This is a genomic window from Brevibacterium pityocampae, assembly GCF_039541555.1.
Lineage (GTDB): Bacteria > Actinomycetota > Actinomycetes > Actinomycetales > Brevibacteriaceae > Brevibacterium > Brevibacterium pityocampae.
In genome coordinates, this window is sequence record NZ_BAABGL010000011.1 from 1 (window position 1) to 57,671 (window position 57,671).

General features: G+C 71.5%; 45 protein-coding genes (1 of these 45 running past the window's edge). 28 read left to right on the forward strand and 17 right to left on the reverse strand.

The features are described 5' to 3' along the window. Positions 1-724: 724 nt before the first annotated feature. Positions 725-1,189 carry a hypothetical protein gene (locus ABD883_RS08655; RefSeq protein ID WP_345031421.1) on the reverse strand — a complete coding sequence of 155 codons (465 nt, stop codon included), beginning with the start codon at positions 1,187-1,189 and terminating at the stop codon, positions 725-727. Between the two features lie 136 nt (positions 1,190-1,325). Here ABD883_RS08655 and ABD883_RS08660 point away from each other — a divergent pair, with 136 nt between their 5' ends. Further along, positions 1,326-1,835: an SRPBCC family protein gene (locus ABD883_RS08660; protein WP_345031423.1), complete on the forward strand. Its 510-nt coding sequence runs from the start codon at positions 1,326-1,328 to the stop codon at positions 1,833-1,835. A 37-nt stretch (positions 1,836-1,872) separates the two neighbouring features. Here ABD883_RS08660 and ABD883_RS08665 read toward each other — a convergent pair whose 3' ends face one another. The 4 genes from ABD883_RS08665 to ABD883_RS08680 are packed head-to-tail and all read right to left on the reverse strand — an operon-like array spanning position 1,873 to position 6,030. Next, a complete protein-coding gene (locus ABD883_RS08665) occupies positions 1,873-2,700 on the reverse strand; it encodes a glycosyltransferase family 2 protein (protein ID WP_345031425.1) in 828 nt (275 codons plus the stop codon). Further along, a complete protein-coding gene (locus ABD883_RS08670; protein WP_345031427.1) occupies positions 2,697-3,656 on the reverse strand; it encodes a glycosyltransferase in 960 nt (319 codons plus the stop codon). The genes ABD883_RS08665 and ABD883_RS08670 overlap by 4 nt, the downstream gene beginning before the upstream one ends. Beyond that, complete coding sequence (locus tag ABD883_RS08675; protein WP_345031429.1) at positions 3,653-4,813, reverse strand: glycosyltransferase; 1,161 nt, start codon at positions 4,811-4,813, stop codon at positions 3,653-3,655. The genes ABD883_RS08670 and ABD883_RS08675 overlap by 4 nt, the downstream gene beginning before the upstream one ends. Then, on the reverse strand, positions 4,810-6,030 hold the full coding sequence (locus tag ABD883_RS08680) for a hypothetical protein (protein ID WP_345031431.1): 1,221 nt from the start codon (positions 6,028-6,030) through the stop codon (positions 4,810-4,812). The genes ABD883_RS08675 and ABD883_RS08680 overlap by 4 nt, the downstream gene beginning before the upstream one ends. A gap of 135 nt (positions 6,031-6,165) precedes the next feature. On the opposite strand from ABD883_RS08680, the gene ABD883_RS08685 reads away from it, so the two are divergent. The 5 genes from ABD883_RS08685 to ABD883_RS08705 all read left to right on the forward strand — a co-directional run bounded on the left by ABD883_RS08685 (position 6,166) and on the right by ABD883_RS08705 (position 10,238). Then, a complete protein-coding gene (locus ABD883_RS08685; protein ID WP_345031433.1) occupies positions 6,166-7,104 on the forward strand; it encodes a WcbI family polysaccharide biosynthesis putative acetyltransferase in 939 nt (312 codons plus the stop codon). 86 nt (positions 7,105-7,190) lie between these two features. Beyond that, on the forward strand, positions 7,191-8,420 hold the full coding sequence (locus tag ABD883_RS08690) for a glycosyltransferase family protein (protein ID WP_345031435.1): 1,230 nt from the start codon (positions 7,191-7,193) through the stop codon (positions 8,418-8,420). 30 nt (positions 8,421-8,450) lie between these two features. Continuing rightward, positions 8,451-9,662 carry a glycosyltransferase gene (locus tag ABD883_RS08695; protein ID WP_345031437.1) on the forward strand — a complete coding sequence of 404 codons (1,212 nt, stop codon included), beginning with the start codon at positions 8,451-8,453 and terminating at the stop codon, positions 9,660-9,662. A 57-nt stretch (positions 9,663-9,719) separates the two neighbouring features. Continuing rightward, complete coding sequence (locus tag ABD883_RS08700; protein WP_137318439.1) at positions 9,720-9,977, forward strand: type II toxin-antitoxin system Phd/YefM family antitoxin; 258 nt, start codon at positions 9,720-9,722, stop codon at positions 9,975-9,977. Positions 9,978-9,980: 3 nt separating this feature from the next. Further along, the gene (locus ABD883_RS08705) at positions 9,981-10,238 is read left to right on the forward strand and encodes a Txe/YoeB family addiction module toxin (protein ID WP_101652830.1); all 258 of its coding nucleotides are present in this window, start codon (positions 9,981-9,983) and stop codon (positions 10,236-10,238) included. A gap of 62 nt (positions 10,239-10,300) precedes the next feature. On the opposite strand, the gene ABD883_RS08710 is transcribed toward ABD883_RS08705, so the two are convergent. Both ABD883_RS08710 and ABD883_RS08715 read right to left on the reverse strand, forming a co-directional pair. Continuing rightward, a complete protein-coding gene (locus ABD883_RS08710; RefSeq protein WP_345031440.1) occupies positions 10,301-11,371 on the reverse strand; it encodes a DoxX family protein in 1,071 nt (356 codons plus the stop codon). Between the two features lies 1 nt (position 11,372). After that, the gene (locus ABD883_RS08715) at positions 11,373-12,155 is read right to left on the reverse strand and encodes an SDR family oxidoreductase (protein WP_345031442.1); all 783 of its coding nucleotides are present in this window, start codon (positions 12,153-12,155) and stop codon (positions 11,373-11,375) included. A gap of 355 nt (positions 12,156-12,510) precedes the next feature. Between ABD883_RS08715 and ABD883_RS08720 the strand changes: the two genes are divergently transcribed. Next, on the forward strand, positions 12,511-13,761 hold the full coding sequence (locus tag ABD883_RS08720; RefSeq protein ID WP_137318436.1) for a glutaminase: 1,251 nt from the start codon (positions 12,511-12,513) through the stop codon (positions 13,759-13,761). Between the two features lie 218 nt (positions 13,762-13,979). After that, on the forward strand, positions 13,980-16,058 hold the full coding sequence (locus ABD883_RS08725) for a 3-hydroxyacyl-CoA dehydrogenase NAD-binding domain-containing protein (RefSeq protein WP_345031444.1): 2,079 nt from the start codon (positions 13,980-13,982) through the stop codon (positions 16,056-16,058). Between the two features lie 255 nt (positions 16,059-16,313). On the opposite strand, the gene ABD883_RS08730 is transcribed toward ABD883_RS08725, so the two are convergent. Continuing rightward, positions 16,314-17,288, reverse strand: coding sequence for a hypothetical protein (locus tag ABD883_RS08730; protein ID WP_345031446.1), 975 nt, complete (start codon positions 17,286-17,288; stop codon positions 16,314-16,316). Further along, positions 17,285-17,734, reverse strand: coding sequence for a hypothetical protein (locus ABD883_RS08735; protein WP_345031448.1), 450 nt, complete (start codon positions 17,732-17,734; stop codon positions 17,285-17,287). The genes ABD883_RS08730 and ABD883_RS08735 overlap by 4 nt, the downstream gene beginning before the upstream one ends. A 197-nt stretch (positions 17,735-17,931) precedes the next feature. Here ABD883_RS08735 and ABD883_RS08740 point away from each other — a divergent pair, with 197 nt between their 5' ends. The 3 genes from ABD883_RS08740 (at position 17,932) to ABD883_RS08750 (ending at position 22,876) form a co-directional block, all read left to right on the forward strand. Next, positions 17,932-19,215 carry an acyl-CoA dehydrogenase family protein gene (locus ABD883_RS08740; RefSeq protein ID WP_345031450.1) on the forward strand — a complete coding sequence of 428 codons (1,284 nt, stop codon included), beginning with the start codon at positions 17,932-17,934 and terminating at the stop codon, positions 19,213-19,215. Between the two features lie 267 nt (positions 19,216-19,482). Next, on the forward strand, positions 19,483-21,036 hold the full coding sequence (locus tag ABD883_RS08745) for an outer membrane protein assembly factor BamB family protein (protein WP_345031452.1): 1,554 nt from the start codon (positions 19,483-19,485) through the stop codon (positions 21,034-21,036). Position 21,037: 1 nt separating this feature from the next. After that, positions 21,038-22,876, forward strand: coding sequence for a gamma-glutamyltransferase family protein (locus ABD883_RS08750; RefSeq protein WP_345031454.1), 1,839 nt, complete (start codon positions 21,038-21,040; stop codon positions 22,874-22,876). A gap of 108 nt (positions 22,877-22,984) precedes the next feature. Here the strand turns inward: ABD883_RS08750 and hutG are convergent, their stop codons facing one another. Further along, entirely contained in the window at positions 22,985-24,004 is a 1,020-nt protein-coding gene (hutG, locus tag ABD883_RS08755; protein ID WP_345031457.1) for a formimidoylglutamase, read from the reverse strand. A 254-nt stretch (positions 24,005-24,258) separates the two neighbouring features. Here hutG and hutU point away from each other — a divergent pair, with 254 nt between their 5' ends. The 3 genes from hutU (at position 24,259) to ABD883_RS08770 (ending at position 29,768) form a co-directional block, all read left to right on the forward strand. Then, complete coding sequence (gene hutU / locus ABD883_RS08760) at positions 24,259-26,001, forward strand: urocanate hydratase (protein ID WP_345031460.1); 1,743 nt, start codon at positions 24,259-24,261, stop codon at positions 25,999-26,001. A 298-nt stretch (positions 26,002-26,299) separates the two neighbouring features. Beyond that, entirely contained in the window at positions 26,300-27,829 is a 1,530-nt protein-coding gene (locus tag ABD883_RS08765) for an MFS transporter (RefSeq protein ID WP_345031462.1), read from the forward strand. An 88-nt stretch (positions 27,830-27,917) separates the two neighbouring features. Beyond that, positions 27,918-29,768, forward strand: a complete 1,851-nt coding sequence (locus ABD883_RS08770; protein WP_345031465.1) for a long-chain-fatty-acid--CoA ligase — start codon at positions 27,918-27,920, stop codon at positions 29,766-29,768. 252 nt (positions 29,769-30,020) lie between these two features. Here ABD883_RS08770 and ABD883_RS08775 read toward each other — a convergent pair whose 3' ends face one another. Continuing rightward, positions 30,021-31,868, reverse strand: coding sequence for a carboxylesterase/lipase family protein (locus ABD883_RS08775; RefSeq protein WP_345031467.1), 1,848 nt, complete (start codon positions 31,866-31,868; stop codon positions 30,021-30,023). A 229-nt stretch (positions 31,869-32,097) separates the two neighbouring features. On the opposite strand from ABD883_RS08775, the gene ABD883_RS08780 reads away from it, so the two are divergent. The 11 genes from ABD883_RS08780 (at position 32,098) to ABD883_RS08830 (ending at position 46,592) form a co-directional block, all read left to right on the forward strand. After that, positions 32,098-35,517: a Rib/alpha-like domain-containing protein gene (locus ABD883_RS08780; RefSeq protein WP_345031469.1), complete on the forward strand. Its 3,420-nt coding sequence runs from the start codon at positions 32,098-32,100 to the stop codon at positions 35,515-35,517. A gap of 275 nt (positions 35,518-35,792) precedes the next feature. Continuing rightward, entirely contained in the window at positions 35,793-37,007 is a 1,215-nt protein-coding gene (gene hutI / locus ABD883_RS08785) for an imidazolonepropionase (RefSeq protein ID WP_345031471.1), read from the forward strand. After that, positions 37,004-38,611 carry a histidine ammonia-lyase gene (gene hutH, locus ABD883_RS08790; protein ID WP_345031473.1) on the forward strand — a complete coding sequence of 536 codons (1,608 nt, stop codon included), beginning with the start codon at positions 37,004-37,006 and terminating at the stop codon, positions 38,609-38,611. The genes hutI and hutH overlap by 4 nt, the downstream gene beginning before the upstream one ends. 92 nt (positions 38,612-38,703) lie before the next feature. Further along, entirely contained in the window at positions 38,704-39,570 is an 867-nt protein-coding gene (locus tag ABD883_RS08795) for an IclR family transcriptional regulator (protein ID WP_295690621.1), read from the forward strand. Between the two features lie 187 nt (positions 39,571-39,757). Next, complete coding sequence (locus tag ABD883_RS08800) at positions 39,758-41,038, forward strand: pyridoxal-phosphate dependent enzyme (protein WP_345031477.1); 1,281 nt, start codon at positions 39,758-39,760, stop codon at positions 41,036-41,038. Next, entirely contained in the window at positions 41,026-41,763 is a 738-nt protein-coding gene (locus ABD883_RS08805) for an MOSC domain-containing protein (protein ID WP_345031478.1), read from the forward strand. Before ABD883_RS08800 ends, ABD883_RS08805 begins: the two co-directional genes overlap by 13 nt. 259 nt (positions 41,764-42,022) lie before the next feature. Beyond that, the gene (locus tag ABD883_RS08810) at positions 42,023-43,174 is read left to right on the forward strand and encodes a zinc-dependent alcohol dehydrogenase (protein WP_345031481.1); all 1,152 of its coding nucleotides are present in this window, start codon (positions 42,023-42,025) and stop codon (positions 43,172-43,174) included. Positions 43,175-43,211: 37 nt separating this feature from the next. Then, positions 43,212-43,595 (forward strand): 6-pyruvoyl trahydropterin synthase family protein, encoded by a 384-nt coding sequence (locus tag ABD883_RS08815; protein ID WP_247618539.1) that lies wholly within the window; start codon positions 43,212-43,214, stop codon positions 43,593-43,595. Further along, entirely contained in the window at positions 43,592-44,686 is a 1,095-nt protein-coding gene (locus ABD883_RS08820) for a glycosyltransferase family 4 protein (protein ID WP_345031484.1), read from the forward strand. The genes ABD883_RS08815 and ABD883_RS08820 overlap by 4 nt, the downstream gene beginning before the upstream one ends. A 46-nt stretch (positions 44,687-44,732) precedes the next feature. Beyond that, entirely contained in the window at positions 44,733-45,614 is an 882-nt protein-coding gene (locus ABD883_RS08825; RefSeq protein ID WP_247618537.1) for a hypothetical protein, read from the forward strand. Positions 45,615-45,713: 99 nt separating this feature from the next. Next, positions 45,714-46,592: a lysylphosphatidylglycerol synthase domain-containing protein gene (locus tag ABD883_RS08830; protein WP_345031488.1), complete on the forward strand. Its 879-nt coding sequence runs from the start codon at positions 45,714-45,716 to the stop codon at positions 46,590-46,592. Here the strand turns inward: ABD883_RS08830 and ribA are convergent. The 3 genes from ribA to ABD883_RS08845 form a co-directional block, all read right to left on the reverse strand. Continuing rightward, positions 46,531-47,931 (reverse strand): GTP cyclohydrolase II RibA, encoded by a 1,401-nt coding sequence (gene ribA / locus ABD883_RS08835; protein WP_345031491.1) that lies wholly within the window; start codon positions 47,929-47,931, stop codon positions 46,531-46,533. The genes ABD883_RS08830 and ribA overlap by 62 nt on opposite strands. A gap of 2 nt (positions 47,932-47,933) precedes the next feature. Next, on the reverse strand, positions 47,934-48,641 hold the full coding sequence (locus ABD883_RS08840) for a CDP-alcohol phosphatidyltransferase family protein (RefSeq protein ID WP_345031494.1): 708 nt from the start codon (positions 48,639-48,641) through the stop codon (positions 47,934-47,936). Between the two features lie 83 nt (positions 48,642-48,724). Beyond that, entirely contained in the window at positions 48,725-49,321 is a 597-nt protein-coding gene (locus ABD883_RS08845) for a MarR family winged helix-turn-helix transcriptional regulator (RefSeq protein WP_345031497.1), read from the reverse strand. A 113-nt stretch (positions 49,322-49,434) separates the two neighbouring features. Between ABD883_RS08845 and ABD883_RS08850 the strand changes: the two genes are divergently transcribed. Continuing rightward, positions 49,435-52,005: an MMPL family transporter gene (locus tag ABD883_RS08850; protein ID WP_345031500.1), complete on the forward strand. Its 2,571-nt coding sequence runs from the start codon at positions 49,435-49,437 to the stop codon at positions 52,003-52,005. Between the two features lie 129 nt (positions 52,006-52,134). Here the strand turns inward: ABD883_RS08850 and ABD883_RS08855 are convergent, their stop codons facing one another. Together ABD883_RS08855 and ABD883_RS08860 are read right to left on the reverse strand one after the other, a co-directional pair. Further along, positions 52,135-53,571, reverse strand: coding sequence for an MFS transporter (locus ABD883_RS08855; RefSeq protein WP_247618531.1), 1,437 nt, complete (start codon positions 53,569-53,571; stop codon positions 52,135-52,137). Positions 53,572-53,617: 46 nt separating this feature from the next. After that, a complete protein-coding gene (locus ABD883_RS08860; protein ID WP_345031502.1) occupies positions 53,618-54,895 on the reverse strand; it encodes a type 2 periplasmic-binding domain-containing protein in 1,278 nt (425 codons plus the stop codon). Positions 54,896-55,085: 190 nt separating this feature from the next. Here ABD883_RS08860 and ABD883_RS08865 point away from each other — a divergent pair, with 190 nt between their 5' ends. Next, positions 55,086-55,736, forward strand: a complete 651-nt coding sequence (locus ABD883_RS08865) for a pyroglutamyl-peptidase I (protein WP_247618529.1) — start codon at positions 55,086-55,088, stop codon at positions 55,734-55,736. A gap of 352 nt (positions 55,737-56,088) precedes the next feature. Here ABD883_RS08865 and ABD883_RS08870 read toward each other — a convergent pair whose 3' ends face one another. Further along, positions 56,089-57,159, reverse strand: a complete 1,071-nt coding sequence (locus tag ABD883_RS08870; protein WP_247618528.1) for an ABC transporter ATP-binding protein — start codon at positions 57,157-57,159, stop codon at positions 56,089-56,091. A 301-nt stretch (positions 57,160-57,460) separates the two neighbouring features. On the opposite strand from ABD883_RS08870, the gene ABD883_RS08875 reads away from it, so the two are divergent. Next, positions 57,461-57,671 carry the 5' end (the start) of an acyl-CoA dehydrogenase family protein gene (locus ABD883_RS08875; RefSeq protein ID WP_247618527.1) on the forward strand. Its footprint extends 992 nt past the window's final position, so 211 of the gene's 1,203 nt are visible here — the first part of the coding sequence; it begins with the start codon at positions 57,461-57,463; its stop codon lies beyond the right edge, outside the window.

Genomic DNA, 57,671 nt, shown 5'->3' on the forward strand with positions numbered 1-57,671 from the left:
GTCATCGGTCCTTTTCAGAGGCGGGACACCAGGTCACACCTCGGTTCGAGACCGGACCCTTACACAACTAATGAAACACCCTCGCAGGGAGTCGACGGCACAGCGGCGACGCGCGTCCCTCTGGCGCCGCCGCCGCAAAACGCCCGTGTCAAACCTCTGGGAGGGCTGCTCCCGAAGTTCATTTTCTGTCGAAGCAACCTATCTGCCAGGTCGCACGTTAGCGACTGCTGCGCGATCAAGTGTCACCCTGGCTTGACCCTAATGGAGAACTACTTACTCGGCTCCGCGTTCCACTCCAGATAGACCGAAGCGCCTGACTGATCACAGGAAGAGGTGGAATCTGGGAGATTCCACGTCTTCGTAACACCATCTTCTCAATCTCAGTATCATTTCTGCTGGGTGAATTCTCTCCGTTGACACGCAGGAGCCACAACGGTGCTGCCCTGGTGAGTTCCCGGATTCGCCGCTGCAGTTGGCGACGGCGGCAGGATTTTCCCACCCCACGACGGACAACCACTTCGCTTCGGAGCATTCCGCTAAAGATCCACGCGCATCTGAACTGTCACTTGCGACACGGAGTCCATGAGGCGAAGAGGCATGAGGGCGTCCGTCGTGGTTGGTCCGATTTGGGCCCAGGTGGGGCAGGCTCGTCATGCTGTGCTGCCGCCGTTATCCAACTCCTCTTTTCGTCCAATCGAGGCGGATCGGAAAACCTTGCTGCGTGTCAGTTGGAGCAGCTTCTAATGGAAGAGATTCCGTTGGAGGGAAAGCGTTTCATCGCCTCATTCCAAGTGGTGTTCGTCGCGAATGCCATGAGTTCCATTGCTAGGCCCTTGCTCGGTCGGCTCTGCAGGATGCAATCTCGAATTCGAGCTGCGACATTCTCCATGGTGAATGGATCGTCCACGAAGCTCTGTACAACTGGGAGCTCGGCGCGAGATGCCCGCAACCCGATTCCCGATTTCGACGGGTGCGACGATCGGAGATTGTTTATTTTCATGGCCACGCTGTTCGGGCTTCGGAAACTTGCGTCACAGGCTCCAGGAGGAAAATAGTCGGCGGATCGCAGTAGCTCGGATAGTTCCGGGATGCCTGGCGTATTCGCCCGAACCCCTGTCCACTTCAGATCGTTAGCGACGTCTGCCGCCAGAATCATCTCCTCAAGCGTCCAATGCATCGGTGTGGCCATGTTTTCAGAGTACCGCCTCGGCGGGTGTTCAATGCAGGAAGAATCTACTGGACTCTAGGAGGCGGGTGAACTCCGCCGCCTTCTCGAAACGGCGAGTTTCCCCGGGCAGCGCCGCCCTCCATGGAAGGACTCCGTCATGACACCCGATATCGCCGGTCACCACGGCAGCTCGAGCATCTACGCTGAGCGCACCATCCACGCCACCCCGCAGGAGGTCTTCGCTCTCCTCGCCGACCCCGCCCGCCACCACCTGACCGAGCCCCGCGATTGGGTGCGCGGCAGCTTGGAGGAGCAGCCCGCACCGATCACCGAGGTGGGCCAGGTGTTCGGGATGGAGATGTTCAACACCCACCGGGGCGGCCGCTACGAGATGCACAACCGCGTCACCGTCCTCGAACCCGACCGCGCCATCGCATGGGCGCCCGGCCAGCGCACGGCCGACGGCGAGATCGCCGCCGGCGGCTGGTTCTGGCGCTACGACCTCGAGCCGGCGACGGACGGGACCCGCGTGCGCCTCACCTACGACTGGGCCGAGACCCCGCAGGAGACGATCGAGAAGATCGGCGGCATGCCCGCCGTCAGCGAGCGGTACCTCGGCAAGTCCCTCGCAGCCCTTGCCGCTGCCGTGGAGCCCGGCGAGAGCTGATCGCGGTCCCGGACGGGCCGCCAACCGAAGTCGGCACTCACTCCTTCGGGCGGGGCCCCTTCACCCATTCGACCCCGTCGAAGTGCGCCAGCCCCATGTCCTCGAAGGTGCGCAGCCAGCCGTGCATGGGCCAGAACGCCCAGCGGCGGTAGAAGGTGTGGGCGTTGACGAGGATCGCGTCGAGGTGCTCGATCGGCGGGGTGGAGACCGGGTGCCACTGGTGGTAGGCGTGCGCCCCGCCGACCCACACGAGCGGCACGTCGCAGGCCCGTAGATTCATCCCGAAGTCGGTGTCCTCGCCGCCGTAGTCGACGTAGTCCTCGCAGAACCCGCCGAACCGCTGCCGCAGCGCCCGCCACGTCCTCGCGGTGACGGCGAAGGATAGCGACCAGAACAGCTCGTACTCCTCGTCCGTCGCCCGCTGCAGCTCATCCTCCGGCGGGTTGGGCCGCGCGCCGTGCGGGCGCGTCCACTTCGCCAGCCGGTCGAGGTCGTAGGGCCGGTCGTCCGCCGCGAGGTAGGTCACCGGCCCGGCGAGCACGGCCTCCGGCAGCTGCTCCGCCGCCCGCGCGTATCCCGAGCATAATTCCGCCCCGGGCATGCAGTCCGCGTCGAGGAACACGACGAGCTCCGCCCCGTCGGCAACAGCGGCGTCGCCGGCGACGTTCCGGGCGCGCGCCAGGTTCACCGGGCCCGGCCCGGTGCGATCGATGACTTGGGAGCCGGGCACGGTGAACGGCTCTTCGCCGATGAGCACCGTATGGTGCGCGGCGCCGGGCATCCAGCGTCCCACCGCCTCGAGCTGGCGCAGCACGTGCCCCCGCCGCCCGGCCGAGGCCAGGGTCACCACATGGATCGCGTTCATCGTCCGACCTCCTCGATGATCCGGGCCGCACGCTGCGCCGCACCCGTACTGCCCCACTGCTCCCAGCGCGGCTCCAGCTCCCGCGCGCGCTCGATGAGTCCGGCCCACTCCTCGACGGCGGGCACCGACTCCGGCACCACCGCCAGGCCGGCTTCGCACAGCACCCGGGCGGTGGCCTCCTGCTCCCCGAACGGCCGGTCCTGGGGCACGACCACGGCGCGCGCGCCGAGCACGGCGAGGTCCGCGATCGAGTTCTGACCGGCGGCGGTGACGACCACCTCGGCGGCGGACAGCAGAGCGAAGGGGTCGTCGACCCACGCACCCGGCCCGATCACCGTGACCGGCACCGGGAGCGATTCCGCCACGGCATCCCAATACGCGGCCGGCTGATCCATCCCGCCGCCGCCGTGGACGATGACGACGCCGGTGCGCTCTCTATCCCCGGCGGGAGCGGGCACCCGGCCGGCGAACCGACTGATGCCGCCCACGGCGTGCACGCGCTCGGTCACCGGCTCCAGGTGCTCGGGCAGCTCCACCCAGTCGGGCCAGGCGGCGATGATCGCATCGGCTGCCCGGTACCCCACAGCGTGCGGGGCGTCGTCACGGATGCCGGGCATCGCCTGCACCGTCACCGGCACACCCATGGCGCGCACGAGCACCGCGACCTCGACGGAGACGTCGACGTGGAACCCCCGGGGCCGGTTATCCGCCACCCATCCGGCGATCATCGCCATCCGCTCGGCGAGCCCCGCGTGATGCGCCGGCGCCCAGTGGAAGGTCCCATGGGCGTTCAGCGCGGCGCCGCTCACCCCGGGGGCCGGGGCGTCCATCGGCAGCACGAGATCCGCACCCGGCGCCGAGGACAGGATCGTCGTGTCGTCGTCGAGCGCCGCGGCGATCTCCCGGCACCGTGTCAGGTGCCCGGTGCCGTGGTGGTGGGCGTAGAAGCCGATCATCGGACGGACTTCCGCGCGGAGCGCTGCTGAGCGGTGATGCGATCGATGCGGGAGCGGTGCGCGAGCCGCGGGTACTCGACGGCCGGGCGCGGTCCGGAAAGCGCCGGCCCGCCGTCGGCCAGGCGCGCAAACACCTCGAGGTAGCGCTCGATCATGATCCGCAGGTCGAACCGCTCGACGGCGATCTGCCGAGCCTCCGCACGCGACTGCCGGAGCGCTGCCCGCACCGCGCGGGCGAGGTCGTCCGGGTCGGACGGGCGGGAGATGTGGTCGGGGGTGTCGGCGAGCACCTCGGGCACTCCGCCGCGGCCGAATGCCGCCACCGGGGTGCCGCACGCCAGCGCCTCGATCGTCACCAGGCCGAACGGCTCGTCCCACTCCGGGGTGACGAGCGCGACGTCCGCCTGGCCCACCTCGCGGGCGAGCTCGTCCGGCGACAGGGTGCCGAGCCAGCGGATGTCGTCGCCGAGGCGCGGCCGGATCTCCTCCTCGACATAGGACGGCTGGGCGGCGCGGCCGATGAGGGTGAGCGGCAGGCCCAGGCGCCGGCACGTGTCGATCGCGTGGTGCGGGCCCTTCTCCCGGGTCAGCCGCCCGAACCAGACCGCGCCGCGCCCACCGGGGCCGAGCGGCCACCGGCCGGTGTCGACGCCGTTGTGGATCACCGGGGCCGGGGCGGGAAGCCGCCACTGGCCGGCGGTGAACGCGCTCACCGCGCTGAACGCCCCGGCATCCGGGCCCACCCGGTCGATCGCGGACTGGATGGACCGCTGCGGGGGCACGTGGAGGGTGGTGAGCATCGGCGCGCGCCGGCCGGGGTCGGCGAAGAGCAGCGCCGGGTGCGTGCTGTTGTTGTGGATGACGTCGTAGTCCGCGGTCTCCAGGTGAGCTCTCAGCTGGGCGAACGCATGCGCCTCGGACTCCCGGGCGCCCGGCGGGTACTCGTCGTCGCGCGCGTGCTGCTCGAACCCGGTCCAATCGACGCCGGGGAACTCGAGGGCAGTGCTGTGCCCGTTCGAGCCGCGTGCGGCGAACAGATCGACCTCGACCCCGGCGGCCGCCAGGCCTACGACGAGCCGGTCGACGAACACCTCGAGACCACCCCCGAACGGCGGGGCGATCGGCAGGCGCGACGGCCCCACGACCGCGACCCTCACGGCGTCGCCGTCCGGGGAGCGGGCACGCGCGCTGCCGCGGTCGCTGCAGTGCCGGGCGCCGGGGATCCCGGGCCGGCGGTCGGCACGGGCGCGGGCGTCGCTGCGCTGTCGGCAGGTTCCGAGGGTGCTGCGCCGGCGGGCACCTCGGCGGCGGGACGGCCGGTGTAGATCCGGTGGTGCGCGCGGACGATCTCCACGTACTCGCGCTCGCGGTCCCCGCCGTAGGGCAGCAGGCCGCCGGCGAGCGTGGTGAGAGCCGCCGCCGCCGCCGAGGCGCCCGCCCCGGTGGCATAGGACACGACCCCGCCCGGCCGGTCGGCCTGGTCCGCGTAGTAGCCGCAGTCGGGGGCGACGACGGTGACGGCGAGGTCGCGGCACATCTCGAGCCAGCCGGAGTGGGAGCCGCGGATGTAGGGCAGGACGACGGCGTCGTACTCCGCGACCGCGGCGAAGAGCGCGGCGTCGTCCATGCGTGGGTGGACGTGCAGGCCTTCGCCCCACGTCGTCGCGAGCGCGGTGACGAGCGGGTGCTGCGCGGCGTCCTCGTGGACGTGGACGTGGAGCTCGGCCCCGCCCGCCGCGAGGCCGCCGGCCAGCGCGCGGTGGTACTCCGGATCCGTGGCGGTGTTGTGGCGCATGCTCTTGAGGAACAGGCCCACCCGGTTCCCGGTCCGGCGCGCTGCGGCGGCCGCGACGACCCGGCGGGCGGTGCCCGGGTCGACGATGAACGGGTGGGGGATCACCTCGGCGGCGACACCCAGCCGGGCGGCGATGCGGGCGGCGGCAGCAGGAGTGAGCGTGATGACCGATTCCGCGGCGCGGATGAGGTCGGTGAGCCGCGCGTGGTGGTCGGCCTGCTCGGTGAGGTGCGGATTGTCGAGGTCGTGGACGGTGACGACGAGCCGGGTCGCGGTGGCCGCGCACTCGTCGACGAACTCGCGGATCCGCTCCGGCGAGCAGTGCTCGAAGCCGAAGTGGATGTGGACGAGGTCGACCGCCTCCGCATGCGCCCGCAACCACCCGGGTTCGAGCGCGGGGTGCGGGAACCAGGCCCCGGCGCGGGTGCCGGGAGGAGGTTCCGGGGCGAAGGCCGCGACGTCGGACCAGCGGGAGGCGGGGAGGACCGCGGCGACGTACGGGTGATCGGCGGGGATCGCCGCGACGGTGACGCGAGCCGCGCCGGCCTGCAGGGCGGGTGCAGCGGGTGACGTGCGCATGGTCCTCTCCTTCCGGTGAATCGGTGGTTCAAGGTCGCTCGATGATGCGCCCACTCCCTCGTTTCAAGGTCGATTGTCGCACCTCGGCCGCCCGGCGAACTCGGGACGACGAAGCGGCGCGGATAGGATGCAGGCGTGAGCATTTCCGGACGCACCCGCCACTACGCCGACTTCTACAGCCTCAACGCCGCTCTGACCAGGAGCGATGATCGACCGTTCGGCATCGTGGTGGGCAACTGCCAGGCGGAGTCGATCCGCGTGCTCCTGACAAGCACCCTTGCTATTGACACCATACGCGTTCCCCCGGCCTTCGAGTGGACCGCGGACGATATCCGACACGTCACGGAACTCCTGCCGCGCCTCGACGTGCTCGTCGTCCAGCCCATCCGCGACGACTACCGCGGTCTGCCCGCCGGCACCCGACAGCTCGAGGCGCAGCTCGCTCGCTCCGCGGTGAGCGTGCGGGTGCCCGCCCTGCGCTATGCCGGCCTGCACCCGTACCAGGTCATCGCCCGCGACCCGGTCGACCCCTCGCTCGACCCGCCCCTCGTGCCCTACCACGACCTCCGCACCATCGTCGCCGCCGCACAGGGGCTCGAGGTGCCCGTCGACCATGCCCTCACCGAGCAGGCGCTGCGCGACTCCGAGGAGGAGTCGCTCGACCAGCTGCGCCACCGCGAGGACCACCACGACACCATCCGGATGTCGGACGTGCTCGCCGCCCACCCGCACTGGCACACGATCAACCACCCCGACAACGCCACCCTCACCGCGCTCGCCGCCCGGGTGTGCGAGCGGCTGGGGATCGATTCCCCGGTGGGGGATCCGGGCCGTGAGCTGCTCGGCGCGGTCGAGGCGCCGGTCGACCCGGAGCACGCGCGGGTGCTCGACGCGGTCCTGCGCCCGGATGCCTCCGCCGGTGAGTGGCGGCTGTCCGGCACCCCGCCGACCACGCTCACCGAGGCCGAGGTGGCCCGCGCCCACCTCGAGTTCTACGCCTCCCGGCCCGGCCTCGTGGACAACGCGCTCGTCCGCCACCGCGACCGGCTCGAGCTCCTCGGGTTCCGGCTGTGAGCACGGGTTCGGGCGAGGGCCCGGGTAGAGGCGCGAGCGGATCCACCGGGGGCGCGGCAGTCTCCGCGCGGCCCATCGTGTGCCATGTGATCGTCGGCCCGCCCCACCACGGGGTCACGCGGTACGGGCTCGCGCTCGTCGACGCCTGCACATCCTCGCCCGGCGGTTTCACCCACCGGCTCGTGCACCTCGGCGACCGGGAGGACCTGACGCCGCCTTCGTCGGTCGAGGCGGACATCATCCACGTGACCTTCACCGACCACCTGTTCGGGTCCGACCCCGAGGCCGCGGCGCGAGCCGTCGCCAGACTCGTCGCCGAGGCGCGGCGTCCGGGCCCTGTCGCAGGGCTGCTCTACGATCCGGCCGACGGCGGCGCCCCGGCAGGTGAGGCCGCGCAGGCTGTGAGCGGGACGGGTGAGGAGAGCCGCCGGGCCGGCGAGACCGAGGGGCGGATCGGTGAGGCGGGGGACCGGCCGCGGCTCACGGTCTCAGTCCACGACGTGCCCCAGCCCGCCGAGGGCGAGGAGCGGTACGCCCGCCGGGCACGCGGGTACGCCGCGCTCGCCGAGCAGGCCGATGCGGTCGTGGTGAACTCCGCGCACGAGGCCGCGTTCTTCGACAGCGACGCCTCCGTCATCCCCCTGCCGATCGAGGATCCGCGCCCGCAGCCGCCGGCCACGGCAGGCCGCGAGGACGGCACCAGGCAGGTCGATGGGGCGGGAGATTCGGCGGGAGACGCGGCGGTTCCGATGGTCGGGCTCCTCGGCTTCGTCTACCCGGGTAAGGGGTACGAGCGCGTCATCGAGGCGGCGCCCGCGGGCGTCCTCGTGCGGGCACTCGGCGCGGTCGCCACCGGGCACGACGACTACGCCGCGCAGCTGAGCGCGCTCGCTGCTGAGCGCGGGGTCGACTTCGAGGTCACCGGATATGTCCCGGACAGCGCCCTCGCGGCAGAGCTCGATGCGGTCACGGTGCCCGTGTGCCCACACCGGCACGTGTCCGCCTCGGGTTCGCTCAACACGTGGATCGCCCACAACCGGCGGGTCGTCGTCGCCGACGGCCCCTACATGCGCGAGGTCGCCGAGCGCTGGTCGGAGCGCGTGGTGCTCGCGGGAGAGCGTGGCCCCGGGCAGGGTGCTGCGGTTGTCCATGACGCCCCGGGGGGCGCCTCGGGTGGGGATGTTCCGGACCTTGCCACGGCGATCGAGTCCATGCTCGCCGATCCCGCAAGCGCTTGGTGCGCCGAGCCACCGCCGGCCTGGGGGTGGCCCGAACTCGCCGCCGCGTACACGCGGCTATGGAGCGAGCTGACATGAACGAGGATCTGCTGTGAGCGAGGCTCCGCTGTGAGCAAGGACCAGCCCCTGGTCTCGGTGGTCATCCCCTACTACGAGAACCCGAGTGGGCTCGCCCAGGTGCTCGACGGCATCGCCGCCCAGACCTATTCCGGGGAGATCGAGGTCATCGTCGCCGACGACGGATCTCAGACCCCGCCCGAGGTGCCCGCCCACGTCCGCGTGGTCCGTCAGGAAGACCGCGGATTCCGAGCGGCGGCGGCGCGGAACCTCGGGGCGGCCGAGGCCTCGGGAGTGGTGCTCGCCTTCCTCGACGGCGACACCATCCCCGAACCCGGCTACCTCGACGCCGTCGTCGCACGGCTCCGGGCCGAACCCAGGGTGCTCGTCGTCGGCAGCCGCCGGCACCTCGTCACCGGGGAGGACGGTGCGGTGCGCGACCTCGGGGAGCCCGCGTGGCTGCGGGACGCGTGGGGGTACACCGATGACCTGCGGGCGGTCGACGACACCGGGTTCCGGTTCGTCATCTCCGCCGTGCTGTCGTGCACCCGCGCGGTGTTCGAGCAGGTGGGCGGCTTCGACGGCTCGCTCGTGGGCTACGGCGGCGAGGACTGGGAATTCGGCTGGCAGGCGTGGCTGGCCGGGATCGACCTGAGGCACGAACCGGCGGCGCAGGCGGTGCACCTCGGCGCGGACTGGGGTGGCCGCGGCGAGGACCGAGCGGCGGCCATCGCGGAGAAGAACCGGGAGAGCATGGCACTCGCCTCCCGGATCACTCACCCGATCATGCGCCCGCCCGGGGTCGTCAACGCGGTGCCCGACATCCGGGTGCGCTGGGCGGGGGAGACCGACCCCGGTGTCGTCGTGCCCGTGGTGGCAGGGCTGCTGGCCGCGGGTGATGTCCACGTCGAGCTCGACGCGGTGCCCGCGGTGTTCGCCGCGGACCCGCGGGTGCGTCAGGCGGATGACCTGAACTCGGCCGGGAGCGGCAGGGTCCGGCCCCGGTTCGATGTCGAGCTGCTCCGCGCATGCCGGATCCCCGCCGACGGACTCCAGACGGTGTGCGAGGAGGTGTCGGACCTCGGCGGGTGCGCCGAGGTGCTCGGTACCGAGGGAGAAGCGCTGCTCCGCATCACTCCTCGGCGAGCACTCGCCCGAGGCGAGCATCAGGTGACGAGGCTCGACCGGGAATGGCCGGTGCTCACTACTCCGCTCCGCCTCGAGGACGAGTTCCGGGAGGCGGGTACTCGGTTCGCGGAGTGACGTGACTGTTGTCGGTGAACTCGATCAGACGTACAATTATCTGTACAGGGGGTTGCGATGAAGACGATGAGCTACACAGATTCACGGGCCAATTATGCGAAAGTGCTCGACGATGTCACCAATGATCGGGAGGCGGTCGTCATCACGCGCGCCGGCCATGAGCCGGTCGTCATTGTTTCCTTGGCGGATTACGAATCGCTTCGCGAAACCGCCTATCTCATGCGATCGCCGGCCAACGCCCGTCGACTGCTGGATGCAATGGAACGACTTGAAGCCGATCGCGGGCAGGCGCACGAACTCATCGAGACCGACTGAAGCATGCTTCTGGTGTGGGATGAAGGTGCATGGGAGGACTACCTGTGGTGGCAGGCACAGGACCGAAAGGTACTCAAACGCATCAATCGCCTGATCAAGGAGATCGAGCGCAACGGCAACGAGGGGATCGGTAAACCGGAACCCCTCAAACACGATTTCGCAGGATACTGGTCCCGGCGCATCACCGATGAGCATCGACTCGTCTACAAACTCGCTCGCGATGAGATCCGCATCGCAGCCTGTCGATATCACTACGGATAAGCGCGACGAACGCAATCGACCTGGCTGCCGCCGCTATCAACCGCAACGCGCCCGGCCGAACCCTACCGATTGATCGGCGGGCGCGGTGCCCAGCTGAAGTCGCGGTCGAACAGGTAGCGCGCCTCGGTGTCGGATTCGATGACGATGTCCACCCGGTCGCCGGTGAGCGCGATCCGGCCGTCGGGCCGCTCCTCCCACGTGAGGTCGAAACCCGCGACGTAGTCGTTGCGGCCCAGTGGCTGGCTGCCCTCGCGGATCCGGTCGAGCGAGAGCGTCACTGTGTCGCCGTCGAGGCGATACGTCCCGCCCTGGAAGTCGCCGTTCGCATAGCGGATGCCCACCCGGCCGCGGCCGTCGTGGTAGTCCCACTGGCCGAACGCCACCTGCTGCCAGCGGTCGTCCTCGGCGAGCTGCGCGGCCGGTTCCCGTGCGTCCTCGACCACCCGATACACCCCGGGCAGCGGGCCGTCGACCCGGGAGATCCCCTGCGCCGACCACACGAGCACCGCACCGGACCCAGCGACCGCGACGACGGCGACGATCGCGCCGAGCCAGCGGGTGAAACGGGCGAGGCGCGGCCACGGGATGGGCGTGGGGAGCAGCGCCGGCCCGGTCGCGCGCCCAGCGACGAAGCGCAGCAGCCGGGGCAGGAACGGCAGCAGGATGATGATCCCGACCACGCCCAAGACCCCGGCGAGCTGCTTGACCGGGACGTCGTAGGCCATGTTGAGGAGGAACACGACGGCCATGTCCGCGACCGCGAGCAGCGCCCCCAGCCACACGGTCCGCCGGAACAGGAGGAGGGCGGCGGCGAGCACCTCGGCGACCCCGGCCAGGCACTGGACCACCGGCGAGTACGCCATGAACCGCCACAGCAGGCCCATCGGGCTCATCTCGCCGAACTGGGTCAGCGCGTCCCCGTGGTCGGGGAGCCCCATCTGCATGAGCACGACCTTCGACCAGCCGTAGACCAGGAGCATCGCGGCGAGCCCCATGCGCAGCACCCAGTGGAGCATCCACGCGAGGGTGACGAGGATGTTCTGCCGGCGGGTCCGGCGCTGCGCGTCGAGCTTCTCGATCGGGTCGCGCAGCTCGGCGGTCGGTGGTTCGGACGCGGGGCCGTCCGTGCTCATCTCAGCTCCAGATGTCGTCGCCGCGGCTCACCGCGTCGAAGCCGCTGTCGACGAACACGACCTGGCCGGTCATGCGGGCGTTGCCGGGGGAGACGAGGAACGCGTGCACCTCGGCGATGTCCACGGCCTCGGCCGGACCGCCGTAGGGGCTGGGCATCGCGGCCTCGACCATCTTCCGACCCTCCTCGGTGGAGAGCAGCTCCGCGGTCATCGCGGTGCGGACCTGGCCGGGGCCCACGGCGTTGATCCCGATCCCGGCGCCGGCGTAGTCCGCCGTCGGGGCGACGCGGCGCACCCAGCGGGAGATCGCGCGCTTCGAGCTCGAGTAGTTCGCATAGCCCGCCTGGCTCTGCGCGGCGAGCGCCTTCCCGCGCTCCACCGCCGCATCACGGTCGCCGGCGAGCAGGAGGTCGACGAGCTCGGGGTCGTTGCCCTGCAGGGTCGCCGCCGAGCTCGTCACGGAGATCCGCGGGGCCTCGGACTTCGCGAGCAGCGGGCGCAGGCCCTCGATGAGCGCAACGGTGCCGAAGTAGTTGACGAGCAGCGAGAGCTCGTTGTTCGCCGACACCCCGGCGTTGGCGACGAGCCCGTCGAGGGTGCCGCCGGTGCGCTCGGTGATCTGCTCGACGACCTGCGCGATCGCGGCGTCGTCGGTGAGATCGGCGGTGATGTCCGCATCCCGGAGGTCGACGGTGATGACGGTGTCACCGCGGGAGGCGAGGAGTTCGGCGGTGGCCTTGCCGATGCCCGAGGCGGCTCCGGTGACGACGATGTTGCGGGACATGGGTCCTCCTGGTGAGCGTGGGAAGCGGCGGATCCGGGCGGGCCGACCGAGGGCCGGCCCGGGGTCGCCGGGCTGTCGGATCCACCGTAACCCTCCGGCCCGCTACGACCCGATAGGTGAATATCGTGATGTCGCTAGATGCGCGGATACTCCGGTGAGAAGGTGCCCGGGCCGCGCCCACCTCGCGGCCGGCCCCGGGTCAACCCGCCATCGGCCCGCGCCCACCTCGCCATCGGCCCGGGGTCAACCCGCCGCGGAGCCGGGCCGAGCCGCCCCGTCCCCTATAATGAGAACCGCACGTGCCGGTCCTCGCCGCTCACCGGCGAGGACGGCGACCGCGACGGAAGGCGAGACGATGAAGAGCCCGATCTCCGACTACCTCACCGAGATCATCACCGATGCCCGCTCCGCGACCGGCGGGGAGGTCGCCGACTACATCCCCGTGCTCTCCGAGGTCGACCGGGAGCTGCTCGGCGCAGCACTCTGCACGGCGTCCGGCGACCTCTACAGCGTGGGCGATGACGAGCACGCGTTCTCGATCCAGTCGATCTCCAAGCCCTTCGCCTACGCCGTCGCCCTCGAGGAGCGCGGGCCCGAGGTCGTCGACGCCCGGGTGGGGATGGAGCCCTCGGGCGAGGCGTTCAACGACATCTCGCTCGACGAGGAGACCGGCCGGCCGGACAACCCGATGATCAACGTCGGCGCGATCGCCGTCACCCAGCTCATCGGTGGACGGTCCGCGAGCGTCGACTCGCGGGTGGGCCTGCTCCTCGACCGGTTCTCCGCGCTCGCCGGGCGGCAGCTGAGCATCGACGAGCGGGTCGCGGAGTCCGAGCTCGCCCACTCCGATTACAGCATGGCGATGGCCTACATGCTCCGCGACACCGGCGTGGTGACCGACACCGCCGAGCACGCGGTGACGAGCTACATCCGCCAGTGCGCGGTGCTCGTCACCGTCCGTGATCTGGCCGTCATGGCCGCGACCCTGGCCAACGGCGGCATCCAGCCGATCACCGGACAGCGGGTGTTCTCACAGGCGGTGTGCCGGCAGGTGCAGGCGGTGATGGCCTCGGCGGGGATGTACAACGCCGCGGGCCGCTGGATGACGACCGTCGGGATCCCTGCCAAATCCGGTGTCGCCGGCGGCCTGCTCGGCACCCTGCCCGGCCGGCTGGGCCTGGCGACCTTCTCCCCGCCGCTCGACCCGCAGGGCAACAGCGTGCGCGGGGTGAAGATCTTCCAGCGCCTGTCCGAGGACATGGGGATGCACCTCATGGGCGCGGAGCCGACGGGCGACACCGCCGTGCGCGAGGTCGAGGTCACCGATGCCGCGACGACCATCGCCCTCCAGGGACCCCTCGATTTCAACGGCGGGGAGGCCTTCCTCCGCGCGGCGGTCGACTGCGCCGTGCCCTCCGGCACCGTCGTCGTCGACCTGGCACGGGTGGGGCGGGTGCACGATGTGGGCCGACGCATGATCCTCGAGGGGATGCGCCGGCTGCGCGGCGACGGGCACCGGGTGATGCTCCGCGATCCGGAGGGCCGGTTGCCGGGCCCCGACCTCGGCGACGGGACCCGGCCGGAGACCCCCGACCCGGTGGCCTGACCCGGCCGCGTGACCCGGCTGGGTGACCCGGTGGGCGCCTCGGGATCGGCCGGCTCGCGCGGTGCCCGGCCGGCTCGGTCACCGGCCCCTTCCGGGCAAGCCCCGTCGACCCGGCGGGCACCTCGGGAGCGCCCGCGTCCCACGATGTGCCCGGCTTTCCGCGTGACCCGCATCACTGCATACGATGGGGACGAATGCACTCGACGAGGAGGAACCCCGTGAAACAGATCAATGAAGTCGTCACGCTGAGCATCGAGGACGGGATCGCCGTCCTCACCCTGGATTCGCCCCCGGTCAACGCCCTGTCCGCCGCCGTGCGCGCCGGACTGCAGCAGGGATTCACCGCGGCCATCGACGACGACGCCGTGCAGGCGATCGTCCTCATCTGCGCCGGCCGGACATTCATCGCCGGCGCCGACATCTCCGAGTTCGGCGGCGACAAGACCGAGCAGACCGGTCCCGACGAGCGCGAGATCATGGACAACTCGCCCAAGCCGATCGTCGCCGCGATCCACGGCACCGCACTCGGCGGCGGCCTCGAGACCGCGCTCTGCGCCCACTACCGGGTCGCCGCGCAGTCCGCGAAGGTCGGCCTGCCCGAGGTGCACCTCGGCCTGCTGCCCGGAGCCGGCGGCACCCAGCGCCTGCCGCGCCTCACCGGCGCCGAGGTGGCTCTCGACTGGATGATCACCGGGCGTCACGTGCCCGTGGCCGAGGCCGCGGAGTACGGGGTCGTCGACGAGGTCGTCCCGGACGAGTCCCTGCGCGAGGACGCGATCGCGTTCGCCCGCCGGGTGGTGGCCGAGGGCGGCGAGCTGCGCCGCGTGCGCGACCGCGACGACAAGGTCGCCGCCGACCGCGACAAGCCGGAGCTGTTCGCCGACTTCCGGAAGAAGCACGCCCGGAAGTTCCGCGGCTTCAAGGCGCCCGAGGCGATCGTGCAGTGCGTCGAGGCGGCGGTGAACCTCCCCTACGACGAAGGCCGCGAGGTCGAGAAGAGGCTGTTCGCCGAACTCGTCAGCAGCCCGGAGTCCGCCGCCCAGCGCTACTACTTCTTCGCCGAGCGCGCCGCGGCCAAGGTGCCCGACGTCCCGCGCGACACCCCGCGCATCCCCGTCGAGTCCGTCGGCATCATCGGTGCGGGCACGATGGGCGGCGGCATCGCGATGAACTTCGCCAACGCCGGCATCCCGGTGACCATCGTCGAGCAGCAGCCCGAGGCGCTCGAGCGCGGGCTCGGTGTGATCCGCAAGAACTACGAGCGCACCGCCTCGAAGGGCCGCATCACCTCAGCCCAGGTCGAGGAGCGGATGGGACTCATCACCGGGTCGCTCACCAAGGACGACCTCGCCTCCGTCGACCTCGTCATCGAGGCGGTGTTCGAGCTCATGGACGTGAAGAAGAGCATCTTCACCGAGCTCGACGAGATCTGCAAGCCCGGCGCGATCCTGGCGACGAACACCTCCGGCCTCGACATCGACGAGATCGCCGCGGTGACCGAGCGCCCCGAGGCCGTCATCGGCATGCACTTCTTCTCCCCGGCCAACGTCATGAAGCTCCTCGAGGTCGTCCGCGCCGACCACACCTCGAAGGAGGTCATCGCCACGGTGATGGCGCTGGCGAAGAAGATCGGCAAGATCCCGGCACTCGTCGGCGTGTGCCCCGGGTTCGTCGGCAACCGGATCCTCTACGCGCGCCGCCGCGAGTCCGAGCGCCTGCTCATGGAGGGCGCGATGCCCTGGGACATCGACACCGCGGTCACGAACTTCGGACTGCCGATGGGGCCCTACCAGATGAGCGACCTCGCCGGCCTGGATATCGGCTGGCGCAAGGAAGAATCCGCCGGGCGCACCGTCCGCGAGGTGCTCTGCGAGATGGACCGGCGCGGGCAGAAGACCGGTGCCGGGTACTACGACTACGACGAGAACCGGAAGGCCACACCGTCCCCGGTGGCGGCGAAGATCATCGAGGACTTCCGGGCCAAGGAGGGTGTGGCGCCGCGCGAGATCTCCGAGGAGGAGATCTTCGAGCGCTGCACCCTGCCGATGATCAACGAGGGCCTGCACATCCTCGAGGAGGGCAAGGCGGTGCGCGCCTCCGACATCGACGTCATCTACGTCAACGGCTACGGCTGGCCGGTCTACCGGGGCGGCCCGATGTTCTACGCCGACCAGCTCGGTGCCGAGCACGTGCTCGAGCGGCTGCGCTTCTACGAGGAGAAGTACGGTTCCGACTTCACCCCCTCGCCGCTGCTCGAGAAGGTCGTCGCCGAGGGCGGACGCATCTCCGAGCTGTGAGGACCTCCGCGCGGTGAGCCGCATGCCGAGGAGCCGGCCGGCTCCGTCGTGAGCACCGGCCGGTTCCGCGGTGAGGTGCCGGTGATGTGCGAGGGCCCGGGGAAGGATCTCCTTCCCCGGGCCCTCGGCTATCCCTCGCTACCGGACTATCGGGTGGAGGCTAGATTCGTCGATATTGTCCTGAGCTCGGTTCCGGGCAGTGCAGTCGAGCCGGAGCCGGGACGTCGCGCGCTCTGTCATGGACCGAAGCGGTCGTCAGTGGTCGTGCCCCTCGTGGTCACCGTGGTCATGGTCGTCCTCGCTGTGCTCGTGGCCGTGGTCATGACCTTCGTGTCCGTGCCCCTCCTCGCCATGATCGTGCCCCTCGTGATCGCCGTGGTCATGAGCGTGGTCGGCAGCGGGGGCCTTCCCGGAGGCGCTGCCCACCTCATTGGGCACCTCGGGCAGCTCACTGCTCCGCGTCACCTCGCCGGCGCCGATGTCGACGACATGGAGCGTCTGCGTGCCGGGTTCGGTGACGAGCACCTCGTCACCGGCGACGTGGACGGTGGGGCGCGGCTCCTGCCACTCGACCGGCTCCTCCCACGGCTCGGTCACCTCGATCTCCCGGGTCACCTCGGCGGATGCGGGGTCGATGACCCGGAGCGTGCCGTCGGTGCCGAGGACGAGCGCCTCGCCCTCCGGTCCGCGGGCCAGCGAGCGGAAGGAGTACGAGGCGGGGAGATCGACGAGGCGCAGCTCGCCGGATCCGGTGTCGGTGAGGGTGACGCGGGTGGGTCGCTCGAGCTCGGCGTCCTCGTCGACCTTGTAGTCGCCGAGCACCACGGGGGAGCGCTCGCTGCCGAACTGGTTGCCGATCCGGCCGTAGTCGTCGGGGGAATCGACTTTGCGGATCTTCTCGCCGTCGATGATGAGGAGGCCGTCCTCGCACCCGACGGTGATGACCCCGCCCTCTGCGACCGCCTCCCCGTGGACGCCCGGGCAGCCGGTGCTCTCCGCGACCGTCTCGCCCGCCTCGTCGACGATCTTCACACCCGAACGGGACTCCTCGTTCCCGATCGTGACGACGGTGGAGTCGTCGGCGCGGGGCACGGCGACACCGTGGTGCGCCTCGTCCGTGGTGGTGACCGTGGTGTCGATCAGGGAGTCGGCGGAGAGGTTCGCGGGGTCGAACAGGTGCATCTCCCCCGTGCCGTCGAAGAACGCGAGGCTCCGCCCGTCGTGGTTCACGAGGTGGCCCGGGTGGCTGCCGGTGATGCGCTGCTCGGTGAGGAGCGGGTCGGTGGTGTAGGCGTGGGCGTGGTCGCCGTGCGGCTCGGACCATGTGCCGAGGTCGAGGAGCCGGAAGGAGTCGCCTCGGTGAGGAACAGGTGCCGGTTGTCGCCGGCCGGGTTGAGGCGGGTGAAGCCCTCGGCGGGGAAGGTGTCGAGGACCTCGAGGGACTCGCCGTCGAGCACCATGACCCCGCCGTCATAGGTCACGGCGAGGCGAGGCGCGGCGCCTGCGGCCTCGGTCGTCTCCCGGGAGGAGGGCTCCGCCGAGGCGCCCGCGGAGCTCTCATCACCGGCCGGACCGCCGGCCTGGCCGGGAGCGCCGCAGCCGGCGACGACGGTGAGTGCGAGGAGCGAGGCGGGCGCGGCGGCCCACCGGGACATGTGGTTGAACTTGATCTTCATGCCCGGAAGATTCGCACCGATACGAACCTATTGTCATAGCACTATATAAACGCATAGAAGCCGCGATCGATGCTCGTCGTATGAGAAGCTGACAGGAGCGACCATCCAGAGTCGGATGGGTCGACGTGGCGCCGGGCTGTGCGCTCGCCGCCTCTCCACCCGCCGCCTGGAACCCATGACGCCAAGGAGGGCGAGAGATGCAGTTCGCAGAAGAAGGCACGAAGGACCACGTCGAGGTCGGCACCACCGATCCCCAGGACGCGCTGAATGACCTGCGCATGTCCGAGGAGGCGCTGCCCCTGCTCAACCACGTCAAGCGGTTCATCAAGGACACCGTCGACCCGATGTACGAGGAGTTCGTCACGCTCGGCGAGGGCCACGCCGACCGCTGGAGCTTCGCTCCCGGACAGCTCGAGGTGCTGCAGAAGGCCAAGGACAAGGCGAAGGAGGAGGGCTTGTGGAACTTCTTCCTGCCCGACGCGGAGACCGGTGACGGCCTGTCGAACCTCGACTACGCCTACATCGCGATCGAGCTCGGCAAGAGCCCGCTGGCCTCGGAGACGATGAATTGCTCCGCACCGGACACCGGCAACATGGAGGTCCTCGAGCGGGTCGGCACGCCGGAGCAGAAGGAGCAGTGGTTGCAGCCACTGCTCGACGGCGAGATCCGGTCGGCCTACGCCATGACGGAGCCGGACGTCGCCACCTCGGACGCCAAGAACGTCGCGACCCGGGCGGTGCTGGAGAACGGCGAGTGGGTGATCAACGGCGAGAAGCACTACATCTCCGGTGCCGGAGACCCACGGTGCAAGATCATGATCGTCATGGTCAGGACCAACGACGACGGCCCGCGCGGTCAGAACCACTCGCAGATCCTCGTGCCGATGGACACCCCGGGGGTCGAGATCGTCGGCCCGATGCACGTCTTCGGAGAGGACCACGCCCCCCGCGGACACATGCACATCCGGTTCACCGACGTGCGCGTCCCGGAGTCCAACATGCTCCTCGGCGAGGGCCGCGGCTTCGAGATCTCCCAGCTCCGCCTGGGCCCCGGCCGCATCCACCACTGCATGCGCACCATCGGCAAGGCCGAGGTCGCGCTGGACTACATGGTCAAGCGCGGCAACTCGCGGACCGCATTCGGCCAGCCGCTGTCCAAGCTCGGCGGGAACATCGAGAAGATCTCCCGTGCGCGCATCGACATCGAATCGATGCGCCTGCTGGTGCTCAAGGCGGCGAAGGCCATGGACGTGCTGGGCAACAAGGAAGCCCGCGTCTGGGTCTCGATGGCCAAGGCGCACGTCCCGGAGAAGGCCTGCCAGATCATCGACCAGGCGATCCAGATCCACGGCGCCTACGGCATGTCGCAGTTCACGCCGCTGCCCGAGCTGTACGCGGACGTGCGGCACCTGCGCTTCGCCGACGGCCCGGACGAGGTGCACCACATGGTGGTCGGCCGCCACGAGCTGACGCAGCACTGATCTCCAGCACCTCTGCAGTCGACTTCGAGAGCGTGCGGGCAGCCACGGCGAACGCCCGTTGCCCGCGCGCTCGTCGTGTGCGCGGCCGGATGCACAGTCGATGGGGCGGGGGGTTCGGCTCTCTGGGCATCTATTGTGATGACGCTATAGATGTGTAGATCGACCGATCGATGGCGGGCCGAGCGAGTCTGCGCGCAGGTCACCCGGCCGTCGGTTCGGGCATAATCGAGGGAGCAGACCGAGAATCGGACCACCGGAAGGCCCGCCATGACCGTGCAGATCCCCCGTGTCGGACCGAGGCTCGCCGCCGCCGCCGGGGCGTTTCTCGTGCTCGTGCTGGTCGCCGGATGCTCCGGAGGAGCGGAGAGCGGGACGGCCCCGGCCCCCGAGGAATCGGCCTCCCCATCGCCGGAGCCGCCCGCGCTGTCCGAGCCGATCGATCCCGACTACAGCGGTCACGTCCTCACCGACGATGGGCGCGATCGTGCGCTGCTCGTCGACTGGTCGAACGGGCAGCTCCGCGCGATCGACAATCAGGGCACCGAGCTGTGGGCCGAGCGGGTGCAGCTCGACGACGAGATGATGTCCGCGCCCGTCGCCTACTCCTCCGGCGACATCGTCATCATCGACGACCTGTCCGGTGAGCTCGTCGCCCGCCAGTGGACCGACGGTGCGGAGGCGTGGCGATTCGCGCCCGCCGAGGCCGGAGCAGGGTGCCATGAGGACTGGGGCTTCGGCCCGTCGACCACCGCGACCGGCACGGTGCTGGAGGAAGGCGACGTCATCCTCCTCGAGTACTTCATGGCGATGAAGAAAGACAGCTGCACGACCGGCGCCGACGGCGATCCGCTCGTCATCGCACTCGACCCCGCGACCGGCGAGGAGGCGTGGCCGGCCCTCACCGTCGGTGCGGGCGGCCTGCCGTTCGGCGGGTCCACCTTGAGCATCTCCCCGGACCGCTCGTACGGGCTGCTTCCATGGGCTGACGACGGCAGCTCGATGCTCACCCGCGTCGACCTCGCGACCGGGGAGCACACGACGCTCGACCTCACCGAGCTCCGCACGGCCGACGACACCGGCGTCGAATGGTTCTCGGTGGTGCCCACGGGAGACCCGAGCACCGCGGTCTACGTGTACGGCGCGCAGGATCCGGATGATCCGTACAGCGGGCTCGTGCAGAGACAGGCGTTCCTGACAGTGCCGGAGGGTCTCCCGATGAGCGACGCCGGTGCGCTCACTCCACTCGATCCGGAGGAGCACGCCGAGGCGTACGCGGCCCTCGATCTCGAGGACACCTTCGATCCGGTGTGCACGGCACAGCCGGTCTTCACCCCGACCGGTGAGGGGGCATGCATCATGGTGCAGCTGTTCTCCTCGACCGTGGCGTACTGGGGCTCCGACCTCGCGGCGATCGCCTGGCAATCGGAGGAGCAGGCACCGGAGAGCGTCCTCGAGTACGCGACGCCCGAATCCGACATCGGGGGATCCCAGTACGCCGCGGTCGACGGGCCCGAGGGTCCGCTCGTCGTCGTCCCGACCGTCGACAGCTCCGTCACCGCGTTCGATGCCGCGAGCGGCGAGGTCGTGTGGGCCTCCGAGGCGCAGGGCGGATCCGACCCGTGGGGCGGGCAGGGCTACCTGCCGGACCTCGACTTCGTGCCGGTCGTCGACGACGGAGAGCTGACCTTCTACGATGCGGCCACGGGCGAGGCGCACGACTCCTTCGACGTCGCCGACTTCGCCTCCCTGAGCTCGACCACCCGCTTCCTTCTCGTCACCGAGGACCGGACCTCGCGGCTCTGGACCGTCACCGGAGGCTGACATGACCTTCCGCAGCGAGACCACCACGACCCGCCCGACTCTCGAAGGCACCTTCGGGATGACCGCGTCGACGCACTGGCTGGCGACCGGCTCCGCCCAGGCGGTGCTCGAGCTCGGCGGCGATGCCTTCGACGCGGCCGTCGTCGGGGCCTTCGTCCTCCACGTCGTCGAGCCGCACCTCAACGGGCCCGGCGGCGACATGACCGGGGTGTTCGTCACTGCTCAGGAGCCGGACCGTCCAGTCGTCCTCATGGGCCAGGGGCCCGCTCCGGCCGGGGCGACGATCGAGCACTTCCGGGCCGAAGGGCTCGACGCGGTGCCCGGTGCCGGGGCGCTGGCCGCCGCCGTGCCCGGTGCGGTCGACGCCTGGCTCCTGCTCCTCCAGGAGCACGGCACGTGGGAGCTCGCCGAGGTCCTCGCCTTCGCGATCGACTACGCCGAGCGGGGACATCCCGTGCTCGCCCGCGTCGCTGAGACGATCGACAGCGCGAGCGCGCTGTTCCGGACCGACTGGCCGAGCTCCGCGGACCTGTGGCTGGAGAACGGGCAGGCCCCCGAGCCCGGATCGCTCATCCGCAACCCGGAGTACGCGCAGGTGCTCCGAGAGCTCGTCGCGACCGGGGACGGAGAACCCACCCGAGAGGAGCGGATCGCCGCCGCCCGGCGGGAATGGCGCACCGGTCGGGTCGCGCGCAGCATCGCCGATTTCATCCGCACCCCGCATCGCCATTCCGACGGCGGCCTGCACGCCGGGGTCCTCACCGCGGCCGATATGGCCGACTGGACCGCCGGCTTCGAGGACGCGCTCACCCTGGATTTCCGCGGATACACGATCGCCAAGACCGGGCCGTGGGGCCAGGGTCCGGTGCTCCTCCAGGCGCTCGCGATCCTCGACGGCTTCGACGAAGCGCACCTCGATCCTGGCACCGAGCTCGGTGCGCACACCGTGCTCGAGGCGCTCAAGCTCGCCCTCGCCGACCGCGACACCTACTACGGGGACAGCGGGTCCGCGACCGCACTGACCCCGGAGGCGCTCGCCGTGCTGCTGCGCCCGGAGTACGCCGCCGAGCGCCGCGCGCTCATCGGCGAGAACGCCTCCCACGAGTTCCGGCCCGGCACCATCCCCGGTGTCGACCCCGTGTCGCCGCCCCTGCGAACCGAGGCGGAGTTCGGTGCCGCAGGAGGCCTCGGGATCGGGGAGCCGACGGTGCCGAAGCCCGCGGACCCCACGCCCGAGGAGCGCGCAGCTGTCCGCGGCGACACGTGCCACATCGACGTCGTCGACCGGTGGGGGAACATGGTGAGCGCGACGCCCTCGGGCGGGTGGCTCCAGTCCTCGCCCGCCGTGCCCGGCCTGGGGTTCTGCCTCGGCACGCGGCTGCAGATGATGTGGCTCGACCAGAACTCGCCGTCCCGCCTGGAACCGGGAACGCGGCCGCGCACCACGCTCTCGCCGACCCTCGTGCTCCGCGACGGGGAACCGGTGATGGCGCTCGGCACCCCGGGTGGTGACCAGCAGGACCAGTGGCAGCTGCTCCTGCTCCTCCGGCTGCTCGTCGGCGAGCTCGACCCGCAGGCCGCGATCGACGCCCCGGCGCTCCACACCACCGCGATGCCCGGCTCGTTCTACCCGCGCACCTGGGAGCCGGCGGGCGCGGTGGTCGAGGACCGGCTGGGCGAGGACGTCATCGCCGGGCTCGAGCGGCGCGGCCACCGCGTGACCCGGGCCGGCGACTGGGCGCTCGGCCGCCTGTCGTGCGTGATCCGCGATCCGGTCACCGGTGTGCTCCGGGCGGCTGCGAACCCGCGCGGCATGCAGGGGTACGCCGCCGGGAGGTGAGTCGGCGCGACCGAAGCCGGATGATCAGACTGTTGTCGGCGTGACCGGTGTCGTGTTCCTGCAGTCAGTGGTTCGCTGTCTGACGTCTGCTGCCGGCCGGCCGTCCGCTCAGACCCTCGAGCCGCCCGTCCGCTCAGCCGCGGCGCGGGTGAGGATCGCGTGGACGAGCCGGGCTGCGGTGCGGGCGGTGCGGCCGTCGACGTCGTAGCGCGGGTTGAGCTCGACGACGTCGAAGTGCCGCAGCTTCCCGCTCGCCGCCGCGGCACCGCACGCCGCGAGGATCACCGCAGTCGGCACCCCGAACCCGGCCGGCGCGCTCACGCCCGGCGCCACCGCCGCCGGCAGGACGTCGAGATCGATCGTGAGATAGAGGTCATCGACCCCGGCTGTGAACTCCTCGACCCAGCGGACCGCCCGCGCGACGTCCTGGGATTCGACGTCGCTCAGCCAGGTGACGCCGAGCTCCCGCGCGGTGTCGAACAGCGTGGTGGTGTTGTTCGCCTCGCTGATCCCGATCACCGTGTAGTCGAAGTCCGCCCCGCGCGCGGCGCGGTCCGCCGCGATCTGCCGGAACGGCGTGCCCGAGGTGGGCCTCTCCGCCTGCCGCAGGTCGAAGTGGGCATCGAGGTTGAGGATGCCCAGGCGCCGGTCCGCGCACTCCTCGGCGAGCCCCAGATAGCTTCCCCACGCGGTCTCGTGCCCGCCGCCGAGCACCCCGGTCAGCGCTCCGGACAGCTCGGGGGAGCGCCGCAGCTCGGCGATCTGCCGCGCGAGGTCCGCCTGCCCGGACTCGAGGTCCTCACCCGCGACGACGGCGTCCCCGGCATCGAGCACGCGCAGCGGGGAGTGGACGGCGAGGGAGCCGAGCGCCGCGCGGATCGCCTCGGGCCCGGCGGCGGCACCCTGGCGGCCATGGTTGCGGCGCACCCCCTCATCGCTCGCGAACCCGAGAATCACGGCATCGGCGGCGGGCGCATCGGCGGCGGGCCCACCGGGCCGGGTGGGATCGGTGCCGGCCCGGTTCCCCGGGGCGGCGGGCGCCTCGGCGGGTTCGACGATCTGCCAGAAGCGGCGATGCTCGTCTCCCGGACCGTCCGCGCGGCCGGTCCACGTGTGCGTGCGATTCATGCTCTGCTCCTCGGGGTTCTGCGGGGTCCCAACCAGGCTAGGAGAGCGAGCGCGTGCGCGGCACACCTCGGCGACGGCGTGCGTCCGAGATCTCGGACGGATTGGGAGGTTCGGGCCTGGTCGCGGGCCTCGCGCGCGCCAAGAATGGGGAGCATCAGCCGGTCCCGAGGACGCGCCGGCCCGGCCCCGCCCGTGGTGCCACTCCGGCGTCCACCTGACCACCCGCCCGATCCGGCCCGCCCCGAGGAGACGCCATGACGATCACCCCCAGCAGCCCCGACCAGAAGCCGGGCTTCACCCGCCACGACCCCAGCCGCACCATCCGCGCCCCCCGCGGCACCGACTTCACCGCGAAGTCGTGGCAGACCGAGGCCGCCAAGCGGATGCTCATGAACAACCTCGACCCCGAGGTCGCCGAGCGCCCCGAGGACCTCGTGGTCTACGGCGGCACCGGCCGCGCCGCCCGCTCCTGGGAGGCCTACGACGCGATCGTCCGCACCCTCGACGACCTCGAGGCCGACGAGACCCTCCTCGTCCAGTCCGGCAAGCCCGTCGGCGTGCTCCGCACCCACGAATGGGCCCCGCGCGTGCTCATCGCCAACTCCAACCTCGTGGGCGACTGGGCGAACTGGGAGCACTTCCGCGAGCTCGAGGCCGAGGGCCTCATGATGTACGGCCAGATGACCGCCGGCTCGTGGATCTACATCGCCACCCAGGGCATCCTCCAGGGCACCTACGAGACCTTCGCCGCGATCGCCCGGAAGAGCTTCGACGGCACCCTGGCCGGCACCCTCACCGTGACCGCCGGCTGCGGCGGCATGGGCGGCGCGCAGCCGCTGTCCGTCACCCTCAACGGCGGTGCCTGCCTCATCATCGACGTCGACCGCACCCGGCTCGAGCGCCGCAAGTCCAAGCGCTACCTCGACGAGGTCGTCACCGACCTCGACACCGCCCTCGCGCAGGTCATCGAGGCGAAGAGGAACCGGCAGGCGCTGTCCGTCGGGCTCGTCGGCAACGCCGCGGAGATCCTCCCGGCGCTCCTCGACCGTCCCGAGGCCGCCGAGGTCGACATCGTCACCGACCAGACCTCGGCCCACGACCCGCTGTCCTACCTGCCTCTGGGCGTGGCCCTCGAGGACTGGCAGACGGAGGCGGACGAGGACGCGGAGAAGTTCACCCTGCGCGCCGAGGAGTCGATGGCCAAGCACGTCGCTGCGATGGTCGGCTTCCAGGACCGCGGGGTCGAGGTGTTCGACTACGGCAACTCGATCCGCGACGAGGCCCGCAAGGCCGGCTACGAGCGCGCCTTCGAGTTCCCCGGCTTCGTCCCGGCCTACATCCGACCGCTGTTCTGCGAGGGCATGGGTCCGTTCCGCTGGGTCGCGCTGTCCGGCGACCCCAAGGACATCGAGGTCACCGACGCCGCGCTCAAGGAGCTGTTCCCGGAGAACGAGTCGCTCCGCACCTGGCTCGACGCGGCTGCCGAATTCGTCGAGTTCGAGGGCCTGCCGGCACGCATCTGCTGGCTCGGCTACAAGGAGCGCCACCAGGCCGGCCTCCTCTTCAACCGGCTCGTCGCCGAGGGCAAGGTGTCGGCACCCATCGTCATCGGCCGCGACCACCTGGACTCCGGCTCCGTCGCCAGCCCCTACCGGGAGACCGAGGGGATGCGCGACGGCACCGACGCGGTCGCCGACTGGCCGCTGCTCAACGCCCTCGTCAACACCTCCTCGGGTGCGACCTGGGTGTCGATCCACCATGGCGGAGGCGTGGGCATGGGCCGTTCGATCCACGCCGGCCAGGTGTCCGTGGCCGACGGCACCGAGCTCGCCGCGCAGAAGCTCGCGCGCCTGCTCACCAACGACCCCGGCATGGGCGTGCTGCGCCACGTCGACGCCGGCTACGAGCGCGCCGCCGAGGTCGCCGGTGAGCGCGGCATCCGCGTCCCCATGGTCGAGGAGCTCGACCGCCGCGACGAGGAGTCCGCCCAGGATTGAGGTCCTGAGGCCCTGAGGGGCTGAGGTCATGAGGGCCTGAGGCACTGAGGCACTGAGGTCATGAGGGCCTGAGACCGTGAGGTCATGAGGCCCGGTGCCCGCGAACTGCGCGGTATCCCGAACCGAGCGCATCATTGCGCGTCGATTTCGGGATACCGCGCAGTTCGATTCCCGGCTCCGCTCCGTGTGACTCCGCTCCGTGACGCCCTGCGACCGAATGTGACGCCGGATGACCGGTTTATGACGCTGGACGTCCCGGAGCCACGGCATCGCCGTCAGCCCGTGTGATGGTCTGCCCATGACAGCAGATTCCCGAGTCACCGCCACCGGTGCGTCGAGCGGCCCCGGCCGCGCCCCTGCCACGCCTGCCATCGACATCAAGAAGCAGCGGCGCTCGATGCTCGCGTCCGTCACCGGCCAGCTCCTCGAGTGGTACGAGTGGAGTGCGTACGCGGTGTTCGCCCCGTTCATCGCCGGCGCCCTGTTCAACCCGCAGAACCAGGTCTCCGCACTGCTCTCGACCTTCGGCGTGTTCGCGATCGGCTTCCTGTTCCGGCCGCTCGGCGGCGTCGTGTTCGGGAGGATCGCCGACAAGCGCGGCCGCCGCTTCGTCCTCGTCACCACCATGCTCATGATGGCCGGCGGCTCGGTGATGATCGGCCTGCTCCCGACCTTCGAATCGATCGGCATCCTCGCCTCCGCGCTCCTGCTGCTCGCCCGCGTGGTCCAGGGCTTCGCCCACGGAGGCGAGTCCGCGACCGCGAACTCCTACATCGCGGAGATCGCCCCGGCCCACCGCCGCGGGCTCTGGGGCTCGACGGTGTTCATGACGATCTTCGGCGGCGCGATCATCGCGTTCGTCATCGGCGGCATCATCACCGGCACCCTCTCCGAGCCCGACGTCCAGTCCTGGGGCTGGCGCATCCCGTTCCTGCTCGGCGCAGTGCTCGCGGTCGTCGCCCTGTGGCTGCGCGTCGGCATGGTCGAGTCGCAGGTGTTCCAGGCCGACGAGGCCACTCCCGTCATCGAGGACCCGGCCGCCGCCCGCACCGCCGCCGAGGCGCCCGCCGCCACCCCGCGCGAGGGCGCCTCGCCCCAGGGCACCCCGCGCGAGGGCGCCTCGCCCCAGGGCACCTCGGCGACGGCCGCTCCCGCGACCGACTCCGGCACCGGCTCCGGGACCGGCTCGCTCCACCGCGGCCTCGGCGTCGAGTCCTTCACGGAGAAGACCCTCGCCCCGCTCAGCCGGCCGCTGTCGATCGTGCTGATCTTCTTCCTCGTCTCCGGCGTCGCGGCGAGCAACTACACGTGGACCTCCTACGTCTCGACCTACGCGATCAGCCAGGAGGGCATGGACCCGTCCGGCGCCTACTGGTCGCTCGTCGCCGCACTCGTCGTCGGCCTGGCCGCCCTCCCGTTCTGGGGTGCGGTGTCCGACCGGGTGGGCCGCCGCCCGGTGCTGCTGATCTTCGCGATCGGCGTCATCGTCACGCAGTTCCCGCTCATGGCCTTCATCGACGACCGCCCGTGGACCCTGTTCGTCGCGACCTCGATCGGCCTGTTCGTGCTGTCCGCCGGTGCCAGCCTGCTCGCCTGCGTCATGGCCGAGACCTTCCCCACCCACGCGCGCACCGCGAGCATCGGCCTGGCCTACTCGCTCGCCACCGCGGTGTTCGGCGGCACCACGCCCTACGTCAACCAGCTCGCCGTGTCCCAGGGCGTGCCGTGGGCGGCCAACGCGTTCATCCTGTTCGCCGCCGCGCTCGCCCTGTGGGCGGTCACCCGCCTGCCCGAGCGCCGGGCCATCGACCTGACGATCGTCCGCTGAGCCGAGGGTCCACGGGATGGGAAAGACGATGGGAGAGACCGCGCCGAAGACTGGGGACAGCGCAGAACGTGTGGAAGGAGCAGAACGCGTGGCAGCAGCCGAGCAGTTGGATGTGAACCCGGTGGAAACCGCGGACGTGTCCGTGGCCGAACCGGGGGACGCGACCGGGAGGAGCGCCCGGGTCGAATCCGCGGGCCAGGTGTGGAACACCGAGCTCACCCCGCTGTCCTTCCTGCGCCGCTCCGCCGACGTCTTCCCGCACAAGCGCGCACTCGTCTACGGGTCGGAATCGCTGACCTACGCGGAGTTCGCCGCGGCCGTCGAGCAGCGGGCGCACGCCCTGCGCGCCGCCGGGGTCGAACCCAGTGACCGCGTCGCCTACCTCGTGCCGAATCTGCCGGAGATGCTCATCGCGCAGTTCGCGGTGCCGCTGGCCGGTGCCGTGCTCGTGTCGATCAACACCCGGCTCGCCGCCGAGGAGGTCCGCTACATCTGCGACCACAGCCAGGCGCGACTCCTCGTCGTCGACGCCGAGCTCTGGCCGACGGTCGCCCCGGTGGCCGACGCCCTCGACACCGTCGAGCGGATCGTCGTCGCCGAGGACCCGCTGCTCGCCGCCGGAACCGCCGCAGATGCGAGCGAGGAGGACACGGCAGGCGAGGCGGCGGATGACGCGGCCCGCACCTCGGGCACGGATGCCGGGCCGGCGGGCACCTCGGGCACGGATGACGCGGCCGAGGCGCTCGCCCACCCGGCGACCACCTCCCTGGCCGAGTTCCTCGCCGGGGCGGACGCACACACCGCGGACCTGCCGTGGACGGTAGCCGACGAGAACGCGACGCTGTCGATCAACTACACCTCCGGCACCACGGGCCAGCCCAAGGGTGTGATGTACACCCACCGCGGTGCCTACCTCAACGCGATGAGCGAGATCATCCACTCCCGCCACGACCACGCGAGCGTCTACCTGTGGACGCTGCCGATGTTCCACTGCAACGGCTGGTGCACGGGCTGGGCGGTGGCGGCCGCCGGCGGCACCCAGGTGTGCCTGCGCGAGGTCCGCGCCGAGGTGATCTGGGGGCTCATCGACCGCGAGGGCGTCACCCACCTCAACGGGGCGCCGACGGTGATGACGACGCTCGTCAACGCCCCCGAGGCGCACCCGCTCGACCGCACGATCGTCGCCACGGTGGCCGGCGCGCCCCCGAGCCCGACGATCATCTGGCAGCTCGAGGAGCTCGGCTTCCGGATCGTCCACGTGTACGGCCTGACCGAGACCTACGGCCCGCACACCGTGTGCGAATGGCAGGACGAGTGGGACGGCTACGATCGGCGGTCCCGGGCGCGCGTGCAGTCGCGGCAGGGCGTGGGGATGCTCCACACCGACCCGATCCGCGTGGTCGCCGTGGGCGGCGGGGACGAGCTCACCGACGTGCCGGCCGACGGGCGGACGATCGGTGAGATCGTCATGCGCGGCAACAACGTCATGAAGGGCTACTTCCGCAACCCGGAGGCGACCGCGAAGGCGTTCGCCGGCGGCTGGTTCCACTCCGGGGACCTCGGGGTCATGCACCCGGACGGGTACATCGAGCTGCGCGACCGGGCGAAGGACATCATCGTGTCCGGCGGGGAGAACATCTCCACCGTCGAGGTCGAGCAGGCGATCGTCGCGCACGAGTCCGTGCTCGAGGCCGCGGTCATCGGGGTGCCCGACGAGAAGTGGGGCGAGCGGCCCAAGGCATACGTCGTGCTGCGTGCGGGTGAGGAGCTCGGGGCCGAGGAGCTGCTCGACCACGTGCGCTCTCTGCTCGCACGGTACAAGACGCCGCGGGAGGTCGAGTTCGTCGACGCGCTCGCGAAGTCCTCGACCGGCAAGATCCAGAAGTTCGAGCTCCGCGAGGCCGCCTGGGCCGGCCACGCCAGCCGCATCCAGGGCTGAGGCCAGTCGTCCCCGTCCGAAGTGCAATTTCTGAAGGTTCCTGAGAGCGGATCCGCGAATATTCGCAAGGTGTGACCGGTGTGTGGTGCACTGCGGCTGCCGGGTGCGGTCGCATACTGCGCGGTATCCGAAGAGCGACGCACAATTGCGCGCTCGGTTCGGGATACCGCGCAGTCGGGCGCCGGGGGTGCCGGGCGCCGGGTGCCGGGTGCCGGGTGCCGAGTCGTCAACCGGCACCCGGTGCGCCGCTGTTCAGGCCTCGCGGAGCCCGAGGGGGCGTGCCGGGTCGTCGGCGAACAGGCGCCAGCGGTCGATGAAGGGATGCGTGTCCGTGCGCGAGGTGTAGTCGAAGACCCGCACCGGGTGGGAGTCGTCCCAGGCCGGCCAGCCCGGGTCGCCGCTCGCGGCGAAGCGCACCCACGCCTGCCGCATCTCCGCGCCGAGGTGCCGGTCGCCGTCGTGCGGACGCGGATGGGTGACGGCGGCGAAGCTGCCGTCGAAGTTCCCGAACAGCGGCGCGATGTCCGCGGCGTGCGCCGCTCCGATCCCGCCGTCGGGCCGTGCGGCGAACACGTAGACGAAGGTCCGACCGCCGGAGTCCGTATGGGCCTGGGCGGTATCGAGGGTCGGCACGGTGAACATGCGGTCGGTCTGCACCGCCTCGAACAGGGTGTCCGGGGACGGGCCCTCCGCCGCAGGCACGCCCGGTTCGGCGCTCGCGTCCGCAGGCGGTTCGGCAGCCGCACCCTCACCCGCACCCGCACCTGAACCCGCCCCCGGACCCGCACCGACACCCGCACCTGCGCCGGATTCCGCTCCTGCCCCGCCCAGCAGCGCGGTGTATTCCTCGCCCCGACCCGCCGGTCCGACGAGCGCGACCCGCTGGGCGGCGCGCGCCTCGGACGCGGGGGCGGAGCCCGCGGTGAAGAATCGGAACTCCTCGGCGGTCTGCCCGATGAGAACCTCGATCCCGGCGGCCGCGCCGGCGCGCAGCGCCTCCCACGGATCCGTGGGCACCACCTCACCGTCGACGACCGGGCACAGCGGCGGTGCGAAGGTCACCGCGAGCCCCCAGCGTGCGGCGTGGCGGGTCTGCCTCCGCACGAACCGAGCCATGAGGTCGGTGCACTCCGCCGGTGATAGCGCGGCGAATCCGGCAGCCGTCGGCTCCACCCCGGCGAACCCGGCGAACTCCGCGGTCACCTCGGTGGCGAGGCCGGTGTCGAGGACCATGGCCGGCGGGCTCTGGAGCACCGCGCGGGCGAACAGGCCGCGCGCGGCGGGCATGGTGAGGAGCATGTGGATCGACCCGGCGCCCGCGGACTCGCCGAACACCGTGACGCGCGCCGGATCCCCGCCGAACGCCGCGATGTTCTCCCGCACCCATTCGAGTGCCGCGACCTGGTCGAGCAGGCCGCGGTTCGCCGGGGCGTCGGGGAAGTGCGCGAACCCCTCGATCCCCAGCCGGTAGTTGAGGGTGACGACGACCGCGCCGGCCCGGGCGAGACGCGAGCCCTCGTAGGCGGGGTGGGCGGAGGAGCCGTCGACATAGGCGCCGCCGTGGATCCACACGAGCACCGGCAGGCCGGGACCCGCATTGGCGCCCGCGGCTCCCGTCGCCGAGGCACCCGCCGCTCTCGACACCGAGGCGCCCGCCGCTCTCGACACCGAGGCACCCGCGGCTTCCGTCGCCGAAGCACCCGCTCTGCCTGACGCGGTGCCCTCCGCCCTGGCCTCCGAGGCGACCGCGCCCGCCACCTCTGCATCCGGGGTCGCCTCTGCCGCCGACTCCGCTCCCGGCAGCTCCGGCGTCCAGATGTTCAGGGTCAGCCAGTCCTCACCGTCCCGGTGCGGTGCGACCGCGGCGGGCCCCAGTGTGCTGAAGCGCGGCGGCGGCGGGCCGAACTCCGAGGTGTCGAGCACCCCGTCCCACCGGGGCACGGACTGCGGCGCGGCGAACCGCAGGTCCCCGACCGGCGGAAGCGCGTAGGGGATGCCGAGGAACTGCGAGCACCCTGATGCGGCGCGGCCGCGGACGGGGCCCGCAGGCGGTGTGACGAGCGGTGCAGAGGTGCGGGACGCATCGGCGGGTTCGATCATGCTCGCACGCTACCAGGAGAAACATTCGCGGCTGAGACCGGGATCACATCGATCCATAACAGTTCAGACCATAATGATCAGAACTGGCAATCGGTAGGAGCCGATGAGTAGTGTGCATGTACACTCCTTGTGTATATCCGGGGAATCAGCAGTCTTCCCCCAACCGTCCTCCGCGTCCACGCGCGGTGAGCGCCCCGGGTCGTTTCGCGCACCAGAGGAAGGGACTCCGATGTCCTCCATGTCCAACCGTCGTCCTCGCCGCTCGCTCCGTCGCGGAGCCGCCGGCATCTCACTCGCACTGGCGGTCGCGCTGGCCCCCGGCGCCGTGCCCACCATCCTCATGGCCCCCGCGTCCGCCGCCGTCAGCGCCGACGGGCAGACCCAGATCGGTGTGCCGGAGTACCGTGCGGCCGGCAACGATATGGTCGACAAGCTCTATGCCGGCGCCGACGCCGGAGTCCCGCGCCCCGGGAACATGGACATCTGGCCCACCGACGACATCAACCAGAGCCTCAACATCCAGACCCAGTCGAACCAGCAGTCCTGCGCCGTGACGATGATGGGCCAGTCCCAGGGCTTCCCCATGCGGGCCGACGGCGTCTACGCCGATGTTTACCGCAATTTCGCGCAGACGACTCCGCTGGTCACGCGCAACTTCTACGATCAGCGTCCGCACTTCGACAACGGCTACATGCTCACCCGCCCCGCCACGGATGCCGATTCGGAGGACAGCCTCACCACCTCCGGTCGCGTGCAGGTCACCAGCGCCGATGCCGGTTACCTCACCCTCGCCATGGACGGCTGGGGCAACAAGATCGGCGTCTCCTCGCCGAACAACATCATGCAGCACTCCCGCCTGCGCCTGGCGACCAAGGAGCCGATCGAGAACTTCCGACTCGTCCTCCGGATGGACAAGCACGCGAAGGTCGACACGCGCATCACCACCATGGGCAACTGGAACGGCTGGTGGGCGCCGGGCTACACGCAGGCTCCCTCCAGCAACTTCACCATCACCTACGAGACCGATGCGGACGGCCTCACCTACGCCGTCATCGAAGCCGACGAGGTGCCGGCCGAGTCGTGGGCCACCGTCACCTTCCGCGGCGAGGTCCTCGCAGATGACTTCGCCGAGGGCGGCCAGCTCTACTCGTGGTCGGCCGCGACTGCGGACTTCTCCACCCTCCAGTGCGAGGCGCCGCTGCCCCAGTGGGACAAGCAGACCGTGCGCCCGGGCGACTCGGTGACCGTCGAGAACACCGGGGACGCCATCCCGCAGGGCACTCAGCCGGATGCGACCACCGCCGTCGCGACCCCGCCCGAAGGCTGGGGCGAGATCGCGATCGACGCCGAGACCGGAGTGCTCACCGCCGAGGTCCCCGGCGACGCGGCCCCCGGCGACTACACCTTCCCCGTCGAGATGACCTACGGCGACGGCACCACGAAGACCGTCGAGGTCACCATCACCGTGCTCCCGATGCCGACCTACGAGGACACCACCGTCCAGCAGGGCGAGGAGAAGACCGTCCCCGTACCCGTCGACCAGAGCGGTGAGCCGCTGCCCGAGGGCACGGAGTTCGCCCCCGGTGAGGGCGGCCCGGACTGGGCGACCGTGAACGAGGACGGCACCATCACTGTCAATCCCGGATACGACGTCCCCGAGGGCGAGTACACCGTGCCCGTCGTCGTCACCCGCCCCGACGGCTCGACCGAGAACGTCGAGGCGAAGGTCACCGTGGAGAACCCGAACGATCCGGCCTACGAGACCGAGACGGTCGATCAGGGTGAGACGGTCACCGTCCCCGCGCCGACGAACCCGGACGGCTCGTCACTGCCGGAGGGCTCGGAGTTCGCTCCGGGTGACGACGTGCCGGACTGGGTGACGGTGAATGAGGACGGCACGCTGACCGTGTCCCCGGGCACGGAGGTGACCCCGGGCGGGCACACCTTCCCGGTGGTTGTGACCTACCCGGACGGCTCGGAGGAGACGATCCAGGTCACGGTGGTCGTCAACAACCCGAACGATCCGGCCTACGAGACCGGCATCGTCGATCAGGGTGAGACGATCACCATCCCGACCCCGGAGAACCCGGACGGCTCCGCGCTGCCCGAGGGCACCGAGTTCGCCCCCGGCGAGGACGTGCCGGACTGGGTGACGGTGAACGAGGACGGCACGCTGACCGTGTCCCCGGGCGCGAATGTGACCCCGGGCGGGCACACCTTCCCGGTGGTTGTGACCTACCCGGACGGAACCTCCGAGACGATCGACGTCACGGTGGTCGTCAACAACCCGAACGATCCGGCTTTCGAGACCGGCATCGTCGATCAGGGCGAGACGATCACGATCCCGGCCCCGACCAACCCGGACGGATCCGCGCTGCCCGAGGGCTCCGAGTTCGCCCCGGGTGACGACACGCCGGACTGGGTGACGGTGAATGAGGACGGCACGTTGACCGTGTCCCCGGGTGCCGATGTGACCCCGGGCGGGCACACCTTCCCGATCGTCGTGACCTACCCGGACGGCTCGGAGGAGACGATCCAGGTCACCGTGGTCGTCAACAACCCGAACGATCCGGCCTACGAGACCGGCATCGTCGATCAGGGCGAGACGATCACCATCCCGACCCCGACCAACCCGGACGGATCCGCGCTGCCCGGAGGCTCTGAGTACGCCCCGGGTGACGACACGCCGGACTGGGTGACGGTGAATGAGGACGGCACGCTGACTGTGTCCCCGGGCGCCGATGTGACCCCGGGCGGGCACACCTTCCCCGTCGTGGTGACCTACCCGGACGGAACCTCCGAGACGATCCAGGTCACCGTGGTCGTCAACAACCCGAACACTCCGATCTACGAGGACGGCGAGGTCGACCAGGGTGAGACGATCACCATCCCGACCCCGGAGAACCCGGACGGCTCACCGCTGCCCGAGGGCACCGAGTTCGCCCCCGGCGACGACACGCCGGACTGGGTCACGGTGAACGAGGACGGCACGATCACGGTGTCCCCGGATGAGTCGGTGACCCCGGGTGACCACACCTTCCCGGTCGTGGTGACCTACCCGGACGGCTCCGAGGAGACGGTCGACGTCACTGTCACCGTGAACAACCCGAACGATCCGGTCTACGAGAACGGTGAGGTCGAGCAGGGTGAGACGATCACCATCCCGACCCCGACCAACCCGGACGGCTCACCGCTGCCCGAGGGCACCGAGTTCGCCCCCGGCGACGACACGCCGGACTGGGTCACGGTGAACGAGGACGGCACGCTGACCGTGTCCCCGGGCACCGACGTGGAGCCCGGCGAACACACCTTCCCGGTCGTCGTGACCTACCCGGACGGCTCCTCCGAGACCATCGAGGTCACCGTCACGGTCACCGAACCCGGCGACAACGGCACCGGACCCGGTGACGACGACAACGGCTCCGACGACTCGAACCCGGGCGACGGCCCCTCGGACGAGCCCGGCCCCAAGCCCGGTGACGACGGCGACGACGCGCCGAACCAGGACCCGGGTGACCGGGACCAGGGTGACCGGGACGACAGTCCGCTGCCGCGCACCGGAGTCGACGTCGCTGCGACGATCGCCGCCGCGGTGCTCCTGCTCGGACTCGGCGCGGGCCTGATCCTGCGCGCCCGCCGCCGCAGCTGACACCCGGCTCGCCGGAAACCCGGCGGACCCGACACCGCGCCCGCGCCGACACCACGTCGGCGCGGGCGCGGTCCGTTGCGGCCGCCGGGCCCGGTGGACCCTGTGAACCGCGCGCCGGGCACCCAGCGCCCGGATCCCTCCCGCCTCCGCCGGACGAAGTCCGAGATCTCGGACATTCCGTTCTGCGGGGGCGCTGTCGTCCGCACGCGGGTGCGCGACACTGAGGTGTGCGGGTCGAGGAGGATCCGCACCCGTCGACCCGACAGGAGGCGCCCGTGACCCTGCTCATCACCGCGATCCCGGAACTCGTGACGAACGATCCCGAGGCGCCCGACCTCCTCGGCGTCATCGAAGACGCGGCCCTGCTCGTCGAGGACGGCACCGTCGCCTGGGTCGGCCCCGAATCCGAGCTCCCCGCCGAGGTGCGCGCCCGGGCGCAGGAGACCGTGGAGGCCCGCGGCGCCGTGATCCCCGGCTTCGTCGACAGCCACAACCACCTCGTGTTCGCCGGCGACCGCTCCGCGGAGTTCGCCGCCCGGATGGCCGGCGAGTCCTACTCCGCCGGCGGCATCCGCACCACCGTCGCCGCCACCCGCGCCGCCTCCGAGGCCGAGCTCGAGGCCAACCTCGTCCACCTCGTGGAGCAGGCCGAGCGCTCCGGCACCACGACCTTCGAGATCAAGACCGGCTACGGCCTCACCACCGCCGACGAGATCCGCGGCCTCGAGATCATCCGCCGCCACACCGACGAGGCGACCCTGCTCGCCGCCCACGTCGTCCCGCCCGAGTTCGCCGACGACCCCGACGGCTACGTCGACCTCGTGATCGAGGAGATCATCCCCGCCGCGGCCGGCCTCGCGAAGTGGATCGACGTGTTCTGCGAGGAGGGCGCCTTCACCGAGGAGCAGACCGCACGCATCCTCGACGCCGGCGTCGCCCACGGGATGCACCCGCGGCTCCACGCCAACCAGCTCACCGCCGGCGGGGCGCTGCAGCTCGCCGCCGCCCATCGGTGCGCCTCGGCCGACCACGCGACCTTCGCCTCGGACGAGGACCTCGCGGCGCTGGCCGCCGCGGGCACCGTCGTCACCCTGCTGCCCGGCGTCGAGTTCTCCACCCGCCAGCCCTACCCGGACGCCCGCCGGTACCTCGCCGCCGGGGTCACGCTCGCGATCGCGAGCGACTGCAACCCCGGCTCGTGCTTCACGAGCAGCATCCCGTTCTGCATCGCACTCGCCGTGCGCGACATGCACTTCACCGTCGAGCAGGCCGTCTGGGCCGCCACCGCCGGAGGTGCGGCCGCCCTCGAACGCACCGACGTCGGCCGCCTCACCCCCGGGTCCCGGGCCGACCTGAGCATCCTCGACGCCCCGTCCTACCGCCACCTCGCCTACCGGCCCGGCGTGCAGCTCATCGCCGAGGTGCACCGCGCCGGTGAGCGGATCGCCGGCTCCCCGGTGAAGAACTCAGTTGAAAGGGCCACCCGATGACGCAGAATCCCGTCGACCTCGACCCGGACGGCCTGACCTTCGCGCAGGTCGTCGCCGTCGCCCGCCATGACGCGCCGGTCCGCGTGCCCGAGCAGGTGCGCGCGGCCGTCGCGGAGTCCCGCCGCGCGATCGAGGCGCTCGCCGACGCCCCGCGCCCCGTCTACGGGGTGTCCACCGGATTCGGCGCGCTCGCCCAGCGCCACATCCCCGCCGCCCTGCGCACCCAGCTCCAGAAATCCCTCATCCGCTCCCACGCGGCAGGCGTGGGCGACCCGGTGGAGCGCGAGGTCGTCCGAGCGCTCATGCTCCTGCGCGCCCGCACGCTCGCCACCGGGCGCACCGGGGTGCGCACCGAGGTGCTCGACACCTACGTCGCGATCCTCAACGCCGGCATCACCCCCGTCGTCCACGAGTACGGCTCGCTCGGCTGCTCGGGCGACCTCGCGCCGCTGTCGGCGTGTGCACTCGCCGCGATGGGCGAGGGCCCGGTGACGGTGCGGGACGCCGACGGCACGGAGCGCCGGACCACCGCCGCCGAGGCGCTCGCCGCCGCCGGCATCACCCCCGTCGTGCTCGCGGAGAAGGAGGGCCTCGCCCTCGTCAACGGCACCGACGGCATGCTCGGGATGCTCATCCTCGCGCTGTTCGACCTCGAGAACCTCCTCACCGCCGCCGACCTCACCGCCGCGATGAGCGTCGAGGCCCAGTACGGCACCGACCGGGTGTTCATGCCCGACCTCCACACCCCGCTGCGCCCGCACGAGGGGCAGGCGGCGAGCGCGGCGAACATGCTCACCGCGCTCGCGGACTCCGGGATCGTCGCCGGCCACAAGGACTCCACCCACCTCGTGCAGGACGCGTACTCGCTGCGCTGCTCCCCGCAGGTCACCGGGGCCGCCCGCGACACCGCAGCCTTCGCCGCGCAGACCGCCGCCCGCGAGCTCCGCGCCGCGATCGACAACCCCGTGGTGCTGCCCGACGGCGCCGTGTCCTCCAACGGCAACTTCCACGGCGCTCCGCTCGCCCACGCGCTCGACTTCCTCGCGATCGTCGCCGCCGACGTCGCATCGATCGCCGAGCGCCGCACCGACCGGTTCATGGACGTCGCCCGCAACCAGGGCCTGCCGCCGTTCCTCGCCGGGGACGCCGGGGTGGACTCCGGGCTGATGATCGCCCACTACACGCAGGCGGCGATCGTCAGCGAGATGAAGCGGCAGGCGACCCCGGCCTCCGTCGACTCGATCCCGTCCTCGGCGATGCAGGAGGACCACGTGTCGATGGGGTGGACGGCCGCCCGCAAGCTCCGCACCTCGGTGGTCAACCTCGCCCGAGTGCTCGGCATCGAGTACTACACCGCCGCCCGCGCGATCGACCTCCGCGCCGAGGCGCCCGGCCCGGTCACCGGCGCCCTCCTCGCCGAGCTGCGCCACGAGGTGCCCGGCCCCGGACCGGACCGCTTCCTGTCCCCGGAGCTCGCCGAGGCGATCGAGCGGGTGGCCGACGGGCGCGCCGTCGCGGCCGCGGAGACCGCGACCTCGCTCACGCATACGCTGGTGGACATCGACGGGACGGTGCTCGACGGCCGGACCGTCCCGACGGACTGAACCGAGCCGCCCGGCCGACGGGGGCCGGTGACCGGTCCGGCCTGCCGGTGGGATGATCGGCGGGCCGCACCGACGACGAGACGAGGAGCCCCATGCCCGAGGTGCCGGCCCTGCGACGATCCGTCGCGATCCTCCGCCACCTGGCCGGGTCCAACCGGCCGGTGAGCGCCGGGGCGCTCGTGCGCGCCCTCGAACTGCCGCGCTCGAGCGTCTACGAGCTGCTCGCCGTGCTCGAGGAGCTCGGCCTCGTCACGAAGTCCTCCACCGGCTACCTGCTCGGCGCCGGAGTGTCCGAGCTCGGCAGCGCCTACATGCGGACCAACCCGCTGCAGCGGATGGCGCAGCCGATCGTCCGCGAGCTCGCGGAGCAGACCGGCGCGACAGCCCAGCTCGCGGTGCTCCGGGGCTGGGAGACGGTGTACCTCGTCAAGGAGCAGGCGGTGCGCTCCGCGGCGGTCATCACCGCGACCGGGGTGCGCATGCCCGCCTACCTCACCGCCACCGGCCGGGCGATCATGTCCGCGCTGTCCGGACGCGAGGTCCTCGCCCTCCTCAGCGGCGAGGACGCGTTCGTCAACCGCACCGGGCGCGGGCCCACCTCGCTGCGGCAGCTCAACGAGCTCCTGCGCCGCACCCGGGAGCTCGGATACGCGGTGGAGCGCGGCGAGATCAGCACGGAGATCACCACCGTCGCCGCCCCGGTGTTCGACGTCCTCGACCGGCCGATCGCCGCCGTCGGTCTGTCGGTGCGCGCGGAGGAACCCGGAAGGCCGGGGGATACCGGAGGAGCGGGAGACACCGGAGAACCGCGGCGCACCGGGGGAGCGGACGGCCCGGCCGGGTCCGGTGGCGCGCGCACCGACGGCCGGGGCGCCTCGGTCGCGGAGATCGACATCGCCGGCGACATCGCCCCGCACGTCGTCCACGCAGCCGGCCGGCTCACTGCCAAGTTGCGCTGAGGCCGCCAAGCTGCGCTGAAGCCGACGGGCTGCGCTCAGTTCGCCAAGCTGCGCTGAGGCCGGCGGGCGGCGCTGAAAAGCCGGCGGGCCGTGCGGTGAGAACTCGGCCGCCGCGGCCCTGAGACCGACCTGAGCCCGCGCCTCGTCTTCGATAGGGTGGCGGGACCCTGACGAGGAGGAGCTCCCGGTGACAGACCCCCCCAACGCCCCCGCCGCATCCGCCGCCGCGGCACCCACGATCCACGCGAACCCGGAGGCCCGATCCTGGCGCACCGAGCACGCGCCGGAGGTCATCGACTTCCACCGCTCGATCCCCGGCTACGCCCCCACCCGGCTGATCGAGGTGCCCGCGCTCGCCACCGAGCTCGGCATCGCGCGCGTGCTCGTCAAGGAGGAGTCCGCCCGCTTCGGACTGCCCGCGTTCAAGATCCTCGGCGCCTCCTACGCCGCCTGCCGTGCGCTGTCCGCCCACCTCGGCTCACCCGAGGCCGCTCTGCCGATGGACGAGCTCCGCACCCGGCTCGCCGAGCGGGCGCCCATCGAGCTCGTCGCCGCCACCGACGGCAACCACGGCCGCGCCGTCGCCCACACCGCCCGGCTGCTCGGGCTGCCCGCGCATATCTTCCTCCCGGCCGACATCACCGCCGAGGCGAAGGCCGGGATCCGAGAGGAGGGTGCGGACGTCGACGAGCTCAGCGCCCCCTATGACGCGATCGTCGCCGCCGCGGCCGAGTACACCGACGCCGGGGAGGCCGCCGGTGAGGAGCGGCTGCTCATCCAGGACACCTCGTGGGAGGGCTACGAGGAGATCCCCCAGTGGATCGTCGACGGCTATTCGACGCTCCTGGTCGAGGCCGAGCAGCAGCTCGCCGAACAGGGGATCGAACGGGTCGACCTCGTGGCGATGCCGGTGGGCGTGGGCTCCTTCGCCGAGGCCGTCGTCCGCCGCTGCCGGACCGCCGACGGTGGGCTGCTCTCAGGCGGGACCGCTGCCGACACCCGTCGAGAGGTCAGTTCCCTTCGGAATCCCGCGGAGAACCGCAGCGAAGTGACCACTCGAGCGGAGGAGGCGCCTGTGCCGAGCGTGCTCAGCGTGGAGCCGACCGCCGCGCCGGGCCTCATCGCCTCGCTCGCGGCCGGTGAGCTCACCGCCGTGCCGACCGGGGCGACGATCATGGCCGGCCTCAACTGCGGCACCCCGTCCGCCGCGGCCTGGCCGGTGCTCCGCGCCGGGGTCGACGCCGCGGTCACCGTCGACGACGCCCAGGCTGCTCAGGCCGTCCGCGACCTCGAGGCGCACGGCGTCGACTCCGGGCCCTGCGGCGCCTCGACCCTGGCCGGGGTGCGCGCCTGGGCTGCCGAGCATCCGCTGCCCGCCGATGCCACCGTGCTGCTGCTGAGCACCGAGAGCCGCCGCGCGAATCCGCTCCCGGCAGGGATGGGAGGAGCGGTGCCGTGCCGCCACTGACCGGTGACCCACAGCCGGCCGGCGGCCCTCAACCCGGCGTCAGCCCGCAGCTGACCGGCACCGTGGAGCGGGTGCGCACCGGGGCCGTCACCGTCCAGCACTGGTCGGGCCGCGAGATCTCCACCGGTGCCCGCAAGACCCCGCACCCGGGTCCCGTGGTGCTCGGAGCGCTCGGCCTGAGAGGCGACGCGCAGGGCAACACGAAGGTCCACGGCGGTCCCGACAAAGCCGTGTGCTGCTACCCCGCGGAGCACTACCCGCGCTGGGCCGCCGATGGGATCGCGATCGGGGAGGACGGCTTCTTCGAGAACCTCACGGTGTCCGGTCTGCCGGAGGATGCGGTGCACCTCGGCGATGTCTTCGCCCTCGGCACCGCGCGCGTCCAGGTCACCCAGCCGCGCCGGCCCTGCACCACGGTGTCCGCACGCTGGGGCGATCGCGAGCTGCCGCGCCTCATGCAGTCCACCGGCCGCTGCGGCTACTACCTGCGGGTCCTCGAACCCGGTGCGGTGGGTCCCGGGGATGCGATGGTGCTGGAGGAGCGGCTGCCGGATTCGGTGTCCGTCGCCGAGGTCAACCGTGTGATGAACGTCGACCGGACCGACCGGAAGGGCATCGAAGGTCTCCTCGCCTCGCGCGAGCTCCCGGAGAAGTGGCGCACCCAGCTCACCCGGCGGCTGCACACCGGCACGGCCGAGGACGACTCCACCCGCCTCGGCGACTGACCCCCCGCCCACTCCGGGCCGCCCGTCTCGGCGACTGACCCCCCGCCCACTCCGGGGCCGTCCCTGCCGCCCGACGGCGGCCGTCTCCACCGCCCTGCCCCAGATGCAAGTGTTTCTCGAGATGACAACTGAACATCGCTCGTGCGTGGGCACTGGAGGTGGGATTCGATCGTGTCCTGCAGAAACACTCGTATCCGCGATCCGCGTGCGCGTTGCCGCCCGGCAGGGTGCAAGACGCCCTGCCGCGTAGAGTGGGGGCATGGCTCGGCAGTATTGGACGGAGGCCGCGCATCGCGGCGCATGGCGCGAGGTGCCCGAACCCCACGTGCCCGACCCCGCCGGCACTGCTGCCGCCGACCCCGCCTCCACCGATGCTTCCGCCGCCTGGCTGCGGGTGCGGACCACCGCCTCGGCGATCTCGAAGGGCACGGAGACCCTCGTCCACACCGGCTCCGTTCCGGACGCAGTCGCCGCGCTCATGCGTGCTCCGCACCAGCTCGGCGACTTCCCGTTCCCCGTGTCCTACGGCTACCTCGCCGTCGGAGTCGTCGACGAGGGTCCCGCGGAGTGGCTCGGCGCGCGCGTGTTCGGACTGCTGCCCCACCACAGCCACCATCTCGTCACCGCCGAGGACGTCCACCGGATCCCCGACGGCGTGAGCGACCGGCGTGCGCTGCTCGCCGGAGCGGCGGAGACCGGCATCAACATCCTGTGGCAGGAGCCGCCGCGCCTCGCGGACCGGGTCGCGGTCGTCGGCGCCGGGATGATCGGCGCCGCCACCGCGCTGCTCGCCGCGCAGATGCCGCTCGCCCGGCTCGAGGTCGTCGAGACCAACCCCGAGCGTCGCCGCCTGCTCACCGGGCTCGGCCTCACCGCCGTCCACTCCGACGAGGCGAGCGGCGACTGCGACATCGTCATCCACACCTCCGGCTCCGAGGCGGGACTCGCCCGGGCGCTCGCGCTCACCGGCGACGACGGCACGGTGGTCGAGGCCTCGTGGTACGGCACCCGCAGCCCGGCCGTGCCGCTCGGCGCGGACTTCCATGCCCGCCGGCTGTCGATCGTCGCGAGCCAGGTCGGGCAGGTCGCCGCCGGCCGCCGGCTGCGCCGCACCCGGGTGGAGCGGATGCGCGCCGCGCTCGCCGCCCTGGCCGACGAGCGGTTCGACGCACTCCTCACCGGCACCTCGCCGTGGCACGCGCTGCCGCAGGTGATGGAGGAGATCAGCGGGGACACCGCGCTCGCCGCCGCGACCCTCTGTCACGTCATCGACCACACCGCCCCGGAGCCGGAGGCGCCGACGGAGTCCGGCACCGCCCCGCACCCCGGCACCCCCCCCGGAGGCCGACACTGCCCCGCAGCCCGGCACCGACCCGGGAGCCCGCGACCGCCACTGATCCGGACCCACTGACCCCCGCACCCACTGAACCCCGCAGAGAGGACACCGGATGTTCAGCCTCACCGTGAACGACCACGTGATGATCGCCCACAGCCTGCCCGACGAGTTCTTCGGCCCCGCCCAGGGCGTCCACGGGGCGACCCTCACCGTGGACGCGACTTTCACCCGCGCCGAGCTCGACGCCCACTCCGTCGTCCTCGACATCGGGTATGCCTCACAGCTCCTCGACGAGGCGCTCGCCCCGCTGCGCTACGCGAACCTCGACACCCATCCCGACTTCGCCGGCCGCCTCTCCACCACCGAGGTCGTCGCCCGCTACATCGGCGACCGGCTGGCCGCGGGGCTGGCCGAGCAGCCCGACATCGGCATCACCGTGAGCATCGTCGAGAACCCCCGGGCGAGCGTGTCCTACACCGTGCCCGGCCGCACGTGACCGTTCACCTCCTCGAACCTGCGCTCGGCCGCGTGAGCGGCGGCCTGCGCTACAACGCGGCCATCGCCGAGGCGGCCGCGCCGCAGATCCTCCGGCACACCGTGCCCGGCGCCTGGCCCGAGCCCACCCCGGGGGACACCGCCGTGCTCGCCGGGATCGTCCGCGGGCTCGACGGGCCGGTGATCCTCGACGGCCTCATCGGCTGCAGCCTGCCGACGCCGCTCTCCGGCCCGATCGTGCAGCTCGTCCACGCCCCGCTCGGCAGGGCCGCCCCCACCGCGGGTCCCACGTCCGACTCCACCGCTGGCCCCGGCATCGCCCCCACCGCCGGCCCCACGGCCGACTCCACCGCCGCCGGCCCCGGCACCGACCCCAGTGGCGACCCCAGCCACGTCCCCACGGCACGCGACCGCGAGCGCGCCGCGCTCGAATCCGCCGCGGCCGTGGTCACGACGAGCCGCTTCGCCGCCCGTGAGCTGGCCGAGCTCTACGGGGTGCGGGCGCACGCGATCCCGCCGGGCGCCGCACCTCGGCCGGTCTCCGCCGGAGGCGACGGCGGAGATCTCATCTGCGTCGCCTCGATCGAGGAGAACAAGAACCAGCTCCTCCTCGCCGAGGCACTTGCCGCCCTCGCCGCGTCCGGCACCACCGCCTGGCACGCGACCTTCGCCGGGCCTATCACCGACCCCGCCTACGGCGCCCGACTGCGCGCCGCCCTCGCCGCACTGCCTGCCGGCAGCGTCGAGCTGCCCGGCGAGCTCGACGAGCCCGCCCTCGCGGACCTCTACCATGCGTCCGACCTGCTCCTCCTGCCCTCGCGCCGCGAGGCCTTCGGGATGGTCGTGAGCGAGGCGGCCGCTGCCGGGATCCCCGCGTTCGTCACCGCCGGCACTGGCTCCGAGGAGGCACTCGCCGCCGGCCGCGCGCTCCCTCCCGAACCGGCCGCCTGGGCCGACGCGCTGCGCGACTGGCTCACCGACCCCGCCCACCGTGCGGCCCTCCGCCAGGAGGCGCTGCAGCGCCGCGCAGGCCTGCCGACCTGGGACGATGCCGCCGCTGAGCTCCTCGACCTGGTGCAGGGCCTGCGATGAGCACGTCGCCCTCACCCACCACCATGACCCCGAGCGAAGGACGCCGATGACCGCCGCCGACCACGACTGGCTCGACCTGCGAGCCCCCTTCGACGACGCCGCCCGCGAGCACTCGCTCGCCCTCCTCGACCAGGCCGTCGAGGCGCTCGCCGGCACCGCGGAGGCGGAGCCGCTCACCGTCATCGACATCGGCGCCGGCACCGGGAACTCCGCCCGCTGGTTCGACCGCGCCCTGCGCCCCCGGCTGCCCGGGCGGGAGCTGCGCTGGATCCTCCTCGACGCGGACGCCGCATCGCTCCGGGTCGCCTCCCGCTCGATGCCCGACGCGACCACGGCGACCGCCCCGATCACCGAACTGCCCGCCATCGCCGCCGAGCACCTGCCCGGGGCCACCGCCGCCCATGAGTCCGACGGCGCCGCCGCTGAGCACGCGCCGGGTCCGCCGGCCCCCGCCCGCCTGCTCATCACCTGCAGCGCGGTGCTCGACGTCCTCGCCCCGGCCGATGTCGAGGCGGTCGTCGACACGCTCACCCGGTTCTCCGGCCTCGGGCTGTTCCTGCTGAGCATCACCGAGCACTGGCCCCTCGATCCGCCGGACCGGCGCGACGCGCTCATCGAGCACGCCTTCTCCGAGCACCAGGCGCGCGAGGGCCGGCTCGGCGATGCCGGCGGGGCCGTGCTCGCAGCCGCCGCGCGCCGCGCCGGAGCCCGCGTGATGACGGGCGACAGCCCCTGGGACCTGCAGGGACCGCGCGATCGCGAGTTCCTCACCCGTTTCCTCTCCGAACGCATCGACGCGGTCATCGAAGAGGATCCGGAGCTGCGCCCGATCGCCGCGGCCTGGCTCGCCGACAGGCTCGAGCAGGCCGGGACGGATCTCCGCGTCGCCGTCGAGCACCTCGACGTCCTCGTCGACGCCCGCGGCTGAGAAGCCGGTGTGCGCAGCGACCCCGAGGTGCCCAGCGGGTCCGAGGTTCCCGCCGGACCCGGGGTGCGCAGTGAACCCGAGGCGCTCAACGGATCCCGTGTGCCCAGCAGGACTTCCTGGCTGCGGCGGGTGCTCATGCTCGCCGTCACCGCAGTTCTCCTCGTGCTCACCGCGCGGCTCGTCGGCACCGAGGCGCTCCTCGCCGGCTGGGACGTCCTCACCCCGACGACCATCGCCGCGGCGCTCGGCTGCGGGCTCCTCGTCACGCTCGCACAGGCACTGCGCTGGACGCTGCTCGCCCGGGAGAAGGGCATCCCCATGCGGTATGCGCGGGCCGTGGCGGACTGCTGGTCCTCGAGCCTGGGGAACATGGTGCTGCCCGGCGGCATCGCCGGTGACGCGGCGCGGGTGGCGGTCTACCGCGGTGCCGGCGACCGGCGCTGGTGGTCGCCGGCGGCCGCGCTCGGAGCGGAGCGGCTGACCTCGACGACCCTGCTCCTCTCCCTCTCCGCCGTGATCCTCGCCGGCATCTCAGCTCGGTTGGCGGTGATCGCCGGAGCGGTCGCGGTCCTCGCGCTGGCCGCCGCGCTCGCCTGCATGCGCGGGATGGCCGCACGCACCGCGGTGCTCGTGTGGGGTGCGGCCGCGGTGGGCGTCGGCGCGCTGCTGGGCCTCTATCTCATCGGGATGGCGGTGCTCGGCGGACCGGTGGCGCCGAGCGCGGCAGCGGTGGGGCTCGCCTCGATGAGCGTGCCGCTGGGAGTCGGCGGTTGGGGAGTGCGGGAGATCAGCGTCGGCGTCCTCGCCGGCGAGCTCGCGGTGACGGCTGAGTGGGCGGTCACCGCGGCGACCGCCTTCGGGCTGCTCGCGACGACCTCCACCCTCCCGGGCGCGGTGGCCCTCCTGCCCGCAGCCCTCAGGCGCCGTCGGACGGGCGCGCCGGCCGTTCGGCCGAGTGTGCCTGCGCCGCATCGCTGAGGACGAACTCGGTGCACACGTCCTCGCCGAAGGTGTAGCGGCGGAACGGGGTGCGCATCGCCTGGGCCATGACGGGCGAACCGTGGAACCGGATCCCGGGCACCCCGTCGCCGATCAGCACCGGGGCGGAGGTGAGGAAGATCCGGTCGAGGACCCCGGCGGCGAGGAAGTCCGAGACGGTGCGGCCCCCGCCTTCGACGAGGATCGAACCGGCCACCCGCTTCCGGACGAGCGCGATCACCGCCGCCGGGTCGACGGGCTCGCCGTCCGCGGAGTGCGGGAGGCGCGCGACCTCGACGTGATCTCCGATCCCGGCGGGCACCTCGACGTCGGGGCCGACGAGCCACAGGGTCGGGGCGTCGGGGGAGCGGAGCACGGCGCTCCCGGCGGGGATGCGCGCGTGCGGGTCGAGGAGCACCCGCAGCGGGTTCGTCCCGGCGACAGCGCGGACGGTGAGCTGCGGGTCGTCGGCGACGACGGTGCCGGCCCCGACGACGACGGCGTCGACGGCCGCCCGCAGCCGGTGGAGGTGGGCGCGGTCGGCCTCGCCGGACACGAACTCCGCGTCCCCGCCGCGTGCGGCGATGAACCCGTCGGCGCTCTGCGCGAGCTGCGCGACGACCTCGCTGTGCGCGGCGAGCGTGGCGTAGACCGGCAGGTTCTCCGCGTCGTCGCCCACCGGCTGCCCGGACAGGGAGTCGTGGCGCATGCGGCTGCGCTTGGTCTGCAGATAGCGGACGTTCTCCGGCCGGTCGGGCACCTGGAGAGCCAGGCGCTCCGGCACCTCGACGCCGAGCCGGGCGAGCGCCTCGGCCTTGGTCGGGTTCGAGGACAGGAGCCGGATCCGCGGGCATCCGAGCTCGTGGAGGATCGCAGCCGCCGCCCGGTAGTCGCGGGCGTCATCGGGCAGGCCGAGCGCGCGGTTGGCGTCGACGGTGTCGAGCCCGTCGTCCTGGAGCGCATAGGCGCGGAGTTTCGCGGCGAGCCCGATGCCGCGGCCCTCGTGGCCGCGCAGGTAGAGGAGGATCCCGGTGCCGGCGGCGGCGATCGCCTGGAGAGCGGCCTCGAGCTGGTCGCCGCAGTCGCAGCGGTGCGAGCCGAGCGCGTCGCCGGTCAGGCACTCGCTGTGGAGGCGGACGAGCGGCGCCTCGACGGTACCCGGGTCGCCGCGGTACATCGCCACGTGCGTGACGCCCTCACTCGTGTAGGCGCGGGTGGTGAACACACCGTGGGCGGTGGGCAGGGATGTCTCCGCTTCGAGGACGAGCGCGGGCAGGTCGTTCCGCGTCGCGCTCGGGCTCGCGTTCGGCCCGTCGTCGGGCAGGGGCAGTGAGGACATGATCACAGTCTACGGGGGTCTCGCGGCTCGGGTGCCGACAAGGTGCCTGGGCTTTCTGCGCCGTGCCGCTCGAGCCACATGATGTCCCGGCCGAACGACCAGCCGAGAGCCGTCAGCGCCGCCCCCGCGCACAGCACGCCGAGGATCGGGAACGCGAGCGCGGGTGGGGAGCCGGCCGCGAGCAGGAGGACACCCTGGGACGCGGCGACGACCTTGCGGGCGCGAGACGGTGGGAGCGGTCGCCGCCACGCCGGGCGGAGCAGGGTGACCCCGCGGAACCCGTAGAACAGGAGACCGGGGAGCGCGCACCACCAGCCCCACAGCGGGACGAGGCCGAGTGCCAGGACGAGGACGACGAGGGCGTCGACGGACTCGTCGTAGGCGGCACCGGCGTCGGTGCAGCCGGGATCGCTCGAGCGGGCGTTCCGGGCCACCTTCCCGTCGACCGCATCGAGGACGAGCCCGAGCGCGGCGATCGTGACCGCCGCCCACCCGAATCCGGTGCCGCCCACGATCAGGGCGGTGAAGACGAGGAGGAGGCCGAGGCGGACGGTGGTGATGTCGTCGGCCCGGCCCCACGGCTCGCTGCGGGCGAGGCTGCATCCGGCACCGATCGCGGCGAGGAGCACCGCGAGCCCGACCACGAGCGGGGTGGGACGGAGGACGGCCGCGGTGACGAGCGCGAGGGTGAGAATGCCGAGCGGGAGCATGCGCGTGCGGGTCCGGGTCCGGGCAGCGCCGACCGGGGGCTGCGCGTGACCGACCGGGAATCGCCCGGCACGGGCAGAGCCGCTCACCACGCGTCGTCGCCGCCCTCGAGCTCGGCGGCCATGGAGGTGAGGAACTCGATGACGACCGCGCGCTGCTCGGGGGTGAGGCGGGCGGCGGCGTCGAACCGGCGGGCCTGCTGCCGGCCCACGGTCTCCACCGCGGTGTGCCGGGTCTCCGGGGCGATGCGGATGGCGAGCGCACGGCGGTCGCTCGGATGCGGGGAGCGGGTGATGTGCCCGGCCCGTTCGAGGCGGTCGAGGAGCTTCGTCGTCGAGGCGCTCGACACGTGGAGGTGCGCGGCGATGGCTCCCGGGGTGGCGACGGTGTCGCGGTTCTCGCACACGATGAGGAAGTGGAGGGCGCGCATGTCGTTGCGGCCAAGCTTCATGTAGTCGAGCGAGGCCTCCATGAGCCGGTTCTCCGCATCACGCAGGTTCCCCATGGCCTGCATCACCGCGCTGATCTGGGCGAGGTCGTCCTCGGACACGCGACTGCGGTCGACGAGCCGGCTGTCCGGGTCGTTCGAGGCGATGTCGTAGACGTGCGCCGAACGCGTCTCCGGACGCGCTGATCCGGCCTCGGCGAGCGAGGCGGCAGCGGGGCGATCCGGCGCGGTCATCCCGTCATGATATCCCCGTTGATCTCATGCTAGGTTTATTGTTTGCCAGGCTAGGTAAATTATCCGGAAGGTCTCCCCACATGGCGACTCGCGTGCCTCGTTGGCTGCGCATCATGCTCCCTGCCGTCCTCATCGTCCTGTGGGTGGCCGGTGCTGGCCTCGGCGGGCCGTACTTCGGCAAGGTCGAGGAGGTGTCGTCGAACGACCAGACGACCTTCCTCCCCGAATCCTCGGACGCCACCCAGGTGCAGGAGCGGCTGAGCGAGTTCACCGGCAGCGACGCGATCCCCGCGGTCGTCGTGTTCGTCGGGGACTCCGAGCTCTCCGACTCCCAGCTCGAGTCGATCCAGGACGCCGTCGACGGTGCGACCTCCGTCACCGGGGTGGCCGACGATGTGTCTCCGGCGATCCCCTCCGACGACGGGCTCGCCGCCCAGGCCTTCGTGCCGATCGACGAGAGCGCGGACGTCGGCGAGGTGATCCCCGAGCTCGGGGATGAACTCCGCGCCGAGGTGGGCGACGGCATCACCGTCTACGTCACCGGGCCGGCCGGATTCACCGCAGATCTCTCCGCCGGCTTCGCCGGGATCGACGGCCTGCTGCTCGCGGTGGCGCTCATCGCGGTGTTCGTCATCCTCGTCATCGTCTACCGGTCGCTCCTGCTGCCGATCATCGTGCTCTCGACGTCGATGTTCGCGCTCTGCGTCGCGCTCCTCACCGTGTGGTGGCTCGCGTACTACGACGTCATCCTGCTCAGCGGACAGACGCAGGGCATCCTCTTCATCCTCGTCATCGGCGCGGCCACGGACTACTCGCTGCTCTACGTCGCGCGATTCCGCGAGGCGCTGCGCGCGGAGCGGAGCACGTGGGCGGCGACGTGGACGGCGATCCGCGGGTCGATCGAGCCGATCCTCGCCTCGGGGAGCACCGTCATCGCCGGCCTCCTGTGCCTGCTGCTGAGCGATCTCAAATCCAACAGCACACTCGGCCCGGTCGCCGCGATCGGCATCGTGTTCGCGATGCTGTCCGCGCTGACCTTCCTGCCCGCGATGCTCTACGCCTGCGGTCGCGCGGCGTTCTGGCCCAAGCGGCCCCACTACGACCCCTCCGCGGTCGAGGCCGAGCACGGGATGCCGCGGAAGGGAATCTGGGCGCACGCTGCCCGCACCGTGGCCAAGCGGCCGCGCGCCATCTGGATCGCGACGACGATCGTGCTCGCGATCGGCGCGGCCTTCGTCCCGCAGCTCAAGGCCGACGGCGTGCCGCAGTCCGACCTCGTCCTCGGGGAGTCGGAGGCGCGCAACGGGCAGAACGCGCTCGGCGAGCACTTCCCGGGCGGCTCCGGTTCGCCGGTCTACGTCATCGTCCCCGAGGACGAGATGCCCGACGCGGCACGCATCCTCAGCGACAACGAGGACATCGACGGGGTCAGCGTGACCGCCGCCGATTCCCCGGCAGGCACCGTGCCCCTCAATGCGGACGGAGAGATCGAGCTGCCCCAGGGTGCCGGGCCCCCTCCGGGTGTCGCCGACGGCGCTGCGGCTCCGGAAGGGTCGGGTGCTCCCGGCGGTGCGGGTGCTTCGGAAGGTGCCGGCGGCGGCCAGGGCGGTGCGCCGGAGGGAGCTCCCGAAGGTGCCGGGGCTCCGGAAGGTGCTGGCGATGGCCAGGGCGGAGCGCCGGAAGGTGCGGGTGCTCCGGAGGGCGCTCCCGAAGGTGCGGGTGCACCGGGCGGGGCCGGCGCCTCGGCTGTGGACCCGGCGGACTTCGAGCCGACCGTGCTCGAGGGCCAGGTGCTCCTCCAGGCGACGCTGACGCAGGCGGCGGACTCCGCGGCGGCCTCCGACACCGTGCGCGAGCTGCGCGACGAGCTCCACGAGCTGCCGGGCGAGGTGCTCGTCGGAGGCGTGACCGCGACGTCGATCGATACGAACGACGCCGCGATCCACGACCGGAACCTCATCATCCCGATCGTGCTCGTCGTCATCATGTTCATCCTCATGCTGCTGCTGCGCTCGATCCTCGCTCCGGTGCTGCTCATCATCACCACGGTGCTGTCCTTCGGCACGGCGATGGGCGTGTCCGCGCTCGTGTTCAACGGGATCTTCGACTTCCCGGGCGCAGACCCCGCCGTCCCGCTCTACGGATTCGTGTTCCTCGTGGCGCTCGGCATCGACTACAACATCTTCCTCATGACCCGGGTGCGGGAGGAGTCGCTCGTCCACGGCACACACGCCGGTGTGCTGCGCGGATTGGCGGTCACCGGCGGCGTCATCACCTCGGCGGGAGTGGTGCTCGCCGCGACCTTCGCAGCCCTCGCAGTCATCCCGATCCTGTTCCTCGTCCAGCTCGCGTTCATCGTCGCGTTCGGCGTGCTCCTCGACACCTTCGTCGTCCGCACTCTCCTCGTGCCTGCGCTCACCTACGACATCGGCAAGAAGGTCTGGTGGCCCTCGAAGCTCGGGAGGTTCGACGGTCCGAAGGGCGCGGCCGAGGCCGCGATCCGCGGGGAGTCCGACGGCACGGATGGTGGCTCACCGGGCTCGGGAGGTTACGGCTCGGGCGGGACGGGCTCGGGTTCCGGTGGCTCAGGCTCAGGTGGCTCGAGCGCCTCGGACCGGGATTCCTCCGGTTCGGGCAGCTACCGCCAGGGGAAGAAGACCTACCTTCTCACGAGCGGGGACTAGCTCCACGGGGCGGGGACGACTCCCGGCCCGCACCCCTTCGAGTGGTCATGTTCGGTCGAATACTCGCGAGTATTCGACCGAACATGACCACTCGACGGGATTAACTGACCACTCGACGGGAGAACGCCGTCAGACCCCTCGGCCGTGGGCTCTCAGGCGCACGGTCGCGAATGCGAAGACGAGCGAGAGCACGACGGTGCCGAGGGTCGTGATGCCGTAGGCGGTGGGCATCGGCAGGATCTGGGCGAGTCCGGCGAACACCGTCGACAGGATCGCGATGCCGAGCCCGATCCCCGTCTGCTGCGCCGTGGCGATGAGTCCGCCGGTGAGACCGGCCACCTCGTCGGGGACGGCGGTCATGACGACGGAGACGAGCGGACCGAGCATGAGCCCCTGACCTCCGCCGATGAGCACGGCGGCGACCATGAACCAGGCGGCGAACGGGCTGAGCCCGAGGAGCGCAATGAGGCCGACGCTCGCGAGCCCGCAGGCCTGGAGCACCGAGGCGAAGAGGAGGACGCGAGGTCCGCCGCGGGCCGGGCCTCCCGCGCGGGACACGAGGCGAGGGGCGATCGCCGAGCTCGTGACGAAGGCGAGTGCGAGGGTGAGGGTCGCGAGGCCCGATTCCAGCGGTGTGTAGCCGAGCCCGATCTGCGACAGGATCGCGAAGTTGTACATGAACCCACCGATCATGAGGAACAGCAGGCAGGACAGCGTGACGCCCAGGCGCACGCCGGGTTCGCGCATGACCCGGGCAGGGAGGATCGAGGGCTTCCCGGCGCGCTCCCGGCCGCGCGAATGGGGAACGAGCAGGCCGAGGCCGAGGGCGGCCGCCGCGAGCAGGACGGCCGAGCTGACGAGGGGGCCGGGTGGTGAGAGCGGGGAACCGAGGTCGATCCCCGCGCTGTTCGTGAGCCCGGCGATGAGCAGGAAGAGCGAGATGCCGAGGATGATCGAGCCGCGGAGGTCGAGTCCCATGGGGTTCGGGGAGCGGGTCTCGGTGAGATAGCGGGCGCCGACCCACGCGAAGATCGCGAGCACACCGACGCTGCCGAACGCTGCTCGCCACCCGAACTCCGGGCCGAAGCCGCTGTTGACGACGCCGCCGATCACCTGCCCGCCCACGGTGCCGCTGCCGGCGAAGACGCTGTAGAGGCCGACGGCGCGCAGACGCCGCTCGCCGGTGAGGATCGCCTGGATGCTCGACAGCACCTGCGGGGTGGTGGCCGCGGCCGCGCAGCCCTGGAGGAGGCGGGCGATGAGGAGGAGTTCGAGGTTCGGCGCGGCGGCGGTGAGGAACGCGGTGATCGCGAGGCCCGCAGTGCCGAGCTGGAACATCCGGCGGCGTCCGTAGCGGTCGCCCAATCGCCCGCTCATGATGAGCCCGGCGGCGAAGGTCGCCGAGTACGCCCCGATGACCAGGGAGGTGCGGGTCTCCGGGATCTCGAGCGAGTGCTGGATGCCCGGAGCCGAGATCGAGGCGACGGCGATCGTGTACGTCGCGAGGAACGTCACGACGTACAGCGGCCAGACCGTGGGCCGGTCAGAGGGCGGTGTGGGATTCACGGGACTTCGGCCCAGCACTCGGGGTCAGCGGTGTCCGACTGTGAGTTCACTCCGGGCGGTGCGGGGCGACGACGTCCTCGAACAGCCGCTCGGCGATCGGGGCGAAGTCGACATCGCCTTCGGTGTACCAGGTGTCCATGTCGGCGGTCGTGCCTCCGTCCTCGTAGCCGAGCTCCTCGACCACTCCGGTCCACTTGTCGAGGGACTCGCCCATGCGACCCTCGAAGTCATCGCCGAGCACCCCGCCCTCGACGACATCGGCCATGAGCTCGTCGTTCGTCTCGACGATGACCTCGGTCGCCTCGGGCCCGTACTCGGCGACCTCGCCGCCGTTCTCCTTGGCGCCCTTGACGCCGAGGTAGTTCGTGTCGACCGCGAGCGCGAGGCCCTCCTGCACGACCTGCTGGAGGGAGTCGAAGATGATCTGCTGGTACGGCAGCGGCAGCGACTGGTAGTTCATGCCGGCGGCGTAGGAGCCCCAGCCCTTCGGCATCCCCTCGTCGGTGGCGTAGCCGACGTGCGGCGCCACCTCGTGGAAGCCCGCCTGGACGGCGGCGTTGAACGGGGTGAAGCTGCAGTCGATGGTGTTGCGCTGGAGCGCCTCGTACGCCTCGACGTACTCGAGGGAGACGGGGGACGCCCCGAGCTTCTCGGCAAGGGTGGCGTGCGGGGCGGCCCCGATCCGCACCTGCCGGCCGTTGTAGTCCTGGAGGTCGGTGCCCGGTTCGGTGCACAGCGAGTAGTAGCCGTTGTTGGGCGTCGTCGGGAGCAGCGGGGTGAGGCCCTTGGACTCGAAGTCCTCGGTGATCTGATCGCTCTGCCACGCGAGGTCGGCGAGGACGGCGTTGGAGATCAGCTCGCCGACCATCGGCGACTGCGGGAGCGCGCCCGAGGCGGCGATGAGCCGGTCGTTGCCGGAGTACTCCGTGGGTTCGTACATCGGCTGGGTGTAGGAGATGTCGACGCGGCCGTCGGCCAATGCATCGTCGACCTCGGAGTAGCCGGCGATCGCCTGCCCCCAGACGACATCGAGGGTGATCTTGCCGCCCGAGCGCTCCTCGACCGCCTCGGCGAAGGCGATGTTCGACTTCGCGACGATCGACTCCGGCGATGCGGACGACGCCTGGAACACGAGCTCGACGGGGTCGAGGTCGGCGATCGCGGTGTCGACGTCCTCCTGCGAGGCGCCGAAGGCGTAGCCTTCTGCCTCGGATCCGCTCCCGCCGCCGTTCCCCGCCGAGCCGGCGCAGGCTCCGAGGACGAGCGACAGGGCCGCCGCGCTCGGGGCGAGTACGAGGGCACGGTTCTTCATGGTTCGCTTCATCGTCCACATCTCCTTCGATGCACGGCGCGGTGTCTTGATCTCGACCCGGTACTGACCGAGTGATCGTTAGGTATCACTTTACGTCAGTCGGGGAGAAGGTCAACCGGTGGCGGCGAATCCCGCTCGGGAGCAGACCGAGGCGGTGGGCTCGGGCGTGAATCGCCGACCGCTCCTCGACTACGGTTGCCGCATGAGGATCCTCGTGACCGGTTTCGAACCCTTCGGCGGTGACCAGGAGAACGCCAGCGAGCAGGTGGTGAAGCGCCTGCGGGAGCGCGCACTGTGCCCGGGCGTCGAGCTCGCGACGGCGATCCTGCCGTGCACCTGGGCCGGAGCGGGTCCCGCGCTCCTCGACGCGATCGCCGCCCACCGACCCGAGGTGATCCTCTCCCTCGGCGAGGCGGGTAGCCGCACCGCAGTCACACCGGAGCACCGTGCGCACAACCGGGGAGCCGGCCGCATCCCCGACAATGCGGGTGTCGTCCGCCCCGCCTCCCCGCTCGACGCGGGTCCCGAATGGCTCGAGACGCGCATCCATCCCGCTCCGCTGGCCGAGGCGATCCGGGCCGTCGGCGTCCCGGCTCAGGTCTCCGAGACCGCCGGGGCGTTCCTCTGCAACGCCGCTTTCCGCACGCTGCTGCGGGATACCGAGGTCCCAGGGACCTTTATCCACCTGCCCGCCGTGCGGAACCGGGGACGGGCCGGGGTGGGTGCGGAGACCGACGCGGGCGCAGCGGTGAAGGACTCGGGGCTCACCATCGACCAACTCGTCGATGGTGTCGAGGCCTCGATCCGGTGCGTGGCCGAGCAGCGGCGCGAGAGCGCATTGGACGACTGCTGACCGGTCGCGTGCGCCGTGTTTCGGGCACCTCGGCAGAGGAGCCGGGCACCTGGCACCGACACCAGTCGCCGACACTCGCCCCGATCGCTCACCATCCGGCCATCCTGGCCGCTCGAGAACCCGGCCGCTCAGCGAGTCGGGTCAGTGTGACCGCTCACTGCGTCGGGTCGAGCACGATCTTGCACACGCCCTCGGCTCGACTGTCCATGAGCGCATACCCCGTCGCGCATATTCGTGCGATGCGATGCGGCGCGCGGCGCGCAACTGTATCCAGAGCCCTTCACCAGGCAATCAGCTCCGTCCGGAGGAAGTCCAATACGGCCGCAAAGAACGGATCCGGTCACCCGGAATGTCATACGTCGATTCGCAACTCGGTCTCCCGGTCGAAGAAGTGGAGGCGTGACGGGTCGGTGCTGACACGGACGACATCACCCATTGCCGGCCGTGCATCCGACAGCAGCCGCGCGACGATCCGCTGTCCGTGACGTGAGTTCTCGCTCTGGCCGTGGATGAAGGCGTCGGCGCCGAGTTCCTCGATCAGCTCGATCCGCAGCGGCAGTCCACCTCCATCAACCTCCACAGCCAAGTGCTCGGGGCGGACGCCGATGATCACGTTCGCAGTGCCCGCCGACGCCGGCGCCGGCACTGCGCTCCCGCCGAGCAGCCGACCGAGGTCCTCCGGCGACAGGTCGAGCAGATTCATCGCGGGAGAGCCGATGAAGCCGGCGACGAAGGCATTCACCGGGCGTTCGTACAGCTCCCGGGGCGGGGCCACCTGATGCAGCCTCCCATCGCGCAGCACCGCGACTCGGTGGCCGAGCGTCATCGCTTCGGCCTGGTCATGGGTCACGTACACGGTCGTCGCCCCCAGGCGCTTCTGCAGAGCCGCGATCTGGGATCTCGTCTGCACGCGCAGAGTGGCATCCAGGTTCGACAGCGGCTCGTCCATGAGGAATGCCGTGGGCTCTCGCACGATCGCCCGCCCCATCGCCACCCGTTGACGCTGGCCGCCGGAGAGCTCCCGGGGCCGTCGGCGGAGGAGATCGCTCAGCTCGAGCAGTTCGGCCGCTTCGCTGACGCGGCGGCGGATCTCGTCCCTGGGCACCTTCGCCAGTTGCAGGGAGAAGCTCATGTTGTCCTCAACGGACTTGTGGGGATAGAGCGCGTAATTCTGGAACACCATCGCCAGGTCGCGATGTGCGGGCTCAACCCTGGTGACATCCTCTCCGTCGACCAGGACGGTGCCCGAGGTGGGGCGCTCGAGTCCAGCGAGGATGCGAAGCGCCGTTGATTTCCCGGATCCGGACGGCCCGACCAGTACGAGGAATTCACCCTCCTCGATGTCGAGGGTGAAACCATCGAGGGCCGGCTGCCTGTCCGCGGAATAGCGCAGGGTCACATCGTCGAAGAGAACAGAGCCCACCACATCCCCTTTCCCATGAGTCGAGTCGAAGCCGAGATTCCGAGTATCACCGCAGGTCGGATGAGATAGAACGTCGCGGCCGACACTCAACTTAAGCGGCGCGTGCCGGGCGATTCCAAATTTCATGTGCCTGCATGACGCGGCGTGACGCGGCGTGACGATTCTCATAACGACCATGGAGAAGCAGCCCCATAGTGAACCCGAAACCTGCCCGAGCGACCGAGAGATCTGGCTCTACGACGTCGCGGCACCGTGAGCACTTCCGCCTGCTCGAGGTGCTCATCCCCAGCGAGGAGGACGAGTGGCTGCATCCCTGCCTGTGCCCGAGTCGCTCGCCGGCGCCATCAGGCGCGCCGGTGAGAGCGCCCGTGGACGAGAGGTCGAGCGCGCCCTGCCCGTCGACGTGATCCGCTCGCTCGCGGACGAGGGGATCGGACGTCTGCGAATCCCTGCGGCCTTCGGAGGGTTCGGACTCGATTGGGTCCACACCACCGAAGTGCTGCTGGAGCTCG

Coding starts and splice junctions, on each gene's coding strand:
- ABD883_RS08655 (WP_345031421.1), bottom strand. CDS start 1,189: ATGGCCACACCGATGCATTGGACGCTTGAGGAGATGATTCTGGCGGCA.
- ABD883_RS08700 (WP_137318439.1), top strand. CDS start 9,720: ATGAAGACGATGAGCTACACAGATTCACGGGCCAATTATGCGAAAGTG.
- ABD883_RS08850 (WP_345031500.1), top strand. CDS start 49,435: ATGCTCCCTGCCGTCCTCATCGTCCTGTGGGTGGCCGGTGCTGGCCTC.
- ABD883_RS08745 (WP_345031452.1), top strand. CDS start 19,483: ATGACCGTGCAGATCCCCCGTGTCGGACCGAGGCTCGCCGCCGCCGCC.
- ABD883_RS08710 (WP_345031440.1), bottom strand. CDS start 11,371: ATGAGCACGGACGGCCCCGCGTCCGAACCACCGACCGCCGAGCTGCGC.
- ABD883_RS08680 (WP_345031431.1), bottom strand. CDS start 6,030: ATGCGCACGTCACCCGCTGCACCCGCCCTGCAGGCCGGCGCGGCTCGC.
- ABD883_RS08780 (WP_345031469.1), top strand. CDS start 32,098: ATGTCCTCCATGTCCAACCGTCGTCCTCGCCGCTCGCTCCGTCGCGGA.
- hutU (WP_345031460.1), top strand. CDS start 24,259: ATGACGATCACCCCCAGCAGCCCCGACCAGAAGCCGGGCTTCACCCGC.
- ABD883_RS08735 (WP_345031448.1), bottom strand. CDS start 17,734: ATGAAGATCAAGTTCAACCACATGTCCCGGTGGGCCGCCGCGCCCGCC.
- ABD883_RS08660 (WP_345031423.1), top strand. CDS start 1,326: ATGACACCCGATATCGCCGGTCACCACGGCAGCTCGAGCATCTACGCT.
- ABD883_RS08715 (WP_345031442.1), bottom strand. CDS start 12,155: ATGTCCCGCAACATCGTCGTCACCGGAGCCGCCTCGGGCATCGGCAAG.
- ABD883_RS08795 (WP_295690621.1), top strand. CDS start 38,704: ATGCCCGAGGTGCCGGCCCTGCGACGATCCGTCGCGATCCTCCGCCAC.
- ABD883_RS08670 (WP_345031427.1), bottom strand. CDS start 3,656: ATGATCGGCTTCTACGCCCACCACCACGGCACCGGGCACCTGACACGG.
- ABD883_RS08705 (WP_101652830.1), top strand. CDS start 9,981: ATGCTTCTGGTGTGGGATGAAGGTGCATGGGAGGACTACCTGTGGTGG.
- ABD883_RS08815 (WP_247618539.1), top strand. CDS start 43,212: ATGTTCAGCCTCACCGTGAACGACCACGTGATGATCGCCCACAGCCTG.
- ABD883_RS08775 (WP_345031467.1), bottom strand. CDS start 31,868: ATGATCGAACCCGCCGATGCGTCCCGCACCTCTGCACCGCTCGTCACA.
- ABD883_RS08750 (WP_345031454.1), top strand. CDS start 21,038: ATGACCTTCCGCAGCGAGACCACCACGACCCGCCCGACTCTCGAAGGC.
- hutG (WP_345031457.1), bottom strand. CDS start 24,004: ATGAATCGCACGCACACGTGGACCGGCCGCGCGGACGGTCCGGGAGAC.
- ABD883_RS08860 (WP_345031502.1), bottom strand. CDS start 54,895: ATGAAGCGAACCATGAAGAACCGTGCCCTCGTACTCGCCCCGAGCGCG.
- ABD883_RS08740 (WP_345031450.1), top strand. CDS start 17,932: ATGCAGTTCGCAGAAGAAGGCACGAAGGACCACGTCGAGGTCGGCACC.
- hutH (WP_345031473.1), top strand. CDS start 37,004: ATGACGCAGAATCCCGTCGACCTCGACCCGGACGGCCTGACCTTCGCG.
- ABD883_RS08845 (WP_345031497.1), bottom strand. CDS start 49,321: ATGACCGCGCCGGATCGCCCCGCTGCCGCCTCGCTCGCCGAGGCCGGA.
- ABD883_RS08810 (WP_345031481.1), top strand. CDS start 42,023: ATGGCTCGGCAGTATTGGACGGAGGCCGCGCATCGCGGCGCATGGCGC.
- ABD883_RS08865 (WP_247618529.1), top strand. CDS start 55,086: ATGAGGATCCTCGTGACCGGTTTCGAACCCTTCGGCGGTGACCAGGAG.
- ABD883_RS08665 (WP_345031425.1), bottom strand. CDS start 2,700: ATGAACGCGATCCATGTGGTGACCCTGGCCTCGGCCGGGCGGCGGGGG.
- ABD883_RS08765 (WP_345031462.1), top strand. CDS start 26,300: ATGACAGCAGATTCCCGAGTCACCGCCACCGGTGCGTCGAGCGGCCCC.
- ribA (WP_345031491.1), bottom strand. CDS start 47,931: ATGTCCTCACTGCCCCTGCCCGACGACGGGCCGAACGCGAGCCCGAGC.
- ABD883_RS08825 (WP_247618537.1), top strand. CDS start 44,733: ATGACCGCCGCCGACCACGACTGGCTCGACCTGCGAGCCCCCTTCGAC.
- ABD883_RS08840 (WP_345031494.1), bottom strand. CDS start 48,641: ATGCTCCCGCTCGGCATTCTCACCCTCGCGCTCGTCACCGCGGCCGTC.
- ABD883_RS08720 (WP_137318436.1), top strand. CDS start 12,511: ATGAAGAGCCCGATCTCCGACTACCTCACCGAGATCATCACCGATGCC.